We start from the raw sequence: 52,570 nt of genomic DNA on the forward strand, positions 1-52,570 counted from the left end.
GTACCGTCTTCCTTCTTGAGCCAAGTCGTATCCAAACCGAAAGCCGTATTGAAAATGAAGTTGATCTCGGCAATATCGCCTGCAGCCGTCAGCGCGTAACTCGGCTTGCCTTCACCCGGCTTCTTCTCCACCAGTTCCTTGAAGAAAGCATAATAATTGTCGACGGTCGGATTCTCCATCAAGGCCTTGGAGCTCTCCATGGCATTAAACCAGTCGGCCCGGATGACCGGAGTTTTAGGTGCGAGCGGCTTGATCCACAGCAGATACGGATAGCTTGCCATCCGCGTTTGGTTGTGCGGCTCAATGATATCTTTAATGTAAGTCGATTTTTCAATGTAAGGCGTCAGATCCTCCAGCAGACCTTGATCGGCAATTTGCTGGTCTCCGCCCTGGAAGTAGATGATATCCGGAATGGTTCCGCCCAGCAGCAGCAGATTCAGGTTCTCGGCATAACTGCCTTGTGCGAGATCCACTAGCTCGAATTTCACGTTCAATCCTTCGTCTTCAGCCAGGGATTTCTCCAAGGTCTCGAAGAATTTAACGGAAACAGGGTTCGCCGTTCCTTCATCCTTGTACACGATCTTCAGCGTAACCGGATCACCACTTCCATCAGGCTGCGCGGTCCCGGGTTCGGCCTGACCCGCTCCCGGAGTCTTCGAATTCGATGTACATGCCGACATGACCATAACCAGCATGGCAACGACTAATAACAGGCTTAATTTTTTCATGTTCATCTTTCTCCCCTTTTTTGAATTTGAACATTCATGCCTTAAGTGTGCTGCCTTCCCGGCTTAATCCTTGACTCCGCCTTCCAGTTCGCCTTTGGCGTAATATTTCAAAATGAACGGATATAGGAATAACAGCGGTACAATCGCAATCATGATCGTACCTGCCTGCAGGGAAGCGAAATCAAAATTGATGGAGCTGTCAAACATGTTCTGGTTGCCGATCAGGGACGTATTGTCCTTACGGACAACAAATTGTCTGAGTACAACCTGCAGCGGCCATTTGGTCGGGTCTGAAATGTAGAGCGTGGCTCTGAAATATTCATTCCAGTGATATACCCCGTAGAACAAACCCAATGTCGCCAGCCCCGGTTTGGACAGCGGCAATATGATCCGGCTGTACAAGCGGAAATGGCCTGCGCCGTCGATTCGGGATGCCTCCAGAATCTCCTCCGGAATGTCCTGAATGAACCGCATGAGGATAAAGAGATAGTACACGTTAATCGCTTTATACAGGATCAGTGAAGTTAGCGTATTCATCAGTCCGAGATCCTTTACCAGCAGGTATTCGGGAATCATGCCCGGCTCAAACACCATAATGACGATCAGAAAGAACAACACAACCTTTTTACCGATAAATTCGGTTCTGGCCAGCACGTACGCCGCCATGGAGGTTAGCAGCAGATTCAGGAATGTACCCGCTACGGTAATCCATACCGAGTTCAGAATACTGCCCGTAATCAAGGGATTGGACAATAACAGTTGGTAATTGATCGTTGAGAATCCCTTCGGAAAAATGTCCAGTCCGCCCATCAAGTGGGCTTTGCCGGGATCGGTTAAGGATAGCGCCAGCAGATTCAGGAGAGGAACCAATACCATGAGCGTAAACACAAACAACATGAGATAAATGACGATTTTCGAAACTTCCAGTCGTCTCATCGTAAATCCCTCCTTTACCAGACGCCCTTGCCCGAGAAGCGCTTCGATATGAAATGCGTGCCCAGGATGAGAATGATACCGATCACGCCCTTGAACAAACTCGCTGCGGTTGCATAAGCAAACTGTCCGTTCCCGATACCGATTCGGTATACATATGTGTCCAGAATATCCACCACACTGATGATGGAATCGTTCATAAAGTTAAACACCTGATCGAAACCAGCATTCATGAAGAAGCCCAGATTCAGAATGAAGACGGTTACAACTGTGCTGTATAAATGAGGAAGCGTAATGAACCTCATCTGCTGCAGGCGGGTCGCCCCGTCAATCTTGGCTGCTTCATACAATCCTGGGCTGATCTTCATGATGGCTGCCAGATAAATGATGGAGTCCCAGCCGGCGCTTCGCCAGATTTCGGAAAATACAAGCACCCAACGAATATGCTCTTTGCTGGTCATGTAATCAACGGACGGCAGTTGAAAGAAATTCGCAATCAGATTGACTCCGCCTTCGGCAGGATTCAAGAGGCTGATCCAGATCCCGGCAATAACGACCCAGGATAGAAAATGCGGTAAATAAACAACGGATTGCACGTATTTGCGGTATTTCGAGCTTCGAACTTCATTAATAAGCAGTGATAACATGATTGGAATCGGGAATACGAATACGATTTTCATCAAACTGATGATGATGGTATTCTGCAGTACGCTTGTGAAAGCGGGCGAGCTGAATAGCGTCTTAAAGTGCTTCCACCCCACCCATACATGATCCCCCAGAATCCGGTAATCCTGAAAGGCAAGCTTCATGCCGTATAGCGGAATGATGTGAAAGATAAAAAAGTAGAGCAGAGGCAGCGACAGCATTGCGTACAGTACCCAATCCTGCCTTAAGCGTCTCAACACCCTCATGGCTTACCCCTCCTCCAGATGTTCAATGGATAATTTCATGAGGGGAGCATGCTGCTGGGCTCCGTACACGTCGCGGTCGCCGACGCTGCCGGACGATATATCCCGCGACATCGTGATTTTGAAACCCAGCGCCTGGTCGAAAAATACCAGGTGATGAATCTGCTCCTCCCGCAGCTTATACAGCTCACATATCGTCCGTTTTGTAATGATGCCGGACTGTTTCACTTTGTCATATTGCTCTTTGGAATCAAACAACACGTCTAAAGTAATTTCGAAGGGGCCTGAGTTTTTACTTCGCAGCACCTTCGCCAAATCGCCGAGTTGAGTCATGGTTTGATCCTCCTTATCGATGCTCTATCCGAAAAGCATTATTGTTCATTTCCATCAGATGGTAGACGGAGAATTCATAGACAGGACCGAACTCGATATCGCTTGGCGCGAATGGAAAAGCCAGATTGCCTGCCGTTGATTTACGGCCTTCGTATCCATAATGCAGGAAGGTGGAACGCACCGTGGCGCAGATGCTGTTTGCTAACTCCTGCGTCTTGGCCACCACTTCGAACATAACGCCGACCTCGTGTCCGACGAACGACTCAGGCTCCTTGCTTCCGAGAACACCGTTCTTGCCGTAGTTGTAAAATTGAATCTGATAATCCGATTCCGGAATTTCCTGGTAATATTCCCGTGCCTGATTGCGAACATACTCCTCAACCTCTTCCAGCTTCCCGATCAGGATCGGATCCCGGATCCCCGCCACCACGAAGGTCCGATAAGCGACGCGTCTAGCACCTTCCAGCTTAATGAAATATTTCTCTGCCGGAAGGAACCGGCTGCCGGTTACGCGAACGACGCCTTTCTCCTCTTCCTCGAAGCGGCAATTCTCCAAGTCCAGCGTAAATCCGGGACCATGCAGAATATAAGGATGTTCCTTCTCATAAAAGGTATGTGCCGCAACGCTGGTCGGGCTGCACGTCCGGTCCGGGTTAAGCGACTGAACGGTAAACGAATCGTCGCTGATCGTGCCAAGAATGCTGTCTTTGGTTGTTCCCGGTTCCGCGCACAATGCGCCGCATTCCAATATTTTGCCCAGATGATAGGATAGCCCCGGGTCCTTGCCGTGGTAGATCCCGATCGCCGCGAAAGGCGAAGGATCATACGCCCGGCCGCAGACGATGATGTCCACGCCCTGTTGAAGCGCTTCCACAATGGGTTCATGTCCCATCTGGGCAACGATGCTGTTGGTGGAGTCAATCAACTCACTGGTGAGTGGCGGAATATTCGGACTTAATGCCTTAATCCGCCCTTCTTCCTTCGCCTGATGGATTTCCTCCCGGGTGAAGTCGGCCCATATGACGGACACCTTGGCCTGAAGTCCCCGCTCATCCAAAATTTCATCAATGATGTCGAGTGTCCAATTCACATGGGTCCGTGCGCCCGAGCCGCCGGCCGAGCCGATGATGATCGGAATTTTTCGGGGCAAACCGTTCGTGAGCATCATATCCAGGTCTTTCTTAACCGCCCGCTTGCTGACGATCGATACACCTGCGCCAAGCTTATGCGGTCCCCCATCCGTTGAGCCCGCATCAACAACGATGCCGTGCAGCTCGAACTCCAGTCCGTTCATGAAGGATTGTTCAGGAAATCCGTATCCCAGCATGCCGCAGGGGGATAGAATTCGAATGTCTGTATTCATCTGCAGTCCCTCTTTACCAAAATATTCACCCATGACCATTGGATAATTGGATTATCCAATTTGTGCTAAAAGGGGTGCGTTTCTCCCCTCTTAAACATGAATGTAGTTTTTCTGTATGTTTTCTTTAACCCTGCTGAGATGGTTCAGCAAAGCCAGCTTTGCTTTTACCGGATCGCGTTCTTTAATAGCTTGCAAAATAAGTAAATGTTCTTCGTAGACCTCACTTTTGCGACCCGGAATCTGGGCTGTTTTGCTCAGCGTCCGCTGAAGCAAATCCATATGCAATTCAATCATATTGACGAGAACAACGTTATGTGTGGCTTTGGCAATTGACAGGTGAAACGCCTGATCCGGCTTCGAGCGATCCTCCGCATTCTGATCGATCTCCCCCCACGTTGCGAAAGCTGCCTCAATCTCGGCGATATCCTCATCGGTTGCACGCTTGGCCGCCAGCTCCACGATTCCCGTCTCGAACAATTCACGTGCCTCTAACAACTCAATGATGGTCGCGCGTTCGATATTATCCAGGATACGGCTGCGATCCTCGGCAACATCCAGTGCCTTACTCAGGAAGCGCCCGCCGCCGGGTCTGGCTTCAATCAGTCCTTCGCGCTCCAGAATGCGGAATGCTTCCCGCAATGTCCCGCGGCTAATGCCAAACGATTGGGCCAAGTCCCGTTCAGTCGGAAGTACGTCACCCGGAGCCAGATTTCCTTCCAGAATCAGATTCTTGATCTGTTCGATAACATCCTCGTATACCCGATGATATTTAATCTTCTTAATGGTCATATGACTACCCTCTCTATCCCTACTTGCGCAAACGATAATTGGGTGATCCAATTAACCGCATGTTTAGCATAAACGCATCGTAAAAGGCTGTCAAGCATAAAAATAGCGCTTACATCATCGTTATGAAGATATTTATTGCCTGATTGAAGACATATACCGGGTAATTGGGTGACCCAATTACTTCGGATGTTCCTCATTTTTCGCATCATCTTATTAATCAAATTATCCCATTATCTACACCGTTGAGTATGGATTTATTCTAATATATGGTAATATTATTGATCCAACATCGACTATAAATTTCAAGGCAAATAACCCTGGCCTTGGACAAGAATCCATGACAGGGCTCGTGCTCTCTAGAAAATCCAATGTTAGGATTGCGGTCTTCGTTTTGCCAACATCCATCTGACACATCCATATAAGCTGCCCAACAGAATAAAACCTCCAATTGCAGCCACGGTAAGCCATTCGCTATTCCGCTCGATCATGCCAAAAGTTACCTGAGCCTGGAGGGATTCCGCCCGTTCATATTGCCTGGTCAAATCCAGATCCCGCACATGTCTCTGTGTTAGCACCATGCCTTGCAAGATCATAAATACAAAGTAGCCTATGTATATCGCTGAAGCAAACAGCACGGATTCCATAACTACACGTTTACGAGTCATTACAATTCTTCCTCTCTCCTTCTGACTTTCTAACCACAACCATAGTCCTTATATCCACTTCACAATCTCACTGATCACATAAGCGGCCGGAATGATCACGAGTTGTGCCAGCATGGTCCCAAAAAACCTTGAAACCATCAGCATCGTATACACTTTGCCAAGCTGGTCCCTCGCTTCCTCGTTCCGGGTCGCCTTGTCGGTAATCAAACCAAGCTGGGGATCGATAAATATCGTTAAAATAATCGTTGCAATTCCGTTAATCAGTCCGGATGCTTGGGATGCCGTGGTGCTGTACTGGGGAACGAGATGGGCTGCGTACAGGGATGACAGGACACCTACTGTGTAAAAAGCGGTGACCACAATATTCAGTATAATAAACCGTTTAGGTACTCCTAAGTAACGAAACTGACTCCATTTCAAGTTGGGCTTTCTTATGTAATGCCTTGTGTTCTTGAGCTGTCCAATAGTCACACTGGATACCAGCTTCGGGATCGATCCGGCGACCTCCAGCTTGCTGATGACTCTGCTGAACAGATTAACGAAGGTGGGAAATAACGCGATTGCAACAATCGTTCCGATCGAGGCGGCCAACAAAATCGCCCTGAAATAGGAAAGCACGTCAAACGAAGGATCCACCTTCGCATAATCAACAAACTTGGCCGTCAGCGGGGCTTGAACTAAGTTGGACGTTCGGGAAACCAGCACAATGATCCCCGTCAACGATAATGCAACAGCAATCTTGTTTAGCTTCACCCCGGCATATCTTGCGGAGTATGATAAGGTTTCCGCCGTATGAATAATCATCGTCAGTACAAACACAACGATCAAGCTCTGTATCATAGAGGGCTCCTCCCCACCTGATGTTCAGTTCAAACGCCGTACCCTGTATTGTCGCCAATGGAGTCTGCAAGCTCTAGCCCACTCTTTATATCTATCCGATTTACGATCGAATTAGTACGTGCCCTCCCTGCTCTTCCAGCGTCAACGCCGTCCGGCTATATATCTGATGCAGCTGCTGTTGAGTGATAAGACTGGCTTTGTGTTCAAACGTTACATGAAATCGTGAATTGCGATCTGCAAGATACCGCAAATAGGCGTGGGCATCTCCATAATTCACATCATGATCCTGCTCTGGCAGGACAGGCAGATGATGCGTGAATTGGTCCTCATCATAAAATACGTTACTGTAATGGACCAAGTATACCTGGGATGCCATCCGATCGAGAAAATGATACGGGTCAAACCCGTGAAAGGCCCTGCGGGTAATATCAAGCCTGGCTGTATCCAGCACAAACCCGATTTCAGGATAAGCGTGAAAGCTATCCACAAACACATCCTCGTAATCACCAAAAAAATCATGCTCCAGCACAATGCGCTGCCTGTAACGGAGCTGCAGCTCACAGAGGAACTCAAATAACCGCTTGGAAATTTCCCGGAATTTTGTTTTGCTCAATTGGTTGTAACTATAACGATGTGCGGGACCGGGAAGTCTCGGATACGGGGTAAAGGGCTCCTGAAAGACCGGATAGAATGGATAATGGAACAGCATATAATCTGCGCCCACACTGGATGCTATCTGAACTTCGGCCGAGATTTGTTCAAGTGCTTCCTGAAAGACCTCGGACTCCGGTGCATTAACTTGAGGCAATCGAAATCCAGCGTCGCCGAGAATCGGGGCATGCACACCGAAAGCGATCCGCTGGCTGCAGCAAAAATCGCTGACCTGCAATAATGCCTCCCGATTCAGAAAGCTGCATATTTCCATCCCGCTGATATGCTTGTCAGCAAGCTCATCCCATCGATCTTCCGTAAAGTGATCCCACATCCCTACCTGTAAACGCCTCGAAATCATGCCTTTGCCGCCTCCTATGACTTTCCAATTAGCCATGCCGAATCATGGATCCATAATCAACGCTGACTCGGCTGTGCGTAACGGACGAAAGACGAATCGCATCCAGAACAGCTTGTACCTTGTGGCCGTCCACGAAATTCGGCATATTCAACGTTGGTTTATTTGCAATTATGCTGTGGTACATGCCATCTATCATCTGATAGAAGCCGTTATAATAGTGCACTGCCGGGGCCTCCAGGTTAGCCGGAGGGTCAACCGGATCAATCGGGATAGATTCAAACGCCCCGCCAAAGCTGCATTCGAGGGTATGGTCATCTCGCATTACCAGCGTTCCCTTCGTCCCGTAGATCTCCAACGTCCAGCCCGCTCCGCGGATTCCCGGAAAAAATACATCCGCAAGGACAGAGGCTCCTCCCTTAAAACGCCCCGAAAAGGTAAAGGCATCCTCAGCGTCCCTGAACTCAAGCCCTGCATCTCCGTTATAGGCCGGGATCTGAGTTCTCAGGTCACCGTACACTTCCGTAATCTCTTCGTCCATCCACCATAGGAGTGAATCTACCATATGCGAACCGATCGCAAACAGGAATCCACCGCCATCCTCGCGGCGCGCTTCCCATCCCCGGTAAGAATTAGCCAGTACGGAGTATCCGGGGAAGCTCCCTGTATATTTGATATGCTGAATGTCTCCCAGCTCTTTACCTTGCAGCATGTGTTTTATTCGTTGCCGAATCGGCGTCCATCTCCATTGAAAATTAACGAAAGCATGTCGGTCCAGCCGTTCCGACTCTCTCAGCATTTGTAACGTTTGCTCCGTATTCATGCCCAGAGGCTTCTCCGTCAGGACATGGCGGCTGGACTGCAGGGCGAGCATCGTCATTTCATAATGATGGACGGGTGCCGATACGATCGATACCAGATCCAACGGCTCACTCTCCAGCATGTCACGCCAATTCCTGTAATACGGAATTCCATTCCACAAGTGGTCCTCCGTACGTTGTCGATGGACACTAGCAATGGATTTCACCTCAATCCCCGGGTGCAGCTGAAGAATGGGAGCATGAACGGTACCGCCAAATCCGGTCCCTATGATTCCTACTGACAATGTCTTCATCTTATGAAACCTCCTAACATCAAGCTACCCGCCTGATGTTATTTTAACATTATTTCCCTCCCCCGTACCCAGCGACTTTGGCCAAGCCAAACTTTTCAATGATCTAATGTACTCCTGTATCGTCGATGCTTTAAGTTTAAACGGTTGTTGCTTAGATCATAATGGAACTATAGAGGCTTATGTTTAAACGACGCTAATGTTGACTTAGCAGGGGGATCAACATGTGGAAAATGGTGCTTTCCTACCTTCCGGATTGGAAGGTTTTCATGCAGGGTTTCATCGCATTTCTGATTCCGTATATGATCTCAAGGTTTTTTAAATGGATTCATAACTCAAAGGAAGACTGAGGAAATGGCGGGTATCAACAATGAAACAACATGAGAATGAAAAAAGCAAAACATTGAGTTCTGCTCCAGCCTCATTAGAGCATTTTACGGGGAATTTCACCTTGGATCTTGAACTGGTAAGGAAAGAAATCGGCCATAACTCGGATGTGCACTTTAGGGAGTTTCATATAGGAGGCACAGGCATTTGTGCGGCCCTCATTTTCGTAGATGGACTGTCGGATAAAGAACTCATCGACAAACACATCATGAAATCTCTTATGGTGAACTTCTGCGAAAAAAATAATCAGGATCCATCTTTTGTGCAAGGGGCCGTTTCTAAAGAGTTTATTAAAAATCAAGTTCTTACCATTAGTGAAGTAACAGAAGCCCATCATGTTCATGATTTGGTGTCCAAGATATTGACAGGTTCGACTGCACTGTTAGTAGATGGCGTGCAGAATGTACTCATTCTCGGTACAACCAAAGGGAAATCGCGCAATAATGAAGAACCGTCATCGGAACCATTGGTTCGAGGCCCGCGGTTAGGATTCACAGAATCGTTAAGTGATAATACTGCCCTTTTACGACAGCATGGTGATAACAGCAACTTATCCATCATCAAGTTTCAAGTAGGAGAACGTTCAAAAAAAGAACTTGTCATCGCCTATATCAAAGATATGGCTGACCCTGCTTTGGTGGAAGAGGTCCAGGAAAGAATCAAAAAAATAAAGATAGATGATGTACCGGAATCAGGCTATGTAGAGCAGCTGATCGAGGATAATTACCTCAGTCCTTTTACACAAGTACAGAATACGGAGCGTCCGGACCGCGTTTACAGTGCCTTGATGGAAGGACGAGTTGCAATCTTGTTAGATGGGACGCCTTTCGCATTGATCGTTCCGGTTTCACTTAGTATGATGCTGCACACACCAGAGGACTATTATGATCGTTGGTTACCGAGTTTTCTCATCCGCCTATTGCGTTATTTCGCGGCCCTTATATCGCTTTTTGGACCCTCCTTGTATATTTCGTTTGTGTCGTTTCACCAGGGAATGATCCCAACCAAACTTGCCTTGTCTATCATGGGTACGAGAGAAGGTGTTCCGTTTCCCGCAATAATCGAAGCACTGATCATGGAAATAGCGATCGAGATTCTGCGGGAGGGTGGGCTGCGATTGCCTAAACCCATTGGTCCGGCCATGGGTATCGTCGGCGGATTGGTCATTGGGGAAGCCGCCGTACAAGCGGGGATAGTCAGTCCGATTTTGGTGATCGTGGTGGCGTTAACTGCCATTTCCTCCTTTACGGTCCCTCAATACAGCGCTGGAATTACGTTTCGCATGCTTCGTTTTGTAGCCATGTTTTTCGCTGCTGTGTTTGGATTATACGGCGTCGTTCTGTTTTTCCTTTTCCTTTGCAGCCATTTAGTGAGGTTGAAGAGTTTTGGTGTTCCCTTTATCACTCCGATCGTTCCTTATCGAGCCAGTGATTGGAAAGACTTTATGATTCGTATGCCACTTTTGAAGATGAAACGCCTTCGGAAGGCGATACATAAGAAAGATTCCATCCGCTAAAGATAGCTCTCTATGAAAGGAAATACACCAACATGATAGGTAGTTCAAAAGACCAAATTACGACTTCGCAAGCAGTTGTTATCCTCGTCAATTATATTCTTGCAGCCGGGATCCTCACCCTCCCCCGCACATCTGTGGAGAAGGTGAAAACACCCGATGTATGGATCACCGTTATTTTGGGCGGGATGATCGCCATGCTCGTAGGTGTGATCATCGTGAAATTAAACAAGCGATTCCCCGAAAAAACCTTTTATCAATATAACCAAGAAATTGTAGGAAAATGGGTGGGCGGGCTCCTCAGTTTACTTGTGATCGGCTACTTTTTTACCATTTCTGCATATGAAGTCAGAGCCATGGCAGAAGTAACCGGGCTTTTTTTGCTGGAAGGTACCCCCACCTGGGCTATCATCCTGCCTTTTATGTGGATAGGTCTCTATCTGATCATAGGCGGAATCAACACGATCGCCCGTTTGTTTGAAATCATATTTCCAATTACGATCGCCATTTTTTTACTGGTTGCTTTTTTGAGCTTAGGCATATTTGAGATTGATAATCTCCGTCCCGTATTAGGATTGGGGATTGCCCCCATGCTAAAAGGAATAAAGACAACCGCTCTTGCATTTTTAGGTTCTGAAATTATGCTGCTCCTTGTAGCGTTTATGAAACAGCCGGACAAAGCCGTAAAAGTTGTTCTAGTTGGCGTATTCATCCCCTTGCTCTTTTACGGCATAACCGTTGTCATGGTCATAGGAGCCCTATCGATCGATGGAGTGGTCACGAGCACATGGCCTACGCTTGAGCTTATGCGAAGTTTTGAAATCCCCGGTTTGATCTTTGAACGGTTTGAATCTTTGCTGCTTGTGATATGGATTATGCAAATATTCACGACCTTTACCATTACCTATTATGCGGCTGCTTTAGGGCTGGCTCAGTTGTTCAAAAAGAAGATCCATCCATTTATATATGGCTTGATTCCGATTATTTACATCATTGCCGTGACTCCCAAAAATATCAATGACCTCTTTAAACTTGGGGATATCATCGGTAATGTAGCGTTATTATTATTTGCTGTACTACCATTAATCTTACTTCTAGTATCGAAACTGAGAGGTGGAAAAGCTTGAAGCACATCACGATACGGATCCTCTTGAGTGCGCTGTTGGTTCTTATACTCCTACCTCTTACTGGATGCTGGAGCAATAAAGAAATTGAAGATCTAGGCCTTATTGTAGGCACTTCATTGGATTTGGAAAAACAGGAGGGGGCTCGGGAAGAGTCAGCGGGACAAACAGGCAGGTATTCTAACCGGGATCAAATTACGATAACCAATCAATTTCTCACCGCAGAGACAACAGGTAAAGGAACAAAAACAGGTTCATCACCACAAAAAGCTTACAACAACGTTTCTGAAACAGGAGATGCTATCCTGCCGACTTTACGCAATATGGTATTAAGAATCGACAAACGTGCCTTTGCCGAACATTCAAAAGTGATTGTCATTGGAGAGGATCTTGCGCGTACTTTGGATTTGCAAAAGATGTTGGATTTTTTTATTAGAGAACAAGAGATGAGACCAAGCGGCCTCCTTCTAATTGCTCAAAACCGTGCGAGCAAAACACTAGAATCGAAAAAGCCGATGGATATTCCAGCGTTTCAACTCGTTGAAATGACACACGGTCACGGAAGAACAACGAAGATTTTGCCTCCTACTACGCTAACAAAAATAGAGGGGAAGCTCCATTCAGGGGCCAGCTTTCTTTTGCAAAATGTCGTCTCGAAGAATGAAGAAACAAAATTTACAGGTGCTGCCGTCATTGAAGGAAAAACAAGAAAACTACGGGGTTTTTTGAATGAAAAAGAAATAGAGGGCTTAACGTGGATAACCGGAAAAGGAAAAGGCGGTTTGGTGAAAAGCGTTGATAAAAAGACAGGTGAGCCCATTATATACGAGATGTTGTCCATGAAAAGTAAAATTAAACCTCATGTTAATGGGAACAACATCTCGTTTGATATAAAAATCGAGTCTGAAGGAAGAATTGCCGAGCATTGGGTGGTTTCGGAGAAACCCATGGAAACTGACTTTTTGAAAAGAGTGGAAAAAACTGTTGAAGAAGAGGTTGAGCGTTTGGTAAAGAATGTACTCGATAAAATTCAACATGAATACCGAACCGATGTTGCCGGCTTCGGAAACAAATTGAGAATTAAGTATCCTCATGTATGGAAAAATGCCAAAAAAGATTGGGACCAAACATTTAGTGAGGTTCCGATCAAGTATGAGGTGAAAATAACGATCAAAGATTATGGGACGTCCGATGAATGAGTTCGCTTTATATTCTTCTTCATTCCAATGGTGAATCGCTGAAAGCCCAACTTCTCATAATACGGTTCCAGCCCTTCCTCACACATCAGTTGCGGGAAGACCCGGGACTTCTCGCAATGTTCAACCAATCGATGGAGGATCTCGCGGCCTATCCCTCTGGACTGATAATCCGGATGTACGCCTAATCCGCATATAACGCCGGTAATAACCCCATCTGAAATCAAACGTCCCATGCCTACCAGTTTATGCCCTTCATATGCATAGATGGCATACCAGCTCTGCAAGCACATGGTTTCCAATTCGGTAACGGATAGATGAATAGAGTTCCAACCAAGCGAAACGTACAAAACTTCCAGTTGACGAAAATCCTCAGGCGCCTCTGAGGTATATATTACGGTCTGTACCATACAATCACCTTCCTTAGGATCTGGTTACCGGATACGCCATGACACTCATTAAGGCATTCTCAGCCTGAGTCGAATCGAGACGGCTGTACTGAACAAATATAGGTGCACTACTTGTAACCTCCATGGCATAGGGAATACCTGGAGGAATGCCTTTCAAGCCGTCCGTTTGAAGCGAGCTGGTTCGTATGTGCTTGGTTCTTCTAGCTGGTACGATGGTTTCCATTCCTAGCAATGGATCACGATCCTCGAAGTAAGCATGTATCGTAACCACAACGTCCTGCTCGGATAAGTTCAAGACACAGACGGATTCATGACTGGTTAATTCTCCGCTGCTTTCAGGAGGGATATACCCGTCCGGAATAATCCAATGTTTTTCACCTTTTGACATGTGTTTCGCTCCTCGCTAGTTATGAATTAGGGTACATAACATATATAAAAATACATTCGCGATGGACTCCGAAAGTTCCTTTAATCCTCGATCCACCCCATCGTGCTAGCGTAGAAATAGAGAAAATGGCTGGAGTCCAAGCGCCTTCAAACCGCCAACCACCATATTGGCCAATCGGGCCGCACCGCACTCTTGAAAAAGAGTGTTGTCCATTCATTACGCCCTGCTGAAACAGCAGAAACTCCCCTGGCCTCCCCCACATTAACACGGATTTAGTCCCTTCGGGACCCAGCTGGTTAAAATTTTGTCTAAATCCATTATGGATTGGGAGCCTCCGAACATAAATTCAAATAACCGTTCTCCTTGTTCAAATAACCGACTACATAAGCAAAGTCTCTTTAATTATTCCAGGTGCTGGAATAACAGCGCTTGTATTGACAGCGTTTACAACCCGGTACATAATGTGTACACAACATTTTAGGACCAGCGCAAGGAGACGTTGCTGTGCAAAAATGGATAACGATTTATAAAAATATGAAAATCAAAAACAAGCTTTCCCTTCTTATCAGCTTAATCGTTGCAATGGCATTTACCTTCGCCGTCATCGTCCAGCAATATGCCTTCTCCATCTACGACGAGCAGCTGTACCTCAAATCATCCCAGGTCTTACACCTGTCCTCCTCTGCGATTGAGTCAGAGCTCGAGCGGATCGAACAGTTATCCTTCAACATCATTACCGATACCCAGATTCAAAATATGTTACGTTCCATCGCCGGGAGCGACTCCGATTATGATCGCCTCATCCTGCGACAGCATCTGGTGGACCGCCTCCTGAATTATGTAGGCTCCGAGCCGATGCTCTATTCGATCCACCTGATCGATTCCTACGATAAACAGCAGGACGTCGGCAGTGTCGTCCCGATTCATCCCGCCAAAAAGGAGTTTATTCTACAGCTTGCCGGAGATGCGGATGGAGAAGAACGCTGGGTATACCCGGACGAAACGGATTCGGCTCTTCTACTTTCCCGGGAAATAAGATCCTACTCTGGAACCTTATTCGATCTTAACTACTTGGGAACCATCATTATTCGTATCAATATGGACAAAATCGTCCGGAAATCCGCCGGTGGGGAAGGCGACCTGATCGTAACTTCGGGCACGGATGTCATCTATCCAGCAACGCCGCACTTCGATCCGGCTGTCATTCAATCCTCCCTTTCATCCGGTAACGGGTACCTTACTCGTGAAATGGATGGCCATACTTACTTTATCGCACATAACCGATCAGGCAATACCGGATGGACGTATATGAATGTCACGCCCTTTAATCAATCCTTCAAGCAAATCATATTCATCAAAGAGCTTGTCATTATCGTGTTTACCGTTATTTTCGCTGTTGCGATCCTGCTCGGCATCCGGTTCAGCCGAGGCCTGACACGTCCCATCGAGAGTCTCATCACCCGGATGAAGCTCGCGGAAAAAGGAAACTTTGTGGGAGCCAATGTGCTGCCTCAGGACGCTGCCCCTGTCGCCATGAACGAACTGGGACTGCTGCATCGGACATTCCGCCTCATGATCGAGAGAATCAACGCGCTCATTACCGAGAACTACTCGAACCGGCTGTTAATCAAAGAGACCGAGTTCAAAGCGCTGCAAGCGCAAATCAACCCCCACTTTCTGTATAACACGCTGGAATCCGTGAACTGGCTGGCGAAGATGAACAAGCAAACCCAAATTTCCGACATGGTACAAGCCCTAGCCTTCCTTCTTCGGAATTCCGTCAGCTTGAAGGAGCCGATTCTGACACTGAGAGAGGAACTGGAGATTGTCAGGAACTACGTCATTATTCAGAAATTCCGATTTGAAGACCGCCTAGATTTCACGATGGATGTAAAGGAGCAGGATTTGCAGCGCAAAATTCCAAAGCTGTCCCTTCAGCCCCTGCTCGAAAATGCGATTCATTATGCGCTGGAGCCTTCCGTTAACCCTTGCCGAATAACGTTGTCCTGCATGGAGACCCCTTCCGCGTTCTGCGTCATGGTCGAGGATGACGGCCCCGGCATGCCGCCGGACACCCTGACGCAATTGCGAAGCGGCGAAATGGCCACCAGCGGTAACGGGATCGGACTGTTAAACATCGATGAACGGATCAAGCTGGCTTTTGGCGAGCACCACGGGTTAGCCATCGACAGCGGATCGGGGCTTGGAACCCGGGTGATGCTGTCATTACCCAAATAACGGAGGGATTCGGATGTATAAAGTTCTGCTTGTGGACGATGAACGAATTATTCTAGACGGCATATCACAGATGGTGGATTGGTCGGCATACCGAACCGAGCTGGCCGGTACCGCCCAGAACGGAATTCAGGCATATGAAAAAATCGTCAAGGAAAGCCCGGATATCGTCGTATGCGACATTCACATGCCCGGGCTGGATGGTCTTGAGCTCGTAGCCAAGACCCACGCCTCCCATCCTCATATCAAATTCGTGCTGCTGTCCGGCTTCGGCGAATTCGAGTATGCCAACCGCGCCATGCAATACGGCGTGAAGCATTACCTGCTGAAGCCGACCGACGAGGTTAAGATCGGGGGAGCACTGAAAGAGGTCACTGACGAGCTGACCCTGAACCAAAACAAGGAGTCTTTTATCCAGGAGATGAAAGGCCGTCTCTGCAAGGTGCTCCCTCATGTCAAAGAACAGGTGCTCAAAGAGTTTGTCATCAATAAATCCTATGGACGCCATGACCTGGAGGAGTACCGCAGCCTGTTCGAAACTAATTTCGATCAACCCGTCCGTCTGCTGTTGTTCCAGCTGGAGGGCATTGTCGAATACGAGCATCAATTCGCCGTGAAGAACATCGCCGAGGATCTGTTGGACACCACGCTGCTGAGTACGACGATCGGGCAGCATGTTCTAGTGCTAATCGAGAACCACCATGATCAGCAGCGGCTCCATCAACAGCTGCAGGATATCCGCTGTACTTTTAAACAGTATTACAAGATGGACGTCACAATCGCGATCAGCGATCCCGGACCTGTAACCCTGACGCGGAAGCTGTATCGGGATACGCTGCAATGCCTGAACTACCGTTTCTATCTGGATGAGAGCGGAATGATCACCACGGAAGACACGCTTCATTCCGGCGGCTTGGAAGGAACGTTTGTCCTCGATGAGGAGCGCCTATGCATGCCTGTCCGATCCGGCCACCGCAACGAAGCGGAGCTTGCCCTGGCCGAATTCATTCAGGAGCTGAAGCGTGCGCAGCTTAGTATCGACATGACCAAATCCTATGTCATTCAGCAGTATGTATCCCTTATCCGTTTAACCGACCCGGATCAGATGCAAGAACGCTATGCACGGATTCCGGAAATCGCCGAGATGAGTACGCTTCAAGTCATTCAGGCCTTTTTGGAAGAAACGGTACGGGAAATCACGCTGCGAAGCTTCGAGCAGAACAAAGTCAAATATAATACCATCGTCCGCAAGGTAGTTGAGATTATCGAGGAGCAGCTGGGGAACTCGGAGCTTACGCTCAATCTGGTGGCAAACGACATGCTGTATATGAACGCCGACTATCTCGGCAAGCTGTTCAAGAAGGAGACCGGCGAGAAATTCTCCAATTACGTGATGAAACTACGGATGAAGCGCGCAACTGAAATGATGGTGAGCGATCCTGATATCAAGATTTTTGAAATGGCAGAGTGGCTCGGTTTCGGCGATAATCCTCAATATTTCAGCCAGGTGTTCAAAAAACAGATCGGGTGCACACCCTCCGAATATATGAAAAAGAGTGATTAACTTGTACGTACATCTCTGCTTTTTAAACAAATTGCACGGTTTTTTTCCTTACTCTTTCCCCGTGAAAACAAGATAATTGGGAATGTAAGCACTAACATTTGAAGCGATATAAAGTTGTTTATCAACAAAGGGGAGGAAATGGAATGAAAAAAGTGTTAAACGCGGTTCTGATGTTTTCCCTGATCGGGAGCTTGATTGGCTGTTCGGGCGGCGGCGCTGCCGACCCACCGGCCAACAGCGGAACCGGAACGGAGACACCACCGGCGGCTGCAAGCGATAGCAAGGATCCGGTCAAACTCCGCATTGCGTGGTGGGGTGGCCAGTCCCGGCATGATTATACCTTGAAGGTCATTGAATTATATGAGTCCCAGAATCCGCATGTCACCATTGAGCCTGAATACGCTCCATTTGATGATTACTGGAAAAAGCTTGCTCCCCAAGCGGTGGCTGGCGGACTCCCGGACATTATTCAAATGGACATCTCCTATCTGAACCAATATGCAGGCCGGAATCAGCTGGCGGATTTGAAGCCGTTCACGGAGAGCAGCGAGCTGGATGTAGCCGATGTCAGCGAGAATGCGCTGAGCGGTGGTGAGGTCAACGGCAAGCTCGTTGCCATGAACCTCGGCGTGAACGCACTCCAGACCACCTTCGATGTCGAAACGATGAAGAAGAACGGCATCGATATTCCGTCCAGAGAATGGACTTGGGATGACATGGACACAATGGGTGCCCAAGCCAAGGAAAAAGGCCTGCAAATCGGAGGCTTTGCTTACCGGCATGACGTTTTCTTTCCTTACTACCTAAGAACTATCGGCCAGAAAATGTACAGCGCTGACGGTAAAACGATCGGATACAGTGACGACCAGCCCTTTATCGATTATTTCACACGCTATCAGAAATGGTACGACAACGGATATATCCTCTCTCTGGACAAGGAAGCCCAGAAAAAAGGCGTAGCGGAAGAGGATGAAATTGTCCTTGGCAACTCCATCTCGGGCACCGGCTGGTCCAACCAGTTCCTTGCTGTGGCCAATCTGGTCACCGATCGTCCATTGGAGCTGAATCCGATGCCCGGGCCTGGAACGAAGGACGGTCTTTTCCTGAAACCTTCAATGTACTTCTCGGTCACCGAAACCTCCAAGCATAAAGAAGAAGCTGCAAAATTCATCAGCTTCTTCATTAACGACATTGAGGCAAACAAGCTGATCAAGGGAGAACGCGGCGTTCCCGTATCCGCCAAGGTGAAGGAAGAGCTCAAGCCACTACTCTCGGAGAATGAAGCCAAAATTTTCGACTATGTCACTTGGGCTGAGGCCAACAGCACGCCAGGCGATCCTCCAAACCCGATTGGCGCGGTGGAGATCGAGAAGCTGCTGCGAGATCTCAGTGAACGCATTCTGTTCAAGAAAATCTCGATCGAAGATGCCGCGGCTGAGTTCCGCAAGGAAGCGAACGCCGTCTTGGCCAGATCTCAGCAATAACCAGGACATGGTCAGACAAGGCATCTCCCGCACGTCTTTCCCGTGTGCGCAAGAGATGCCTTTTTGACATCCGTGACCCCTACACGGGGCGCAACCAAATCTGAATTGTAGGGGTTGAAGTCTATGAAGAGGCTCCGTGAGAACGAGCATATCACCGGTTATGTTTTTTCTGCACCGTTCGTTCTTGGTTTTCTCATCTTTACCTTATATCCAATCCTGTCGTCACTGTATTATTCGTTCACCAATTACAATCTGATGGAAGCGCCAAGATGGCTGGGCCTCGGGAATTATGAGCGATTGTTCCTGGAGGACGACAAGATCGGCAAGTCATTTCAGGTCACGTTCACCTATGTATTTGCCAGCGTTCCCCTCCGCCTCATCTTCGCTCTTTTTGTTGCCATGATTCTGAATACCGCGACCAAGGCAGTGGGACTGTACCGCTCGGCCTTCTACCTGCCTTCTCTTATTGGCGGAAGTGTGGCCGTGGCTATCATGTGGCAGCAGATCTTCGGTGACAAGGGTCTTGTGAACTCTGCCCTGTCCCTCTTCGGGATTCATTCCACGACCTCTTGGATCGGGAATCCGAGCACGGCACTTTGGACGCTGATCGCTTTGTCCATCTGGCAGTTCGGCTCCTCAATGATTATTTTTCTGGCCGGCTTGAAAAATATCCCGAAGGATTACTATGAAGCTGCCAGCGTGGACGGCGCCAACGCGGTCCATCGCTTTTTCAAAATTACGCTGCCTATGCTCAGCCCGATTATTTTGTTTAATTTGACGCTCCAGACGATTTCGGCATTCCTGACCTTCACCCCCGCCTACATTATTTCGCGTGGGGAAGGCGGACCGCTGGACCAAACGCTGCTCTATTCGCTTTACTTGTACCGCAAGGCGTTCTCGCATTTTGAGATGGGATACGCGTCGGCGCTTGCCTGGATCATGCTCATTATCGTCGGTGTCCTAACCCTGCTCATCTTCAGATCATCTACCCGCTGGGTTCATTACGAGTCGAAAGGAGATTGACGGTTATGACCAAATCCAGACGTTTCCTCTACCATACCCTGGTCGGATTGTTCGCCCTCGGCATGACCTATCCAATTCTATGGCTGGTGGCAAGCTCGCTCAAACCCAACCATGAAATATTCACGACGGCTTACAGCCTGATTCCGAGTCGGCTGGAATTCTCGAATTATGCTACAGGCTGGAAGGGGTTTGCCGGAACTACCTTCGGTACCTTCTTCAAAAATTCTTTTATCATTGTCATCATATCCACCATCGGTGCCGTCGCTTCCTCTGCGCTTGTCGCCTTCGGCCTGGCTCGGACCAAGTTCTTCGGCCAGCAGTTCTGGTTCGCCTGCATGATGATTACGATGATGCTGCCCCATGATGTCGTGATCGTTCCGCAATATGTCATGTTCGCCAAATTCGGCTGGCTGTCTTCCTTCAAGCCGTTAATTGTTCCCCAATTCTTCGGGATTCCGTTCTTCATCTTCCTGATCATGCAATTCATCCGCACCATTCCGAAGGAGCTGGACGAAGCCGCCAAGATTGACGGATGCAGCAAATACGGGATTTTCTTTCGGATCGTCGTACCATTGATCGTGCCCGCTCTCATTACGTGTTCGATTTTTTCCTTCTACTGGAGATGGGATGACTTCATCAATCCGCTCATTTATTTGAACAATCCGGAGAAATACCCGGTATCACTTGCCTTGAAGCTGTTTCTTGACGGAGAGTCGCTCAATAACTGGGGCGGCATGTTCGCGATGGCTACCTTATCGCTGCTGCCGGTCGTCATCGTCTTCTTTATCTTCCAGAAATATATCGTGGAAGGGATCAGCACGACGGGATTAAAAGGGTAATCCTTACACATCGACGCAATTGAATATGAAGGGAGTTTCTAACAATGCCTGCACTTGTATTTGATGATCAACAGATTGAGCATGTCATAGACCGGGTGGTAGATCGGACTTTTCGCATGGATTTCAGCTGGGACTGGCCGGGTGGGGTCGCCTTTTACGGAGTATGCGAAGCCTACAAGGCCACCGGCAAAAAGGAGTATCTGGAACAGCTGAAAGCCTGGGTCGACGAAAACATGGAGGAGGGGCTGCCGAAGCTGTCCGTCAACGGCGTCTCCATCGGCCACTCCTTGTTAACGTTGTACGAAGTTTATGAGGATGAGCGGTATATCGAAACGGCCAAGGAAATGGCCGAGTATCTCACGCATGATGCGCTGCGTTTCGGCAACGGCATCTTTCAGCATACGGTGAACTCCGAAACGTATAACTTTCCGGAGCAGGCGTGGGTTGATACGATGTTCATGGCAGGCTACTTCCTGCTTCGGATTGGCGTGATGCTGGACCGGGAGGATTATTTCGAGGATGGCCTGAAGCAGTATCATGGCCATGAGGATTGCCTGCAGGATCCCGTTACAAATCTGTATTACCACGGCTGGGACAATATCGCCGGCAACCATATGTCCGGCGTCTTCTGGTGCCGGGGCAACGCCTGGGCTGCCCTTACGATGGCCCGTGCTCTAGAGCTCGTCCCGGTGACGCATCCCTCCTTCATGATCATTGAGGGATCGCTGCGCGACCAGCTCAGCGCCCTAGTCCGGCTGCAGCATGAATCCGGCCTGTGGCATACAATCACGACCGATCCGCAGTCTCCGCTGGAAACATCCGGCTCGGCCGGAATCGCCGCCGCCCTTCTGACCAAGGGACGCATCTACAATAAATACACGCAGAAGTCGATCGACGGCATTTTGTCCAAGATCACTGAGGATGGCAACGTTACCGGCGTATCTGCGGGAACGGCCGTCATGAAGGACGCCGCGGGATACAGAGGCGTGCCGGATAAGCGGATACAAGGCTGGGGTCAAGGGCTGGCCTTGACCTTTCTCGCGGAAGTGCTGAAGATCAAGGACAATCCTTATTGATTAAATGCGATACAAAAAAGGCAGGATTGGAGAGGAGAAGTTCGCCTCTACAGCCTGCCTTTGGTTTATGCAATTTAACGCGACTCTTCGACTACGCTTCTTATCTATTGTCCCCTGTTTCGTCCTCGCCGCTATCCTTCTTCTGCTCTTCTGATTTCTTCGGATGCGGCGTTCCATCAAGTCCGTAGACTTCGTCATAAGCGTCGAATATTTTCCTCGCAATCGGCGCGGCGCTTTGCGAGCCGAAGCCGCCTTCCGGCACAACGACGGCCACCGCCAGCTTCGGATTATCGCGCGGCGCAAAGGCGATGAAAACGCCATTATCAATCTTCTGCCACGTTCCATTCACTTTAGCCTCCTGCTCGGAGGTTCCTGTTTTGCGGGCAAAATCATATTTAAAATCATCGAAGGCTGCCAGCCCCTGCGTATTCATTCCCCGCTTAATGGTCTGCCAATGCGCTTTGGGGAATTCGACCTTGTTCAGGACCTCGCGACCGAATTCCTTGACAACGTTGCCCTCCTGATCCGTGATTTTGCTGACCAGCTGCGGCTTGACCCGCTTGCCTTCATTCGCCAGCATGACGGTGTATTGAGCAAGCTGCAGCGGGGTGTATTTCCCCATCTGCCCGAAGGATGCATAGGCTAAAGCTGCCAGATTACTTCCCGCTGCCTTCGTATTGGTATACTCCCCACGGCCCTCTAGTTCCCCTGGCAAACCGCTTCCCGTATTGACACCAAGCCCAAACTGCTTCATATATTGACCCCAGACCTCAACGCCCTTCTCCCCACCATACTTATTGACTAGCTTTTTGCCAATCATATCGATCATAAAAGCATTCGAGGATTGCTGGATTGCTAACTGCGGCTTGATAGGTCCATTTCGATGGCCGCTCGAGTTGGAAATTTTCGTTTCGCTTCCTTCTCTGCCAATTGATGCATAACCCTGATCAGGATACGTTTCGTTCAAGCCAAATAACCCCTCATTCAGCCCGATCAACACGGTCAGCGGCTTAATAACGGAACCGAGATAGATCATGGATTCAAACCCGTTTCCCGAGCGACCTGATCCATAAATCGTAATCGTGCCGTTTCCTGACGCGTCCACGATATCCGGCGTAATCTTACCACCATTTACCCGCACATTCGAGTCGTAATCCGGCATGCTCGCCATCGCGACTACATTACCGGTATCCACCTCCATGGCGACCGCATATCCAGTTAAGGCATCCTTATGCAGCTTACCCGATACCGGATGGGTATGAAGGTATTGGAGCTGATCCATAATGGCCTGCTCCGTGGCAAGCTGAATGTCTTTATGAATCGTGGTATGAATATTATGGCCTTTTTCAGGAGCGACCATCGTCGGTACGCCGTCCACCATATTCTGCGGATTGATCGGAATACTGAGATACCCGCTCTTGCCGCGCAGTTCTTCCTGAAACATCCGCTCCAATCCGTCATAGCCAATCCACTCTTCTTCCGTGTAGATCAAGCCGGGATTCTTCTGATCCTTGTTGCTTTGATCAATAGCCTCATAATCCTTAAGGCCTTTAGAGCCTTTGAACTTCTTTAGATATCCGATCGTCTGAACGGCCACCGTATCCGGGTCATAGTGCCTTACGTTCTCCTCCACGATCTGGATGCCGGGAAACTTGGCTCGGTTCTCCATGAAATAAGCGATCTCTTCCTTCGTCAAATCGGATTTGATTCGTCTGGGTTCATAACCATGCTGCTTGTTATATTCCAAATCCAGTTCGTCCATCACTTTTTGGACGGTCATCGGTTCCAGGTCCGGATCCCCATACTTGTTAAACGCCTGGACCAGCCGCTTCGCCATCTCCTCCGCTTCCGGCCGGTTTTCTTTTCCCTTGTCCGTCTTTTTGCTGTAATCTTTCATGAGCGTGATATATAAAGAGTTTGAAGCCGTAGAATAAGCAAGCTTGGTGCCGGACGCATCGATAATGGATCCCCGGATCGGCTGCAGCGGGAAGTGTTTCTGCTCTCCTCCGGTTTCCTGACTCGCAAGCTCGGGTCCCTCAACGAACTGCAAAATGGCCATTCGAACGATAATGACGCAAAAGATAAGAAAAGCACTAAAAAAGAAAATATTGATCCGTCCATTGAATCTGCGTTTCATTTCCGCTTCATCTGGTACGTCCTTATAAGGTTTAAAGCCTATCACATTTTCTACGCTCCTTTGTTATATGGATTAATCCAGCCAAGTTGGCAAATGTGGCTGTTTCTCGAATTCGAAGATTCGCTGTAATTGTTCCTTCGTATTTCGTTCCTCAGACAGCGGAGGCAGTTCGTCCTGCGCGAAAAAACCGACCGCGGACGTCTCGGTCCCCACACCTGCAGTTCCGCCCGTAATGTCGCAATGAATGAACATTTTGTATACATGGAAGGCCGATGGCGGATGGTTATGAAATTTCTTATCTAATACGGCCAGAAGCCTCCCTGCACGCACGTCGTAACCGGCCTCTTCCTTCACTTCCTTCACCACGACCTCCGCTGGCGATAGACCGATGTCCGCCCATCCTCCCGGCAGCGCCCAAGCCCCGTCGGCCTTTTCCTTCACCAGCAGCAGCTTCCCCTCTTGAAAAATAACGCCACGGACATCCACCTTCGGCGTTTGGTATCCGGTTTCACTCGCAAACAGCGTACGAATCTTCTCATCGCCCGCTTCGGTATACTCCTGCATGATCTTGATGCTGAGCTCCCTTAGCTGCTCAAACCGTTCCTTGTCATAGACATCCCTCGTATATTCCAGTCCGGCCTGGCTGATCGCCTGTATCTCTTTTGCCCAATCCAACCATTTCAGTGTCATAGATTCATCCCTCTTCGATATCTTCTCATCATATATAACGCCTGCTACCCACGATTGGTTTATAATGGAAGTGTTTGATTTCAAAATTATAACATATTTTCCGACTGATTATGAGACGAGTTGATATATTAAGGAGGCTTTATTTTATGAAGAAAACCCGATCGGTTCTATATGTTATCCTGCTAATCGTTGTGTTCGGTACGGGGTATTATGTCGGATCGAGGTCAGAGAATTTAAAACCGATCTCAAAGGAAAATGCCCGCAAAGCCATCCAAACCCTGTGGGTGAAATCCGCCGAACCTCCGTTGCCCAAGGTGACAATCGACGGCACCGACATCGCGGTGCAGCGAAGCGGGTACCTTTACTCATGGTGTAACGGGGATAAGTGTTCGATGACGGATGCAGCTCAGCCAGAGCTGAAGGATATAACACCTGTTGTAGTCAAAGGCGGCGTGGACATCAAAACAACGCCACCCGAAGGAATTAATGGATTCACCATTCAAAACCTAACGGATCCTGATAACGACGGATATACCGTACCGACTGAACCGGGCTCGTACCTGTACGAAATTCACTGTACATGGCCTCTGGAGCAGGGACGCGCCAGCTTTTATTTTGCGGTAACGGTCCAATAGGGTAAGCAGCTCAACTAAAGCGATATCAGTAGACATAAAAAAAGATGACCTCGACGAATTCGAGGCCATCTGCTTGCTAGCTAAGTCCAAGGCTGTTTTCTATGAACCTTCTACAAATCGGGTCCCAGTTCAAACGCATGGCTGTTTCCTTTTTGCTATTAGGAATTCTTTCTGTCCTTCTCATCCCTTTGATTCGTTCGGATTAAGGCATACGCCAATTGTCCGGCCATCCCAAGGAATAAACCCGTACCGACGACAATATAGACCATCGTGAATGTTTTACCAAGCGGCGTCTGCGGCACAAATTCCGGGTGACCTACCGTGCTCAAAGTCACCACGCAGAAATATAGAGCGTCCAGCACGGATAACCCTTCCTGCCTGGTATAAAACATCGTACCCGATAACAGCATAATGACAATCAGTACAAACAGCGCTACAAAATACCGCTGCTTAAACGCTCGAAACAGACCGCTGAAGAGGCGTTTTAACGTCAGCAAAAAAGATATCATCCGAAAACCGTCCTATTCTATAACTGGAGTATACGTTACATAAATCACATACAGCTATTATATCAGCGTTTTATCCCCTGCGGCCATCCACACTTAGAGGCTTAACCCTGAAGCGTCAGCAGCTCCCGGATTTCCGCCTCGGTCCAGCTTGGAAGCGACTCTTCTCCCGGTTGAACCAGTTCCTCGATCAGATCCTTCTTCTTCTGCTGCAGGGCGACCATTTTATCCTCGATGGTATCCTGAGCCACCAGCCGTATCACCTGCACAACCTTCTTCTGTCCGATGCGATGTGCCCTGTCCGTCGCCTGCTGCTCTACAGCAGGGTTCCACCACAGGTCATACAAGATCACCGTATCGGCCCCGGTCAGGTTAAGCCCCGTTCCGCCTGCCTTCAGCGATATGAGGAACACTTCCCGTTCTCCTTCGTTGAAGCGTTCGCACAGCTTCACTCGCTCCGATGCCGGAGTCTGTCCATCCAAGTAGAAAAACGGGATCCCCCGATATCCGAGCTCCCCGGCAATCAGATTCAGCATCCCCGTAAACTGAGAGAATACCAGCATCCGTCTTCCCGCAAGACGACATTCTTCAATGGTTTCCAGAAGCTGCTCAAACTTGGCCGAACTTCCCTCATAGCCCTCCACGAAAAGGGCCGGGTGACAGCAGATCTGACGCAGACGGGTAATGCCCGCCAGGATGCGAATCCGGCTTTTCTGAAAGCCATCCTGCGCCAAATGCTTGAGCGTCTCCTGCCTTAACTTCGCAAGATAGGCGGTATACAGCTTCTTCTGTTCGATCAGCAGGCCCGATGCCTGAACCGTCTCGATCTTCTCCGGCAGCTCCTTGAGCACATCTGATTTCAGTCTGCGAAGCAGGAAAGGACGCACCCGCCTCATCACGGTTTCTTTCGGCAATTCCTGAAACGTTTTTCGATCTCCAAAGAGTGCCGGGAAAACGGCATCATATATGGACCATAGTTCCTCAAGTCGGTTCTCGACCGGGGTACCTGTCAGCGCAAACCGATAACGGGCATGCAGCGTTTTGACAACCTGAGCCGTTTGCGTTGCGTAATTTTTGAAGAATTGGGCTTCATCCAGAATTAACGTTAAGAACGGCAGCTTTGCATAGCGTTCAACGTCCCTGCGGAGCAGCGGATAAGAAGTAATGATAACATCTGCATTCCCCGCATTCTGTATAATCTTAGCCCGCTCGGTCTGCGTACCATCGGCAATGACGGCCTTGATCTCGGGCGCAAACTTCAGGAGCTCATTATGCCAGTTATAGAGCAAAGAGGCCGGCGCCACGATGAGTGCAGGTTCGTTACGTTCTCTGATCTCCGGAAGTACTGACAGAATGAAAGCAATGCTCTGAATCGTTTTACCGAGGCCCATATCATCGGCCAAGATACCGCCGAAGCGGTAGTGGGCCATCGTCTTCATCCATTGGAAACCAAACTTCTGATAATCCCGGAGGACCGTTTCAAGACTCGGCGGCACGGCAAAATCCAAATGATCCGGATTCTTCACATGCTGCAGCATTTGGCGCAAGGATCGGCCAAGCTGGACCGTTGATCCCGAATCTTCCCAATCCAGCAGCTGAAGTCCTTGGACTGCCGGCATTTTGAACTGTGTGCCCTCCCCTTCGTATAACCAAGGCCCTACCCGGTTCATTAAGGCAACCATGGCCTGGAACTCGGCGCTTTCCAGCGGAAGCAGCGCTCCGTTTCGCAACCGGTGATATTTGCGTTTTTCTTCAAGCGATTTGACGATCTCCCGAATTTCGGCTTCTCGAATCCCCTCCATATCAAACTTCAATTCAAGCCAATCCGTCCGTTCGTCGACCTCCACCCGCACCTTGGCTCCCATCGGTTCAGTAAGCACCCGTTCCTTCACAGCCGTCGTTGCATAAACAACCAGCAGCTTCTCCAGCTGCGGGATCGTATGATACAGGAAATCGTATTCGGCATCCTCATCGTTCATGAAAAAACCGCCATCGGTCTTGGCAAAGGAGGCGTTCTCCATGAGCTCAAGAATCCGCTGCTCCTGCTTTCCGTCGCGAACGAGGATCGAGCTGCTGCTGCGTATGGCGCGATGTCCCTCCAACGGATTAATGGTGATTTCTCCGTATTGAAATTCGAGTCCGGCCAAAAGCCGGCCACGCACCCGGTCCAGATAAAGCTTCGCTTTTAAAGGCGTTTTGACAATGCGGTCAGATACAGTTTGTGCCACATGGACACTTCCAAGCTTCATCAGTCCCGGAACCACACGCTCCATAATGGACTCCATCATCTCAGGTTGAATCCGGATATGCGGTTTATTCGCATTCTCAAGCAGCTGCTTCATCTCGGAGAGTCTTCTGCAAGCATCCAATTCAAGCTGAATGAGCTTACCGTCCACAATGACGAGTCCGTAACTTTCCAGAACGATCATTCGCTCCAGTCCCTCGATCTTCATCAGGTATTGATCATCCCCGGCTTCATCAAACTCGAATTGTAGGGGGATCGGATCTTGAACAAATTCCAGCTTATCCGTGAGGATCCCGTCCAAAGACAACAGGGAATGGTTCGAATGGGACAATCGTTCCCTTACTTGGGGCCAAAAAGTGGGAGGAATAATCAGCATTCGGTCACCGCTTCCGTGTTTGCCATGCGGAGCATACATGTCCAGTGACTGTTTAAACATGCTTTCATGCTCGTATACACGAATCAGCTCCTGGAGAATATCATCATCCTCCTTTTTAAAGCTGTGCAGCTCCGGATCGTACGTAAAATTCTTCGTGAACATGCAGGTTTTGCCGTGTTTTACACACGCCAGAAACTCTCGAATCCGCTGCACGATATACAATCGTTTCTTACCTATACGCAATTCAACGCCGAACAAGTATTTCCGATTTCCGTAAGGATATAACTTGAAAATGAACTCCATTTCCAGAACTTCTCGGGTGTCAAACCTGGACGTTGCCGTGGCCCTCCGGCCTTCGGAATAAGAGAACAATCCGAGCAGCTGGCTGCTGAGCAGCGCATCCTGTTCCCCTTCGTCCGAGCTTCTGTCATGCCCCGGGGAGTACCGAGGTGTTAATTGCCCGTCTTCTGTATTTCCGCTACCAGAAGGATGTAATAACGATGGATAAGGGCGCATTGGAGCTTCCACCGTTTGCTCAATATCACGGATGTTCAAGAGCAGAGCCGCAATATGTCTGCACCGCTTCCGGGAGAATCCATAATCGATGCAGCTGCATTCGGTGAATACATCCCCGTTCGAGTCAATCTCGGCATAGGCGATACCCGACTCCTGATCCGTCACTTCTGCCTCGTATTTTCGAGTGTCCGGATCTTGTTTCAGCATCTTTACATGTCCATCTCTATATAAAACCCCGCCACGATCGTAGGAGGTCTTTCCGCATAATAGTTTGATCACCCGTTCGGTCAGCTGGTAACCCATAACCACAATCCCTTCTCTATTTACTGCTAAAAAACAGTATACCATTTTGTGCGGAAAGGCTAGTAATGCAGAAGGGCGATATAAGAAAAACGTCTATCGACGTACATTCTCAGAAATGTTTTTCTTGCGATCTTGAGGAAGGCGCATGCTTCGAAGTTTATACGATCTGATTCCAAAAAAAAGAACTCGCCGCTACGGCAAGTTCTTGCGCTGCTTCTCATCATACCGGATCAATCGATCATAACGCTTGTTATTCCCACTCCATGCCCCGTTAGATATGATGAAACCGACAATCATATAGATTGGAAAATAATAATAGTATCTCACTACAAAATGTTCCGGCGTAAACTTGTCCTGATCAAGGAGCCCGGTCGCAGCAGCCCATACAACATATAAAAACATGCCGTGAGCTAGTCCTCGGGAAAGCACGAATTTGCCTTTTCCCTTCTCCCGAATCGCCGTCCATTTACGATAAAATCGCTCGTCTCGATCCATCCAACCCCTCCGCTTCGTGGCTTAGATACGTTTGTAATACAGCACCGTCCCGTCCAGTTCGCCGTTAGAGGAAAGGGCATAATCGGGTATGACTCCAGCTTGGATGTAACCCAGAGACTGATACAGCTTGTTGGAGGGGTCCCCCTCCCGGGTATCTAAGACCAGCAAGGTTCTACCCTCTTGCTTTGCTTTCGGCTCCAGATGCAGCATCAACGCTCTGCCGATGCCGCCGCGACGGGATGCAGGATCCACCATCAGTTTCGCTACCTCGGCCCGGTGTCTACCATTCGCCTTCATGGCGCACTGCAGCTGAACCGTGCCGATCATCTGCCCATCCTGCATGGCAACCCACAGGGTAACCCCTGGGCCAAGTACATCCTCCCAGTAAGCGAAAGCTTCATCGTAAGACAGCGGAGCTAAGAATCCTACCGATGCCCCATTTTCTACTACCCGAATCAATAATTCCGTTAATTGATGATGCATGTCGGTTTCTAATGGATCTACTTCTATAATCGTAAACGCAGGGTTCATTATAGGACACTCCCTCTCTCTCATATAATAAACTCATTCTATCCGTTCCGTTGGCATATGCAATCATTTTTTACGATGCGAAAACCACGACGCGCGTCAGAATCCTCTTATCGCTTCAAGATGTCAGCCAGTGCTTTATTCAACGTATCGTATGTAAAATGAAACCCTGCCTTGCAGAGTCTGTCCGGAATAACCCAGCGGCTCTTCAGCACGAGTTCCGTTTCGGTTTGAATAAGCCGGGCGCCCAGCTCAAGCAGCCATTTAGGTGACGGCAATCCCAATCTGCGATTCAATGAAAGCCGAAGCTGCTCCATCAGTTCCTTATTCGTAACCGGATAGGGAGACGCACAATTGAAAACCCCGCTCAGCTCTGCCCTCTCTTGTAAGAACAGAATCATGCGGTACAGATCCTCCACGTGGATCCAGCTGAACTTTTGCTTGCCCGTACCTTGAACGCCACCAAGTCCGTATTTTACCAAGTTAACATAAGGAGTCATGACGCCGCCGCCCGGCCCCAGTACGATGGCAATACGCAAAGCGATTTGTCTTGTTTGAGGCAGCGAGAATGAGAAGAAAGCGCGCTCCCATTCCTTGGCAACCTCGACGGAGAAGCCCGAGCCGATTTCGCCCTGCTCCTCCGTCATCGGCTTATCCTCGGCATGGCGATAAATCGTGGCCGTACTGGAATTAAACCATGTACGCGGAGGAGCATGGCATGCCTCGATGGCGCTGCCAAGTATATTCGTTGTATCTATTCTGGATTTCAGTATAAGCTCCTTGTTTTTCTCATCGTAACGGCAATTGACCGATTTACCTGCTAAATTAATCAGCATATCCGCCCCCTCCAGGGCAGCAACGATAGCTTCTTGATCGTTCCATGCGATATGACCATTCCGTCGGGATATCATAAGTACTTGTGTTTGCTGTTCATTCGTGAATTTTTTCGTAAGATAAGTTCCGATAAAACCAGTTCCACCGGCCAAAACGATCTTTTTCATAGAATAGAATCAGCTCATTTCTCTTTGTTTTATCCACATAATAAACTTCTATGTTATCCATTGTTTCTTACAATATACCATTTCCTCAATAGAGAATAAAAAGAAAACACCTTCCTCATAGAAGATGTTCCATTCATATAGAACTCGCGGAATCGTAGGATGATTTCAGAAAATAATCGCACCTACTTGCCTAGCATCGAAAACAAATATGTGGAAAAATCACGGTTAATGTAATCCTTAAAATGCCTCTTGTCAGCTATGGGAAACAGATCTAGCTCCTTCGTTGTCCATATGCTTAAATGGGTCTCGAATTCGTTCCCGTATTCGGCACCCTGGGGCCAATCCGTTCCAATCGGAATATTAAGCAAAACAAAACGGGATTTTTGGATACAGGTTTGCAGCAGGATAAGTGCCCGTTCTTTTGTAAAGTGCTCGAGAACGTCACCCAGGATAATCAGATCGAATTGTCCAGGCTGGACGCCCGTTTGTATATGGTCGAATGCATCCACAACATGAATATCGTTATAGAAACTGGAATGATAGGAATCGATATTAGCCGGATAGATTTCAATCCCCTCGATGCGCGTGTTCCAATTTGCGCGAAATACGCGCCCTCCCCATACGTCCAAATATTCACGGCAGATCATACCCCAGCGGCCAAAACCAACGCCAACATCAAGGACGGACTTAGGAGATACATATCGGATCAGATCCACACAGTAAGATAAATTCTGCCAGTTTGATGTTCCCATTCCCATACCTCCATTCGATCTCTCTACGCCATGATTCAAAACGATCCCGCACTTCAACTCAACCTAGACCAGTATATTCTTGGCTAAACATTCTGGACTCGTCAGTTAACTATTCCGTTTCACACATTTCTCTCATAAAAAAAGATCCCCGAAGGGATCTATCGATTTAATAGAGACATGATTTGGTCTTTCATGAACTGATAGCTGTGGGGATCATCCTTCTTCGCATAAAAACGGAGTCCGTCCAGCGCTTTGAACAGTTGATGGCCTAACAGTCTCTCTTCAAAATAAGGAATACTTACGCCTTGCTGCTCCATCGCTTGCTGCAGCCTTTGGGGAAAACCCAGCATCGGATACCACATATGAAGAACAGAGACATCCAGCATGAAGTCGCCAAACATGGCCATCTCCCAATCCACGATCCCCGTTACGTTCTCGTTCTCTCCCAGCATATTGCCCAAATGAAAATCTCCATGTACAAGATAACGCTCCGGAGGCGAATAGCGAACCAGTTCGATCATCGTTTGGTAGATTTCTTCAAAGAACTCTTTTTCCAGAAAACTATTCTCATACAGGCTCTGCCATCCATGGTAGAAACCTTCTTGCTCCTCATCGAAAACAGACGTCAGATAGTCCAGCCATGAACGATGTGCAGCTTTGCCTTGCGGAGTAATCCACCCGAAGCCTTCATAGGACTCCCCGATATGTATCTGACGGATCCGCATGAATTGTTGGACAATGTCGGGGATGAGTCCTCGAATTTGGGTCGGCTCAAGAGCACTTATCGGCGTGCCGGATACTTTATCCGAAATGGAGAAGTGAATATTCTCCACCTTCCCTATCTTGTGGATACGGGGAATGGGCAAGGATTGCGCGCCGTACATATCGTAGATTTTGAGGGCTTTATGAAGGCTGTCCCCATTATCCTTAAAATGAATGACATAATCGGCATCGCCCTTGCGGTAACTGAACACCTTGCTGAGCTCCCCCATCTCGATGGGGATGACATTCATTACCGATTCCCCTTCAATAAACTTCAGATGACTTACCGCCATATCCAAGGTCATCTCCGGCTTAAATGTTTTCATAACATGATCTCCTCCTTCATCATCTGATCCGGGTTCGACTTTGACGAATTCCATCTTCGATATAACAAGGGGAATAAATCATATAAATTAGCGGAGATACTCGATGCAGAAATATGAATAGTAGAACCCGTCATGCCTTTATTCATGCTCATAAGCTTCCGCTTCCAGGCAGGGTGCCTGGACATCAGATGATCAGGATCATAAACCTCAATTCCTATGAACTTCTCATTTTTTATCTGATAGATATGAATATTTTTAATTTCGTTCCACGCGACGGCTCCAGCGCTCACATAGGAGGATTTATCGACGATCCCCTCTTTATTGATCAATAGTGCCGGGTCCGATTGGAAAAGCTTTGTGATGGCAAACACCAGTCCCGCGCCAAAAAACAACGCACAGATGATTCCGACAATGGCAATAACCATGTTGTCCGACGTCACCCCGCCGTATACCAATCCACTACCTAGCAGCACAAACGCCAGAGAGCCTATTAGCATTTTGGTCACCTTGGGATAAATCTTTATCTCTTCTTGTTCCTGCATGAGTCGTACTCCTTGTTTGTATTAACTTATGTAGACGATTCTATCATCCGTTGGACATCCATCAATAGCTGACCTGGAACTCCTTGACGAACACCGCCGTACCGGATATATAGACATCCATGGTCTCTTTCCAGCGATTCACTTGAACATGCACTCTCCCGTCTTTCCCCATTTCCTGGCCTTGTTCAATATTAAATTGAGTTGAGGATACCTCAGGGTTCAGGTAAGTCAAATAATAAGCTCCCATTACCCCCGATGCAGTTCCAGTTACCGGGTCCTCAACGGTGCCAGAGTACGGCGAAGAGAAATGTCTCGCGTGCATGAACGAAGACGCATCCATCGTTTCCAGGCAAAAAGGATGCAGCGAGGCTTTGGGATTTTCTGTTAAAATGTCCGGAAACACTGCATTATCAGGCACCATCCGCTCAAAATGCTCCAACCCTTTTATCGGCACCAACAATGTCCAGATCCCCGTGCTTCCATACACGATGGGCATACTTAAGTCCAAATCGTCACGTTTAAGACCTATAGATGATGCCAGGCGGTCAACATCTCCCTCATAAGATATGAATCGAGGATGATCCTGCTTCATCTTCATGGATAACTGGCCCTCGCCATTTTGAAATTCTATGGGCAGAATGCCCACTTTGGTCTCAATCCACACGGTTTCTTTTTCCGGCAACAGTCCCTTGGTTTTCAAGGCATACATGGATGCCATGGTGGCATGGCCGCACAGGTTCATTTCATGGCCGGGAGTAAAATACCTCAGTCTGATATCTGCTTGCTCCGACTTTAAGATAAAGGTGGTTTCATTGAATCCAACGCTGCGGGCGATGGATTGCATCTCTTCCTCCGTCAGTTCATCCGCATGCAAGACCACACCAGCAGGATTTCCCTTGTTAGGCTGCACCGAGAATGCATCATAATGAAGTACGTTTATGGATTTCATGTTCCTCTGATCCTTCCTCCTGCATCGTCTAGGATTTGCGATCGAAATTTGAGACGATTTTACCATTGGATTATTGTTAAATCCAGACCATTTTACGAACGGTTCTCTTCATACGATAAACTTGATTTCATCCCATCAACCGTTATCGATATGTAAGCAATCTAAAAACCGGCCGAGACGACCGGTTTTTATCAAGCTTTAGGAGGGCAAGACCATCATCTCCTATCCTCAGCTAAGAAGATGTCATTGCCATTCACGCCCACATTAACCTTTCGATTTCCGAAATACCCCGAGCTCTCTCGTTTTACCTGTACCTGTCGTTATACCAAGCTTCTCATAATGATCAAAATGCGTGCTGCCCAGCAAAATTGCCTTTTCGAGCTCCGGTTGATCTCCGGATTCCCAAAACAACATTTCCTCAACAGTCTGGTTAATTTTACGTAAGAATGCATCTCGAACTTTCACGTTTTTCATCATATGATAAAATACGGTTAACAACAGGCCAATATCGTATCGTTCGATCCGATTGGATGTCTCAAATCGCTCTTTCCGCAAATCAAAATAAACTCTTTCCAGATGATTCAGTCGTTGAGCCAGTTCATAATGCTCGGTCAAAGCCTCTACTCCCGTTACAATTGCCCCTTCTCTTGTAAAGTGACGGGCATAATACCCGATATTGCAGCCGATATCGATTACCTTTTTCCCTGCAACTGAAGTTGCATTGAGATATTCAAGAATCAAGTCAAGTCTCGTCGGATAGAGGTCATCCCGTTCGCTTTCTAGATCCATGAACGAGGGGTGCAGAATGGGAGTATATATGAGAGTTCGTTGTTGCTGCTGAAAAACTTCCAATACAGACCCCAGCACCTCTGCGTTTTTCCATTGATCATAATCCTGCTGAGTCATGCTAACCCATACCTGTTTGACGCCATGACAATGAAGAAATGCAGTGCGATGATGACCGTCCTTAAGATTAAAGTAACCACCATTAACGTTGTATTTAACCAATGGTGGATCCTGCTGAAAAAAGGAGGTTTGTTTCTGCGAAAGGGCTCCCTTCATTACGTTATATTGAACAAAACGCTGATCTATGATCTGAGTATCAGATAGAGGAGGAACAAGGTTTCTGGAAGAAAAGATGGTATGATACCAATCCAAATACATGCTTGGAAAATCGGCCCGCTTCATAAAATAATGATACAGTTGTTTATGCGGGGAAAAGCGAATAACGGGCTTATTGGCAAAGCGTTTGTGGTGCTCATACCAACGCTCCGTAAAATAGGGAATATCCCTAGTGCCTTCTTCTGGTATGAAATCCGTAAACAACAATTCAATTGGTACTTTCGTATTCACAAGTTGATTCTCATGGTTTACAGACATTGTCTCATCCTCCATTAAGGCAACTTTACTTCGCTCGGGCGAGGAATATAAATATGTGGAACAATCCTTGTTGACGTAATCGGTTTCTAAAATCCCCCGTGTACGAATATGCCTAGTGGCAGTATATTCCTCTGATTATGATGCGGACTCGTCAGTCATCTATATCCATTCACCTATTTACAAACCGAGTCCTTCATCCGGGATTCACGGTTTCAATAGAAGCTATCCCGGAACAGACACAGCCCGGCTCTTCTAAAGAGCCGGGCTGCTGCTATTCTATTGGATCTATTTGACAGAGACGGTGATCGATACGGTCTTGGAATTGTACTGCCCTTTAATGCGGGCGGTTCCCTTCGCGATCGCTTCAATACGTCCGTTCGTTACTTTGGCAACGCTGGAGTTGCTGGTTGTCCAAACGGCGGTGTCTCCAACATTTGTTTTCGCGCCGGTATCGAATTCAGCAGTAACCGTTACAGTCTTAACGTCACCGGGCTTCAGATTCAGTTTCTTCTCGCTTACCGTCAATTTCTTCAATTTCGGAACTACGTTTACCTTAACTGTAGCCTCTTTGCCTTGGTAAGAACCCGTAATCGTAGCCGTACCTTCGGCAACCGCTTTAACAGACGTTTTGGATACCGTCACAATCGCGCTGTCCGACGAGCTCCAATTCATCTTGGAGGAGAGAGAAACCGTCTTGCCATTACTGTAGTAGCCTGTAACTTTAATCGATTTGGATTTCTTGATGTTGAGATCGATTTTCTCGGGCTCTACAACGATTTTTACAACTTCCTGTTCAACCACTACCGGAATCTTGATGTCTTTATTCAAGTAAGTTCCTTTCAGTGTCGTCGAACCTTTGGTTAATCCCTTAAGCGTACCGTCCTTGATGACAGCTGCCGAACCCGTCAGTGACCATTCAACGGAGGAGGTCACATCGCTCTCCTTGCCATCTTCAAATACAGCATTTACTTTCGGCAGCGCAATGCTTCTGCCCATAACCAGCTGATACTCTTCTACATCCGGCAGCAGCACCAGCACTTTTTCATTGACGGTAACCGGCACCGTCGCTACCTCTCTGGATCCAATCTTACCGGTGATTGTTGCTGTACCTGCATCAATGGCTTTGATTTTGCCGTCTTCGGTCGTTACCACTTTCTCATCGCTGGAAGTCCAGGTAACCGCGCTGCTGAAATCCTCTTTCTCGTCGTCCAGAAGCGTTCCCGTTACTTTAGGGAAGGATTTGGATTCGCCTTTGAGCACATCCACTTCCGTATCGGCTGCCTCAAACTTGGTCACGGTCGGATAAACCTTTACCGTGAATTCTTTGCTGATTCCCAAGTAACTCACCTTGATGTTGGAGGTTCCCGAAGCTCTAGCTGTAATCACGCCTCCATTAACGGATACGGCCAGCGGGTTGGATGAGGTCCATTCCCCGGCCACGTCAATGGATTGCGAAGCCGCGTTGCGAACCTTGGCTTGTACCGTAATCGAATCATTCATAAACAGCACCGGATTCTTGACGAAATCCGTCTGATCCAGAATTAAAGCTTCATATGGATTGCGCACATACACATCCAGTTTGGCCGTTGAACCCAGATAGCTCACGCTGATCGTAGATTTACCCAACGCAACCGGTTTTAGCTTGCCATCCTCTATCGCGGCTACGGAAGAATTGGACGATTTCAGTTCTATCTTATCCGTTACGTCCATACCTGCATCGGTCTCCGACTGCTTGGCGAATACTTTCAGCTCAACAGGCGCATCGCCAACTAAGAGCTCCAGATCTTCGCCTGGAACGATCGCAAGCTTTTGGTAAGGTGCAGTGACTTTGACCGTAAAGGAAGCCTTACGACCTTTGTATTCCGCAGTCACGGTTGCGCTTCCCAAACCTACAAGGGTCAGTTCGCCTTTGCTTACTTTTACTACGCTGTCATCGGAAGTGGTCCACTTCGCTTCTGTTGTTACGTCGTTCGTTCCGTCAGCCAACGCTTTGACGGTTAGACCTTCCGTTCCAAGCTTATGTTCCACTTTATCCGGCTGATCCAGTTTAAACTCGTCAATGGCAAATTTGACATCGACATCAATCGTTTTGATCGCGCCTTTGAATTTTGCCGTAATTCGAGCCGTACCTTTCTCCAGTGGAATAATGAGTCCACCGTCAACCTTTACGATTCTTGTGTTGGACGAAGTCCACGTCGATTCATTGGTTACATCCTTCTTCGTAGAAGAGCCTTCAATGTTAGCCAATACTCGAAGTTGTTCCGTTGTTTCATTAACGGTTAAGTAAATTTTGCTCTCGTTCGTATCAAATTCAATCGACGTTACGTCCCCGGAGGCGGCGAATACGCTGGTTGGAAAAACCATCGCCAACATCATCACAACGACAAGAAACATCTTCGTTGTCTTTCTGTTTAAGCTCATTTATTTCTCTCCTTTGTACCTTCTGTCTCTCAGGCTTTTTTTCAGTCTATCTCTATATCGACAGTCCCGGATTAAATCGTTACCTTCTGACGCCAAAATAGGCACAAAGTAGGATAATCTCCCAGCTCCAGATCCCGAAAAAAATCCCGGCGTGTGAAATGGACAGCTGCCCCTATTAGCTCAAGCCGGAGTGACGGTCAACTTACTCCATCAGTTCAATTTAATGAGTTTATAATTGTTCAACAGATAATGGATGCCCGAGTAGATCGTCAAGGCTGCTGCGGCAAGCATGAGAAATTGGTCCACTTGAATCATAGTGATGAGCTGAAAGGGATAATTATCCAGCAATACCGCTGCAATGGCTATCACCTGAAGCACCATTTTCAATTTGCCGAGACTGTCAGCGGACAATGCGATTCCCTGCTCGGATGCGACCATCCTAAGCCCTGTGATAACAAATTCCCGCGCAATGATGACAACGGCTATCCATGTCGCAACCATCCCCGATTGAACCATCATGATTAAGGCGACCGATATGAGCAGTTTATCCGCGAGCGGGTCCAGTAATTTTCCGAGATTCGTAATTTGATTGTATTTCCTCGCGATGTAACCGTCCAGCTTGTCCGTAGCCGAAGCAAGAAGGAATACACCCAGCGCGATGTAGGTTCCATAAACATGAATGAATCCGAAGAAGCTGCTATTCTCGGTCAACCATAATGGATACTCTGCAAAAAAAAGAATAAATAATGGAATCAACAGCATTCTGGCTATCGTTATACGGTTGGCAAGGTTCATCGGCTCATCTCCTCGATCTGCAATTGGAATCGTTCGTTCCCCTAACTATTCGGCATCGTAAAAGATCATATGCTCTTTATCCGCGCGGTAATAATCCAGCCTGTCTTTCAAGCTGCCCGTATGAAACTCAAACATATGCCCATCCGGGTCCAGGAAGTAGATCGACTTCTTGTCCTTCTCATCCCTTGACCTACCCGGCAGAATCTCCACCTGGAGCGCTTGCAGACGAAGCAGCGATGTTTCATAATCCTCCTCTTCCAAGGTAAAGGCAATATGCGTATACGTTCTATTCGCGGTGCTTCTGTCGACATCTTCTTCATTTAAAGCAATCCACAGTCCGTTCAGATCGAAATAAGCCAGCTTTCTCCCCTTGACCAGAATTTTGGCTTCAAACACGTCCCTGTAAAAAGCGATGGACCGTTCCAATTCCGAAACAGAGAAGCAAAGATGGTTAATGGCCTGCAGTTTCATTGTTGGTCGACTCCATTTCTATAGAAGATTCGATAAGATCCAGCACATGCAGCGGTTGATGGATCTTCTCATACTCGCTCTCAATAAACGTATTGTACCAATAGGCTTGATATGGCCTTAAACCGGCGCTGCCAGCACCGCTCAGCTCATCTGATCCGCCATCCCCGATAAACAGGGAATCCTGTGGTGTTACAGATAAGCGATCACATGCCAATCGATAGATTTCTGCATTCGGCTTGGCTACCCCAACCTGATAAGAGAAGATAACGTCATCGAAGTAGGGGGCCAATCCGCTCTGTCCAAAAGAAACCACCTCTTCTTCCGAGCAATTGCTGATCAAGCCCAGCCTCAGTCCCTGTTCACGCAGAAGTTCCAGCATCCTGCAGATCTCCTTCGAGATCGTATGGAAAGGAATTTTCTTATCGCTGACTCTCGACTGATAAAGGAATTCCACGTGTTCCTGAGGATAAGGCAAACTGCGAGAATCCAGAATGTCACGGATCACCGAATGATAGTCGGGAAAATGCCCATTCATTCTTCGCTCAAAACGGGTACTCCACTCCTGTTTAAACTCCGCTTCCGATAACCCGAGTCTATACATGTAGTCATAGGATCTCTTGGAGAACCGCTTGCCGTTTGCGAACTCCGTGATTAATGTCTCATATAAATCGAAGAACACCGCTCTGACCGCCATGCCGTACCGCTCCCTTCGTTAATCAACGACACCTGCCGCCTGAGGCAATCCAGCCGGATACCGCTTGACCGTTTCATCCAGAACCATCCCTGCCTTCTCGTCCCAAATCTCGCTTAATTCAAACGTGCCCTCTTCAAAAAACAAGGGAAACCGGCGTTTAAACCAATCCTGCATGGGCAGTTTCAATGCCTCTTTCCTGTCCACCCATAACAGCTCCCCTTCAGGTGGATGCTCCAGCAACTCCCCTTCAAAGGAAGTAGCCAAATAATTAAATACCATATACCGCATACCTGTATTCGGCTCACACGATTCCTCAAGGCCTTTATAGATGATGTCCTTTACAATCAAGCCGGTTTCTTCCCGCACCTCCCGAATGGCTCCGTTTACAATGCTTTCCGGAAAATCCACTTTGCCACCGGGCGCAATATAACCGGGAAATCCTTTGGCATCCGGTCTATTCATCAGCAGGATTCTGCTTCCGTCTTGGATCATGCACATGGTGTATAACTTCACTTCGGTCTGCAACCTAATCCCTCATTCCTAACGATTCTACTTGGTTATAGTATACAACCGGAAGCGCTGGATGACGATATGATGAACGGAGATTCATACCCGTCTTTTTCATGCTCAAGATTGTTAATCTGCATCAAAAAAAGGCCTGAGCAACTTCTGCTCAGGCCTTCCAAGATAAAGTGTATCATCAGCCTGCTTGAATCTTCGCTTTACGCGGCCATTCTCAAATCGGACGAATATCCGCCATACATCATATAACTTGCGTTCGGGGTTTGAACCTGCATCGGAACCATGCAACCGATGGCTGATGCTTCACTGCTATTCCATTGAATAAGTCTAACGACCGCTTCAACATCCCCGGATTGGTATGCCTCTGCCAATGCCCGAAGATTCAGGGTCATCCCCTCCTCTTCCGGCATAGCCAATACAAGTTCCTCTTCCTCTGGATCCAGCGATTGCAGCACTTTGTGGGCACGATGAAGGGCCGCTTTCACCGCGCCCTCCGTCGTTTTCAGTTTCATTGCGGTTTCCGAAACAGAATATTCATACACTTCACGAAGCAGCAGCACTGTTCGCTGCAGGGGCGACAAGTGTCCCAGCAGCCATTGAAAAGCAAGCTCGATGTTCAGTTTGCTGTCCTCGTTCGACGCTTCCTCCCTAGGCAAAACATGTTCCAGCTTCTCATCTAGAATTCGTCTATAGGTCTGATCCCGGCGGACCCGGTCAATCCATGTATTCTTGGCAATCCGAAGCAGCAGCGCTTCAGGATTGACATGGCTCCGCTGCTTCATATGCTCCAGTGCTTTAATCCAGGTGTCCTGCACCAGATCATCGGAATCCCATGAGGAGTTTGTCAGGGACAGACAATATCTGTGCAGGGTCGCATTCAATTCCTCCAGGCTCAGATCAGCCGGAGGGGTGACGCTCGGTCGATATATCGTCATCGGAAGCCAACTCCTTTCCTCATCTCGGTAAGATATCTTATATGTAAACGAACGAACTCATCATTTCGTTACTTTCGTTTTCGATTTTTATTTCGTGGTTTCTCCGTATCTTTTGCGGCTTCCTCTTCGTTTACTTGCTGAAACCAGAAAACCTAACGAATATGGAGGATGAAACCATGAATATTGTTCCTTATGTTGTTGAACAAACCAACCGGGGCGAACGATCTTACGATATTTATTCTCGATTGCTGAAGGATCGGATCGTGTTTGTGGGTGCAGCCATCGATGACGCCATCGCTAACAGTATCATCGCACAGCTACTCTTTCTGGCGGCTGAGGATCCTGAGAAGGATATCCACATGTACATCAACAGTCCGGGTGGCTCTGTTTCTGCGGGCTTTGGCATTTACGATACCATGCAGATTATTAAACCTCAAGTGAACACCATCTGCACGGGCTTCGCCGCTTCTTACGGCGCGATCCTACTGCTGGCGGGGGCCAAGGGAAAACGCCTCGCACTGCCGAACAGCGAGATCATGATCCATCAGCCGCATGGTGGTGCGCAAGGGCAGGCCACCGATATTGCCATTTCGGCTAAACGTATCATAAAAACCCGCGAGAAGCTGGCGCACATTATATCCGAGCGGACAGGTCAATCCGTAGAACGCGTCGAAAAGGATATGGAGCGGGATTATTTTATGTCGGCAGAAGAAGCGAAGGAATACGGGATCATTGACGATATCGTCACCAAACTGTGACGCTATTCGAAATCATGTCCAACACCGCTAGCCCCGATACTTTATTTTATTCACAAGGAGTGGACTGTATATGCTGAAAAGTTTGCTGAATCAGGAAGTGAGCATTTATTTTACGGATGGAAGTTATGTGCGAAGTGGCACGCTTGAGGAAGTAGGCGAACAATTCATCCGGTATAAGGATGAATACGAGATGCTGTATGTACCTTTAACCGCCATTCGTTACGTTTCAGTGAATACCAAGGAACGAGACAAACCGAAGGTCGGATTCACGCCGACTACCTGATCGGATAACAAGAACCGCATGGGCTAACTTAGCTCATGCGGTTTTCGTTTGTATCGCTGTTTATTTTGTCTAATATGAATGAGACCATTCGCTGTTTGCAGACATCGTTCTGCTCCCTCTGATGAAAGCCGATAAATTGCAGGGCATGAACAACGGAGTAGAAATCAATCAGCGCCCGCTGCTCTTGGTCCGCCCCCCACTGTCTGCATAACGCCTCCACGTAGGCCATTCCCTGATCTCCAATATCGGAGACCACCGCCGTCTGGGTGAGGGCGATCATGTACAGCGGGTCCCCGTAGCAGACCCAATCGAAATCAACGATGCCCTGAAGCTTGCCTTCGGTCACAATTACATTCTTGATCGTAAGATCATCAAGGAAACAGATTGGCTCCACTTGGTCGAAATACGGCGTGTAACGCTGCTTCATTGTTTGCAATTGGACGATGGTTTCGGGAGTAACATCATCGATAATGTTATCTATGTGATTGCGGATATCACGATCGATGATCTGTGTCCAGGATGAGAAGGAACCCTGCTCCCCGATCGGAACCCATCCGAATCCGGTGCCCCTGGGAAGCTCTGACACGCTGCGTTGGAATGCAATGATCTGTCCGGCAAGTTTGGCCAATTGTTCATGTGTCATTCCCTCAAGCTCATATCGGAGGTCCCGTCCGGGAAAGTGCTCCAGTATCATATAAGCAAAGGGGACCTGTTCCAAGGATACATCCGTTCGGATCACTCTCGGTACCGGCAAGCCTAATGAAGAGAGAATCGCAATATTGTCCGCTGTATGCTCCAGGACGCCGGGCTTGTAATTGGTTCTGAGAATGATTTGTTCGTCTGATAATGTCACTCTATACACCTGATTGGTATGGCCAAATGACATGGGTTCGATCTTCAGCGGCGGACTGCCGTAAACCTCCGTTATAAGATCTTCCAGACTCATCTCCTTCACCTGCCTTAACGGTTACTTTATTTATACATCTTCAAAATGTTCAACGACGGGGAATGGATCGTAAAAGTGATGCAGCAGGTTTTTCCATTCCTGATATTCGGCGGATCCCCTAAAACCTATCGTGTGATCCTCCAAGGTCTCCCATTTCACCATTAGAACGTATTTGTGTGGATCCTCCAGGCATCGCTTCAACTCATGATGGATATATCCCTCCATCTTGGAGATGATCCCTGAGGCAACTTGGAAATTACGTTCAAAATCTGCCGTTAGTCCTGGTCTCACCTGCAGCATTGCCACTTCAAGTATCATCGTATTTCCTCCTTGGTATCAAGCTAATATTCATATCACTCTATCCACTATATTCAAGCTCGGTAGAAGCCTGAAACGCAAATACCCCCTCTTCATCCGGCTCAAGACGATACACCTTCTGGACGGCATTCAGGTTCAGCCCTCCATAAATATGCGGGTACAATTGGTTCATCTCATATAAGTCCTCATATACAATCTCCGCATCCACCTGATCTTCTTGAATACCCAGCACCAATAGATCCGTCCTACCAGTATAGAACATATTGGCTACTCCGCTGACTTGCTCCTCTGTGGAGCAGTGGATAAATCGGTCCGTCTGTAAGCTCGGCGGTTCGTACAATCTATTCTCTCGTGCTACCCTCCAGGCTTCCTTAGAAATCATATGATAGATCATGCCCTACGTCCCCCCAAACGCTTATTTTTCGTATATCTTGACACACTTGAAATAGAAAAACCATCCCCTTCTTGTTAATTTCATGATGGCCTCCTTCCTATTGGCATAAAAAAAGAAGACATCATTTTAGGATGTCATCTTCACAATCGTATATTGATCCGGGTCAAAATCTTCGAAGATTACTTCATGGACGGATTCGCCCAAAGCATACGCCAGCTGCCCATTGATAAAAACGGCACATGCCTGCTCATCGATGCCGATCCCGCGCTTCATCTTCTTAGTTCTCATACCCTCCAGCAGGTTGGACTGGTCGCTCCACTCCGTAAAATGAACGCTAATCAATACATTCGAAAGTAACCCTACCCCTTGCTTAAACAGCATTACGCTTTGTTCATTATCCAGTGGCGATATGAGGCATATCTCCGGAAGAATCAAGGCACCTGCCGAATTCCCCGCAATGGGAACGCCGTTCTCGTAACAGTTGATTAGCAGCTCCTTAAAATGACCGGTCGCGTAATAGTGATGGTATTTCTCCGTGTTGCCCCCGCCAATAAATATTCCCGTGGCCTGTGACAACACCTGTTCGGCGTGTTCCATGTCCAGGTTTCCATCTTCATCAGGAACGATCACCTGCATATCCTGGGCACCTGATTCCCTCCACATCTGCTGAAAAAGGGGAACATATTCCTCCCACCCCGGTCTGTTCATGATGCATAATGCGATTCTAGCGCTGGAACCGCCCGCTTGCTCTATAAATTGTCTGTTCGTCTCTGCTTGAAAGGAATGTCCTCCGAGCAAATATAGATATCGATCCCTCAAGATTACGCCCCCTTATTTCTTCTTTTTCGGACCTCGTTTGTAAACATAGTACAGCAGCACGGATATAAAATAAATCGGAAGCAGGATGATGCCAATTACAGCGCAAAGCAGGACAATTGGGATCTGGCCGCGGTCTGCCATAACTTCGTAGTTCACATAGCCGTACACAATCCAAACCAGCCACACCAATGTAACAGCATATCCTATTTTATAAGGTAATTTCACAGCATGATTCACATCCTAGAATTTGTTTGGGTGAGCATTATTCATAAACATCTCGAATACAACAATTCAACAAACTCATGTTGGTTCCGTTCCATCCATTCTTTTCTGATCCGAAGTTGCTTCAACATCAGGTGAAAATAGGAGGCGATGTTCCTTCCGGCCAAATGCTGTCCGATATAGATGCTTAATAATGAAACATAATATAACTGCATAATATAGGGGATCCACTGGATCTCTGCACGGGTTAACCTCATATATTTACGATATTCATCTAAAAACAGCTCGACCTTCGTCAAGGTCTGATCCTCATGCTGAAGAAGATGGTTCAGACAGATGGATAGTTCCCATATCCGGATGTCCTTTGCCGCAAAATCAAAATCCAATACACCGCTCATTTCCCTAGACTGGGGATCGATCAAGAGATTAAAAACTAAAATATCATGATGAACGATTTGCTTAGGCAGTACATTCAGTTCAGCTGCATGGTTAAATCCAGATTCATAGTATCCTTGTAATACAGCTATCTGTTCGGCATCAATCTGAAAAGGAGGGCATGTCAAAAACTCATTAATTTTCGTCTGATTGGATAGAGAATGGAGGTTGTAAAAATCATGGAACGCAATCGCCGGACAAACCGCATCAACAGAATCCGGTTCAAATTGCTGAAGGGCATATGAAATTTCCCCAACTGTCCGCCCATAACTAATCACATCGGAAGTTCTGGATAGATCAGGGATCTCTCCTTCGATAAACCGTGTCAGGGAACCCAGGGAATCTTCGGACAGAACCACGTACTTCGCATCATCCTTACTGGCGACGAAACCTGGAACATCAAACGATAAAGAACAACGCTCCAGATAAGCTGTTAATTCAACCTCAAACCGCAATCTCTCTTCATTCTTCGTATGACGATTGTATATTCTTGCAACGTATTTCCCTTGGCTCATTACGACAATTCGGGAGTCATTCGTCATGCCGAAAGGCACAGTCTCGATCGAATGCACAGGTCCATGAAAATAATGCTGCAACAGCTCCAGAAATAAGTGTTCCAATGTCTACACCTCATTTTTTTCCAGCGCGTTCCCCTTATGATCAATCTTATAAACCCCATCCTGACTCATGGTCTCACTCAGCAACAGCCCTTGATATTCGTGTAACTCGTTCGACACATACTCACGAAGGAATGCTGTCACGTATAGACTAATGGTCCTTTGAACCTGCGATACTTCACCCTCTTTAAACAGTAGGGGAACATCACTGAAGGTCATGTGATTGGCGCCCTCTACCTTTAAACAGGACATATACCCAGACAAATAATAATACAACCCTTCATACCCATCGACAAATCCATTCAAGATCGCTTCTGAAAATTGGGGTTGGAGTTCCTTATGCGTACATTTTTCTTGCCGCATCACCAATAACGGAGTTACGATATCAACTCTATCCTGCAGATGGAGAAGATGAAAGCTGGGATCCAGCAAAACCGCTGCCTTGAAATCCATTTTTCTCTTCACTGCTTCAAATACAGCTGCCCCGCCCAAGGAATGTCCCACCAGACCGATCCGTTCCATATCCATCAATGGGGATAAAAAACAAGACTCCAGCTCTTGCAAATGAGCGGCCGTATACAAAATATCCTCCACTCTTGCCTGTAACAGCTCGTCCCACAGAACAGTATCAGTACTTTCGATGAATGACATCTTTTCCGCTTGTCTGATAAAGCGACCATCAGGATAAATAGAAAACATGGATTCGTCAGTCGCTCCAATCGTTACCACGATAAATCCCTGTTTGACTAAATTTTCGATTTGGAACATGTACATATCTCTTACAATCCCAAAGGCAGGAACATGGAGAATAACCGGGCGTTTCTCAGCTGTATACATGGGCTCGGCTTGATTCACCACCGGAATTCCTATCGATTTAATATGCTCCTCATCCGCACCCATCTCTTTGAGGCTAGCGAGTGCCATTTCATCACAGGGATCAAACAATCGAGCGTACGATGAGACCGTGGGACTCTCTGCATTAGTCTCTGCCGGATAAAATAGACTGATTATGATACTCCTACCCATATCGCTAGAGTCAAAATCCCCCCTTGAGCGATCGTAAAACACATGTACAAACCTTCCTATGTTCATTCACTTCACTCCAGAATAAGGCAGTTATTAACGTTGCGAATATTATCAAGGCCAGAAGGAGCAATGATTCATCTATGCTACTTACATAAGTGGATCTAAGGCCGACCAGAATTAACCACCGGCAGCTGGCAATCCGATGCAATAAATTGATAAAGAGTCATGACACAGCTCCTTCATCTAATGTTAGCATGCCATCGAACGATCCTTACACGCCCTGCTCTTCCCTATAATGACTGACGTCTCCATGCAGGATGATGGAAGGCACCTCATCGGTCAATTCAATCTTGCTCAGGCATGTCGGGTGGATATAGGGCAGATCCCACAGCCGGTCCATGCTTCTCCCTTCAAAATAAGCCATTAACAGCTTGACCACCACAGTATGCGTGACCAGCAAAATGCTGGCGCCTGGATTCGAAGCGACAATATCGACAAGCTTGTTCACCGCACGTTCTCTGACCTCATGAAAAGTCTCGCTGCCCGGGACGCCGAACAGCTCCGGATGATTCCAGAAATGATCCAGCTGCTGAGGATATAATTCGCCGATCCGTTCCTGTGTTTGTCCTTCCCATACGCCCAGATTAATTTCTTTGAATTCATCGCAAGCCGTAACCGGCACATCTCGGTTCCCTCTAATAATCTCTGCTGTATGAAATGCTCTGTTACTGGTACTCGAGTAGATGAGATCGATAGGGTCATGCTGCAAGGCTTCGTCGAGCCATTCCGCTTGCTGAATGCCCAGCTTCGTTAGCGGCGAATCCAAATGTCCTTGAAATCGGTGTTGCACATTCCATTCGGTCTGTCCGTGTCTCACGAGATAGATTGTAGTTGTTTCTTTCATCAATCGTTCCCTCCCTAACTAATATGCAACTCATGGTTCATCGTTAGTTAAATCGAACGGTCTTCTTGACGTATGGCATAAGCCAGCTTGTACAGATCCGCAATATCTTGCCTGCCCGTCTCTTCAAATCGCTTAACGGCTTCCTCCAAATCAACCGCCTCTACCGCGATGACCTGCTCGCCATCTTCAGGATTTAGCGGCTCTCCGACGATGCGTACATCCCCGTAACCTACCAATCGGACAAAATGAGGATGGGGAATATGCGGCCGATAGGGAGTCTTGCTGCTGGATTCACAACGAAACTGGCCGATTACCCTATATGACTCAAGCTCTGCACCCAGCTCCTCTCGAACTTCCCGTCTAAGTCCATCCATATAGGACTCTCCGGGTTCTAGGGTTCCTCCGGGGAGCTCCCAGCTTCCGTCCGCTACCTGAAAAACAATGCAGCGATCCCCGTCAAATGGAAGAATGGTGACATTGCTGACTTTCGATTCTTCGAAATCTTCGCCAAGAGCAAACCTGGCTCGCACTACGCCCCAATGGATATCATTCGAGAGAGCCGGGAACAGGCTCAAATCCGTGTTTTTTCTCATGCACGCAATTCCTTTCGAACTTTCCAAATTCATTCGACCTATGTAGCGCTGTACTCATGAACCATAAGCACCTGCTCCATCGAGCTCGTAAATCCAAGCTCCTGCAGCACGTTTACCAGTTCCTGATGCGAAGCCCGGATGTTGAATGCGGATCGCTTGCAGGCATAGCCGGGTTGTACCATCTCCAGTACCGCCGTCTTCATCACAGCTTCTGCATCGGGGTGTCCTGGAGCGGCCTCACAGCGAAATAGCGTAATTGCTGCCAAACGACCTTTGGCATCGAACACCCGCTTAAACAAACCAAAGCCTACCTGTTCTTCCCCTTCATATACAATAACGCATTCGCCGTCCTTGATACTGGAAGCGTCTGTCTGCCAGACTTCACCGGATCGATAGAAGTCTACGGAGGCAGTCTCCGCCGCTAGGCCTCTGACCAGCGTATACCTTGAAGACGCATCCTGCACACACTGCTCCTCAATGGTCTGTTCATTCGTCATGATGAGAAGCCGGTCGATGATTTCATAACCAACGCTTTCGTAGAGACGGATCGCTGGCGCATTCGTGCTGATCGCCTCTAAATAGGCACGGCGAACGCCTTGTTCTACGTAGAGCTCGGCGTTTTTCTCCATCATGTTTTTGCCGATTCCTTTCCCCCGGAAATCAGGAGCTATCGCTGTCCCGCCGTTACGTGCAATCTTAACGCCATCTTCCTCCCGAAAGCTGTTCATGACGATGCCGGCTGGTACGCCATTCATGTAACAAGCGAGTGATCTCTCCATGCACAGACCATCATTTCCGATACGGGCAATGAAGCGGTCCAGCGGCATCGAAGCGTTAACCATGTATCCTTCAAATGAGTGATTCCACAACTCCGATACTTCCCGAATCGGAAGCTCGCTTAACGGTTTGTATGTAATCATACTTTAATCCTCCTAATTCATGAGCCATGAGTGAGTAAGGCATATTTAGAGTTGCTCTCTATTAAAAACATGCAGGAAGAACACTGAATAAAATACTCAGTCGAGTTCTCCTGCATGCCTTAGCCATGCTTATTTACGATTTAAAGAGCTGCATCGTCTACGCTGTCGAGCCAAGCTTCGATGCTGCCAATGACGGAAGTGACACAGCCATCCTCGAATGGGGAGATCAAGCCTGCCACCTTCACCAATTCGGTGAAGGACTTGCTTCCACCTTGACGGCACAGGTTCAGATAATCTGCCCATGCAGCGGATTGATCCTCATGCATCTTCTTCCAGAACTGGAATGCACAGATTTGAGCCAGCGTATAATCGATATAATAGAACGGCGAACTAAAAATATGACCCTGCTTATGCCAGAAGCCGCCTTGCTCCAGATAGGAATTGTCATCATAGTTCCGGTGCGGCAGATATTTCCGCTCAATCTCACGCCATGCCTGTTTCCGTTCAGCCGGCGTAGCATCCGGATTCTCATAAACAAAGTGCTGGAATTCATCAACGGTGACCCCGTAAGGAATGAAGATAAGTCCGCTTGCGAGATGGTCGAAGCGGTACTTATCCGCCTCATCCTCGAAGAAGCGGTCCATCCACGGCCATGTGAAGAATTCCATGCTCATGGAATGGATTTCGCACGCCTCATAGGTTGGGAATCCATACTCCGGCACCTCAAAACTTCTGCTCTCATACACTTGGAACGCATGACCGGCTTCGTGCGTCAGCACATCAATATCGCCGGAAGTCCCGTTAAAGTTGGAGAAAATAAACGGTGCGCCGTACTCGCTAATATAGGTACAGTATCCGCCGCTCTGCTTGCCTTTTTTGGCAACCAGATCCATCAGGCCGTTCTCCTGCATGAAGGTAAAGAACTCGTGGGTTTCCGGAGATAATTCTTCATACATCTTCGCGCCATGGTTGACGATCCAATCCGGGTCACCCTTCGGTGTTGCGTTCCCCGATTTGAATGAGAAGTTCTCATCGTAGTACAGCAGTTGGTCGACATCGATTCGTTTCTGCTGACGTTCTTTCAGCTTGGTTGCAACGGGAACGATATGCTCCAGCACCTGATTACGGAAATTAGCAACCATCTCCGCGTTATAATCCGTGCGGGCCATGCGGGCATAACCAAGCTCTACATAGTTGTTAAAGCCTAGCTTCTTGGCAATCTTGGTTCTCACCTTAACCAGATCATCATAGATACGGTCGAAGTTTGCTTCGTTCTCAGCCATGAAACCGCTGGACGCCTCCATTGCACGTTTACGCATATTGCGGTCCGTCGATTGCTGGAAAGGAATCAACTGCGACAGGGTACGCTCTTCGCCTTCGAACTGAATTTTAGTGGAAGCGATCAGCTTCGAATATTCAGTCGTCAGTTTGTTCTCCTGCTGCAAGTCCTCAATAATCTCAGGACTGAAGGTTTTGAGGGAAAGCTCTGCCAGCTGGAACAGCTGCCGTCCCCATTTGTCCTCAAGCTGAGCTCTAAATTTCGAATCCACGAGGGCCCGATAATAATCGGTTATGTATTCCTGGATGACGGGTCCATTCTCGTCAAAGAAATCCTGCTCTGCCTTATAGAATTCATCGTTCGTATCAATCGAGTGCCGGATGTACACCAGTTGACTCAGGGTATCCATCTCACTGCGGAGTTTGTTAATGCGGGTCATCGCCTCATCCTGCTCCTCATACGTGCTGGCGGAGGTGAAGGCGTTGAGCTGCTCTTTAAACTTTTGCTCAAAAGCTTTTACGTCGGGGCGTTCATAGCGATATTCGCTGAATTTCATAAGATACACCTGTCCTTTCCCATATAAAAAATACATCCTGGCGTCTGATCGTATGGATTCAAAACACCAAACTATATCTAAATTCTATATGCTCATCACAATATCCTTCACAGGTCTGTCAACAACTCATAACTAAAGTAAAGAGCTTGTAACTGCCCGGAAGTGAGAGCGGCGGTTATGGCCTCCTTCCTTAACATGGCGTTACGATAGGCAGGTTGACTGCTGCCCTGCTGTACAGGTATACCTACACAGCCACTTCAGCGATGTACTTCATTCCAATGCGCTGAAGATTCATGGCTCCAATTCGATCATCATTAGAGCTGTAGCCGCACTCTCTGCAACAGAAGCGGTGTTTTTTCCTGTCGCGGTTCGCTTTGTTCGTATGCCAGCACTTCGGGCATTTCTGAGACGTGTATTTCGGGTTCGCTGCGATCACCTTGGCGCTTGAACGAATCGCTTTGTACTCGATCATCTGACGAAGTTGATAAAACGACCACGACACGGTCTCGTATCGATCTCGGATGCGAACACGCTCTGTCACATGGCGAATGCCCGTTAAATCTTCCACAACGAATAAGGTATTCGCTCCGTACCGGTCAAC

Annotated in this window: 54 protein-coding genes (1 of these 54 cut by a window edge); 12 read left to right on the forward strand and 42 right to left on the reverse strand. The window is 47.9% G+C overall.

Annotated features, from left to right (window positions below; genetic code table 11):
* From CRG97_RS21745 to CRG97_RS21790, 10 genes are all read right to left on the reverse strand, one after another.
* Positions 1-728, reverse strand: partial view of an extracellular solute-binding protein gene (locus CRG97_RS21745; protein WP_098747234.1) — the 5' end (the start) only. The gene continues 766 nt to the left of window position 1, outside the view; 728 of the gene's 1,494 nt are visible here — the first part of the coding sequence; it begins with the start codon at positions 726-728; its stop codon lies beyond the left edge, outside the window.
* Positions 729-791: 63 nt separating this feature from the next.
* Positions 792-1,664, reverse strand: a complete 873-nt coding sequence (locus tag CRG97_RS21750) for a carbohydrate ABC transporter permease (protein WP_098747235.1) — start codon at positions 1,662-1,664, stop codon at positions 792-794.
* 14 nt (positions 1,665-1,678) lie between these two features.
* The gene (locus CRG97_RS21755; protein ID WP_098747244.1) at positions 1,679-2,572 is read right to left on the reverse strand and encodes an ABC transporter permease; all 894 of its coding nucleotides are present in this window, start codon (positions 2,570-2,572) and stop codon (positions 1,679-1,681) included.
* Between the two features lie 3 nt (positions 2,573-2,575).
* Complete coding sequence (locus CRG97_RS21760; protein ID WP_098747246.1) at positions 2,576-2,902, reverse strand: DUF4387 domain-containing protein; 327 nt, start codon at positions 2,900-2,902, stop codon at positions 2,576-2,578.
* A 13-nt stretch (positions 2,903-2,915) separates the two neighbouring features.
* Positions 2,916-4,265, reverse strand: a complete 1,350-nt coding sequence (locus CRG97_RS21765; RefSeq protein ID WP_237566525.1) for an acyclic terpene utilization AtuA family protein — start codon at positions 4,263-4,265, stop codon at positions 2,916-2,918.
* Between the two features lie 90 nt (positions 4,266-4,355).
* Positions 4,356-5,054, reverse strand: coding sequence for a FadR/GntR family transcriptional regulator (locus CRG97_RS21770; RefSeq protein WP_098747251.1), 699 nt, complete (start codon positions 5,052-5,054; stop codon positions 4,356-4,358).
* A 371-nt stretch (positions 5,055-5,425) separates the two neighbouring features.
* Positions 5,426-5,719 carry a hypothetical protein gene (locus tag CRG97_RS21775; protein ID WP_098747253.1) on the reverse strand — a complete coding sequence of 98 codons (294 nt, stop codon included), beginning with the start codon at positions 5,717-5,719 and terminating at the stop codon, positions 5,426-5,428.
* A 48-nt stretch (positions 5,720-5,767) separates the two neighbouring features.
* Positions 5,768-6,559: a lipid II flippase Amj family protein gene (locus tag CRG97_RS21780; protein WP_098747255.1), complete on the reverse strand. Its 792-nt coding sequence runs from the start codon at positions 6,557-6,559 to the stop codon at positions 5,768-5,770.
* A gap of 100 nt (positions 6,560-6,659) precedes the next feature.
* Positions 6,660-7,571, reverse strand: coding sequence for a xylose isomerase (locus CRG97_RS21785; RefSeq protein ID WP_098747257.1), 912 nt, complete (start codon positions 7,569-7,571; stop codon positions 6,660-6,662).
* 28 nt (positions 7,572-7,599) lie between these two features.
* Positions 7,600-8,682 (reverse strand): Gfo/Idh/MocA family protein, encoded by a 1,083-nt coding sequence (locus CRG97_RS21790; RefSeq protein WP_098747259.1) that lies wholly within the window; start codon positions 8,680-8,682, stop codon positions 7,600-7,602.
* Positions 8,683-9,049: 367 nt separating this feature from the next.
* Between CRG97_RS21790 and CRG97_RS21800 the strand changes: the two genes are divergently transcribed.
* Genes CRG97_RS21800 through CRG97_RS21810 form a run of 3 tightly spaced genes read left to right on the forward strand, consistent with a single transcriptional unit; the run spans position 9,050 to position 12,902 of the window.
* On the forward strand, positions 9,050-10,582 hold the full coding sequence (locus CRG97_RS21800; protein ID WP_098747274.1) for a spore germination protein: 1,533 nt from the start codon (positions 9,050-9,052) through the stop codon (positions 10,580-10,582).
* A gap of 32 nt (positions 10,583-10,614) precedes the next feature.
* Positions 10,615-11,706, forward strand: a complete 1,092-nt coding sequence (locus tag CRG97_RS21805) for a spore germination protein (protein WP_098747276.1) — start codon at positions 10,615-10,617, stop codon at positions 11,704-11,706.
* Complete coding sequence (locus CRG97_RS21810) at positions 11,703-12,902, forward strand: Ger(x)C family spore germination protein (RefSeq protein WP_098747279.1); 1,200 nt, start codon at positions 11,703-11,705, stop codon at positions 12,900-12,902. The genes CRG97_RS21805 and CRG97_RS21810 overlap by 4 nt, the downstream gene beginning before the upstream one ends.
* Here the strand turns inward: CRG97_RS21810 and CRG97_RS21815 are convergent.
* Together CRG97_RS21815 and CRG97_RS21820 are read right to left on the reverse strand one after the other, a co-directional pair.
* Positions 12,881-13,309 (reverse strand): GNAT family N-acetyltransferase, encoded by a 429-nt coding sequence (locus CRG97_RS21815; RefSeq protein ID WP_098747281.1) that lies wholly within the window; start codon positions 13,307-13,309, stop codon positions 12,881-12,883. The two genes, CRG97_RS21810 and CRG97_RS21815, sit on opposite strands and share 22 nt — an antisense overlap.
* 13 nt (positions 13,310-13,322) lie before the next feature.
* Complete coding sequence (locus CRG97_RS21820) at positions 13,323-13,697, reverse strand: sensory rhodopsin transducer (RefSeq protein WP_098747283.1); 375 nt, start codon at positions 13,695-13,697, stop codon at positions 13,323-13,325.
* A gap of 504 nt (positions 13,698-14,201) precedes the next feature.
* On the opposite strand from CRG97_RS21820, the gene CRG97_RS21830 reads away from it, so the two are divergent.
* From CRG97_RS21830 to CRG97_RS21855, 6 genes are all read left to right on the forward strand, one after another.
* Entirely contained in the window at positions 14,202-15,935 is a 1,734-nt protein-coding gene (locus tag CRG97_RS21830; RefSeq protein ID WP_098747286.1) for a cache domain-containing sensor histidine kinase, read from the forward strand.
* A gap of 13 nt (positions 15,936-15,948) precedes the next feature.
* Positions 15,949-17,496 (forward strand): response regulator, encoded by a 1,548-nt coding sequence (locus CRG97_RS21835; RefSeq protein WP_098747288.1) that lies wholly within the window; start codon positions 15,949-15,951, stop codon positions 17,494-17,496.
* Between the two features lie 143 nt (positions 17,497-17,639).
* On the forward strand, positions 17,640-18,980 hold the full coding sequence (locus CRG97_RS21840) for an ABC transporter substrate-binding protein (protein WP_098747291.1): 1,341 nt from the start codon (positions 17,640-17,642) through the stop codon (positions 18,978-18,980).
* A gap of 123 nt (positions 18,981-19,103) precedes the next feature.
* Positions 19,104-20,003 carry a carbohydrate ABC transporter permease gene (locus CRG97_RS21845; protein ID WP_009589786.1) on the forward strand — a complete coding sequence of 300 codons (900 nt, stop codon included), beginning with the start codon at positions 19,104-19,106 and terminating at the stop codon, positions 20,001-20,003.
* Between the two features lie 62 nt (positions 20,004-20,065).
* On the forward strand, positions 20,066-20,842 hold the full coding sequence (locus CRG97_RS21850) for a carbohydrate ABC transporter permease (RefSeq protein ID WP_373456890.1): 777 nt from the start codon (positions 20,066-20,068) through the stop codon (positions 20,840-20,842).
* Between the two features lie 44 nt (positions 20,843-20,886).
* Positions 20,887-21,918 (forward strand): glycoside hydrolase family 88/105 protein, encoded by a 1,032-nt coding sequence (locus CRG97_RS21855; protein ID WP_098747295.1) that lies wholly within the window; start codon positions 20,887-20,889, stop codon positions 21,916-21,918.
* Positions 21,919-22,018: 100 nt separating this feature from the next.
* Here CRG97_RS21855 and CRG97_RS21860 read toward each other — a convergent pair whose 3' ends face one another.
* Together CRG97_RS21860 and CRG97_RS21865 are read right to left on the reverse strand one after the other, a co-directional pair.
* On the reverse strand, positions 22,019-24,100 hold the full coding sequence (locus CRG97_RS21860; protein ID WP_098747297.1) for a peptidoglycan D,D-transpeptidase FtsI family protein: 2,082 nt from the start codon (positions 24,098-24,100) through the stop codon (positions 22,019-22,021).
* A gap of 27 nt (positions 24,101-24,127) precedes the next feature.
* Complete coding sequence (locus CRG97_RS21865; RefSeq protein WP_098747299.1) at positions 24,128-24,745, reverse strand: NUDIX hydrolase; 618 nt, start codon at positions 24,743-24,745, stop codon at positions 24,128-24,130.
* A gap of 146 nt (positions 24,746-24,891) precedes the next feature.
* Here CRG97_RS21865 and CRG97_RS21870 point away from each other — a divergent pair, with 146 nt between their 5' ends.
* Positions 24,892-25,380 carry a hypothetical protein gene (locus CRG97_RS21870; RefSeq protein ID WP_098747301.1) on the forward strand — a complete coding sequence of 163 codons (489 nt, stop codon included), beginning with the start codon at positions 24,892-24,894 and terminating at the stop codon, positions 25,378-25,380.
* Positions 25,381-25,538: 158 nt separating this feature from the next.
* Here CRG97_RS21870 and CRG97_RS21875 read toward each other — a convergent pair whose 3' ends face one another.
* The 16 genes from CRG97_RS21875 to CRG97_RS21950 all read right to left on the reverse strand — a co-directional run bounded on the left by CRG97_RS21875 (position 25,539) and on the right by CRG97_RS21950 (position 41,899).
* Positions 25,539-25,889 (reverse strand): potassium channel family protein, encoded by a 351-nt coding sequence (locus CRG97_RS21875; protein WP_098747303.1) that lies wholly within the window; start codon positions 25,887-25,889, stop codon positions 25,539-25,541.
* Positions 25,890-25,990: 101 nt separating this feature from the next.
* A complete protein-coding gene (locus CRG97_RS21880) occupies positions 25,991-29,326 on the reverse strand; it encodes a DEAD/DEAH box helicase (RefSeq protein ID WP_098747306.1) in 3,336 nt (1,111 codons plus the stop codon).
* 192 nt (positions 29,327-29,518) lie between these two features.
* A complete protein-coding gene (locus CRG97_RS21885) occupies positions 29,519-29,821 on the reverse strand; it encodes a hypothetical protein (RefSeq protein ID WP_098747308.1) in 303 nt (100 codons plus the stop codon).
* A 21-nt stretch (positions 29,822-29,842) separates the two neighbouring features.
* Positions 29,843-30,352 carry a GNAT family N-acetyltransferase gene (locus CRG97_RS21890; protein WP_098747311.1) on the reverse strand — a complete coding sequence of 170 codons (510 nt, stop codon included), beginning with the start codon at positions 30,350-30,352 and terminating at the stop codon, positions 29,843-29,845.
* A 107-nt stretch (positions 30,353-30,459) separates the two neighbouring features.
* A complete protein-coding gene (locus CRG97_RS21895) occupies positions 30,460-31,350 on the reverse strand; it encodes a TIGR01777 family oxidoreductase (RefSeq protein ID WP_098747314.1) in 891 nt (296 codons plus the stop codon).
* Between the two features lie 182 nt (positions 31,351-31,532).
* A complete protein-coding gene (locus CRG97_RS21900; protein WP_098747316.1) occupies positions 31,533-32,102 on the reverse strand; it encodes a methyltransferase domain-containing protein in 570 nt (189 codons plus the stop codon).
* A gap of 158 nt (positions 32,103-32,260) precedes the next feature.
* Positions 32,261-33,190, reverse strand: coding sequence for a phosphotransferase family protein (locus CRG97_RS21905; protein WP_098747318.1), 930 nt, complete (start codon positions 33,188-33,190; stop codon positions 32,261-32,263).
* On the reverse strand, positions 33,187-33,732 hold the full coding sequence (locus tag CRG97_RS21910) for an STM3941 family protein (protein ID WP_098747321.1): 546 nt from the start codon (positions 33,730-33,732) through the stop codon (positions 33,187-33,189). The genes CRG97_RS21905 and CRG97_RS21910 overlap by 4 nt, the downstream gene beginning before the upstream one ends.
* A gap of 61 nt (positions 33,733-33,793) precedes the next feature.
* On the reverse strand, positions 33,794-34,681 hold the full coding sequence (locus tag CRG97_RS21915; RefSeq protein ID WP_098747323.1) for a PhzF family phenazine biosynthesis protein: 888 nt from the start codon (positions 34,679-34,681) through the stop codon (positions 33,794-33,796).
* Between the two features lie 264 nt (positions 34,682-34,945).
* Positions 34,946-36,061: a class I SAM-dependent methyltransferase gene (locus tag CRG97_RS21920; RefSeq protein WP_098747325.1), complete on the reverse strand. Its 1,116-nt coding sequence runs from the start codon at positions 36,059-36,061 to the stop codon at positions 34,946-34,948.
* Positions 36,062-36,346: 285 nt separating this feature from the next.
* Positions 36,347-38,482 (reverse strand): Ig-like domain-containing protein, encoded by a 2,136-nt coding sequence (locus tag CRG97_RS21925; RefSeq protein ID WP_098747327.1) that lies wholly within the window; start codon positions 38,480-38,482, stop codon positions 36,347-36,349.
* A gap of 210 nt (positions 38,483-38,692) precedes the next feature.
* Complete coding sequence (pgsA, locus tag CRG97_RS21930) at positions 38,693-39,277, reverse strand: CDP-diacylglycerol--glycerol-3-phosphate 3-phosphatidyltransferase (protein WP_098747329.1); 585 nt, start codon at positions 39,275-39,277, stop codon at positions 38,693-38,695.
* A gap of 45 nt (positions 39,278-39,322) precedes the next feature.
* On the reverse strand, positions 39,323-39,748 hold the full coding sequence (gene fosB, locus CRG97_RS21935) for a metallothiol transferase FosB (RefSeq protein ID WP_098747331.1): 426 nt from the start codon (positions 39,746-39,748) through the stop codon (positions 39,323-39,325).
* Positions 39,729-40,442 carry an HAD family hydrolase gene (locus CRG97_RS21940; protein WP_098747333.1) on the reverse strand — a complete coding sequence of 238 codons (714 nt, stop codon included), beginning with the start codon at positions 40,440-40,442 and terminating at the stop codon, positions 39,729-39,731. The genes fosB and CRG97_RS21940 overlap by 20 nt, the downstream gene beginning before the upstream one ends.
* Before the next feature lie 18 nt (positions 40,443-40,460).
* A complete protein-coding gene (locus CRG97_RS21945; RefSeq protein ID WP_202618984.1) occupies positions 40,461-40,940 on the reverse strand; it encodes an 8-oxo-dGTP diphosphatase in 480 nt (159 codons plus the stop codon).
* A gap of 224 nt (positions 40,941-41,164) precedes the next feature.
* Positions 41,165-41,899 (reverse strand): RNA polymerase sigma factor, encoded by a 735-nt coding sequence (locus tag CRG97_RS21950; protein ID WP_098747338.1) that lies wholly within the window; start codon positions 41,897-41,899, stop codon positions 41,165-41,167.
* A 161-nt stretch (positions 41,900-42,060) separates the two neighbouring features.
* Between CRG97_RS21950 and clpP the strand changes: the two genes are divergently transcribed.
* The gene (gene clpP, locus CRG97_RS21955; protein ID WP_098747340.1) at positions 42,061-42,657 is read left to right on the forward strand and encodes an ATP-dependent Clp endopeptidase proteolytic subunit ClpP; all 597 of its coding nucleotides are present in this window, start codon (positions 42,061-42,063) and stop codon (positions 42,655-42,657) included.
* A 70-nt stretch (positions 42,658-42,727) separates the two neighbouring features.
* Positions 42,728-42,940, forward strand: a complete 213-nt coding sequence (locus CRG97_RS21960; RefSeq protein ID WP_098747343.1) for a hypothetical protein — start codon at positions 42,728-42,730, stop codon at positions 42,938-42,940.
* 28 nt (positions 42,941-42,968) lie between these two features.
* On the opposite strand, the gene CRG97_RS21965 is transcribed toward CRG97_RS21960, so the two are convergent.
* The 12 genes from CRG97_RS21965 to CRG97_RS33830 all read right to left on the reverse strand — a co-directional run.
* On the reverse strand, positions 42,969-43,886 hold the full coding sequence (locus tag CRG97_RS21965; RefSeq protein WP_098747345.1) for a phosphotransferase family protein: 918 nt from the start codon (positions 43,884-43,886) through the stop codon (positions 42,969-42,971).
* A gap of 30 nt (positions 43,887-43,916) precedes the next feature.
* A complete protein-coding gene (locus CRG97_RS21970; RefSeq protein WP_098747347.1) occupies positions 43,917-44,204 on the reverse strand; it encodes an antibiotic biosynthesis monooxygenase family protein in 288 nt (95 codons plus the stop codon).
* Between the two features lie 40 nt (positions 44,205-44,244).
* Positions 44,245-44,598: a DUF952 domain-containing protein gene (locus CRG97_RS21975; RefSeq protein WP_098747349.1), complete on the reverse strand. Its 354-nt coding sequence runs from the start codon at positions 44,596-44,598 to the stop codon at positions 44,245-44,247.
* 126 nt (positions 44,599-44,724) lie between these two features.
* A complete protein-coding gene (locus tag CRG97_RS21980; protein ID WP_098747352.1) occupies positions 44,725-45,417 on the reverse strand; it encodes a Type 1 glutamine amidotransferase-like domain-containing protein in 693 nt (230 codons plus the stop codon).
* Between the two features lie 12 nt (positions 45,418-45,429).
* Complete coding sequence (locus CRG97_RS21985; RefSeq protein ID WP_098747354.1) at positions 45,430-45,642, reverse strand: hypothetical protein; 213 nt, start codon at positions 45,640-45,642, stop codon at positions 45,430-45,432.
* Positions 45,643-45,683: 41 nt separating this feature from the next.
* Entirely contained in the window at positions 45,684-46,694 is a 1,011-nt protein-coding gene (locus CRG97_RS21990; protein ID WP_098747357.1) for a phosphotransferase, read from the reverse strand.
* Positions 46,695-46,697: 3 nt separating this feature from the next.
* Entirely contained in the window at positions 46,698-47,783 is a 1,086-nt protein-coding gene (locus tag CRG97_RS21995; RefSeq protein ID WP_098747359.1) for an alpha/beta hydrolase, read from the reverse strand.
* Between the two features lie 205 nt (positions 47,784-47,988).
* A complete protein-coding gene (locus CRG97_RS22000) occupies positions 47,989-48,621 on the reverse strand; it encodes a histidine phosphatase family protein (RefSeq protein ID WP_098747361.1) in 633 nt (210 codons plus the stop codon).
* Between the two features lie 47 nt (positions 48,622-48,668).
* Positions 48,669-49,214 (reverse strand): NUDIX hydrolase, encoded by a 546-nt coding sequence (locus CRG97_RS22005; protein ID WP_098747363.1) that lies wholly within the window; start codon positions 49,212-49,214, stop codon positions 48,669-48,671.
* Positions 49,215-49,252: 38 nt separating this feature from the next.
* Positions 49,253-50,134, reverse strand: coding sequence for a GNAT family N-acetyltransferase (locus tag CRG97_RS22010; protein WP_098747366.1), 882 nt, complete (start codon positions 50,132-50,134; stop codon positions 49,253-49,255).
* A 140-nt stretch (positions 50,135-50,274) separates the two neighbouring features.
* Positions 50,275-51,969: a M3 family oligoendopeptidase gene (locus tag CRG97_RS22015; protein WP_098747368.1), complete on the reverse strand. Its 1,695-nt coding sequence runs from the start codon at positions 51,967-51,969 to the stop codon at positions 50,275-50,277.
* Positions 51,970-52,213: 244 nt separating this feature from the next.
* Positions 52,214-52,570: zinc ribbon domain-containing protein (locus CRG97_RS33830; RefSeq protein ID WP_237566527.1), on the reverse strand; the 357-nt coding region annotated here is incomplete at its 5' end.

Source organism: Paenibacillus sp. EZ-K15 (assembly GCF_002573715.1).
Taxonomy (GTDB): domain Bacteria; phylum Bacillota; class Bacilli; order Paenibacillales; family Paenibacillaceae; genus Paenibacillus_AQ.

Bases quoted from the DNA above. Each gene is read 5' to 3' on its own strand.
- CRG97_RS21750 (WP_098747235.1), bottom strand. From the start codon at position 1,664: ATGAGACGACTGGAAGTTTCGAAAATCGTCATTTATCTCATGTTGTTT.
- CRG97_RS21755 (WP_098747244.1), bottom strand. From the start codon at position 2,572: ATGAGGGTGTTGAGACGCTTAAGGCAGGATTGGGTACTGTACGCAATG.
- CRG97_RS21760 (WP_098747246.1), bottom strand. From the start codon at position 2,902: ATGACTCAACTCGGCGATTTGGCGAAGGTGCTGCGAAGTAAAAACTCA.
- CRG97_RS21765 (WP_237566525.1), bottom strand. From the start codon at position 4,265: ATGAATACAGACATTCGAATTCTATCCCCCTGCGGCATGCTGGGATAC.
- CRG97_RS21770 (WP_098747251.1), bottom strand. From the start codon at position 5,054: ATGACCATTAAGAAGATTAAATATCATCGGGTATACGAGGATGTTATC.
- CRG97_RS21775 (WP_098747253.1), bottom strand. From the start codon at position 5,719: ATGACTCGTAAACGTGTAGTTATGGAATCCGTGCTGTTTGCTTCAGCG.
- CRG97_RS21780 (WP_098747255.1), bottom strand. From the start codon at position 6,559: ATGATACAGAGCTTGATCGTTGTGTTTGTACTGACGATGATTATTCAT.
- CRG97_RS21785 (WP_098747257.1), bottom strand. From the start codon at position 7,571: ATGATTTCGAGGCGTTTACAGGTAGGGATGTGGGATCACTTTACGGAA.
- CRG97_RS21790 (WP_098747259.1), bottom strand. From the start codon at position 8,682: ATGAAGACATTGTCAGTAGGAATCATAGGGACCGGATTTGGCGGTACC.
- CRG97_RS21800 (WP_098747274.1), top strand. From the start codon at position 9,050: ATGAAACAACATGAGAATGAAAAAAGCAAAACATTGAGTTCTGCTCCA.
- CRG97_RS21805 (WP_098747276.1), top strand. From the start codon at position 10,615: ATGATAGGTAGTTCAAAAGACCAAATTACGACTTCGCAAGCAGTTGTT.
- CRG97_RS21815 (WP_098747281.1), bottom strand. From the start codon at position 13,309: ATGGTACAGACCGTAATATATACCTCAGAGGCGCCTGAGGATTTTCGT.
- CRG97_RS21820 (WP_098747283.1), bottom strand. From the start codon at position 13,697: ATGTCAAAAGGTGAAAAACATTGGATTATTCCGGACGGGTATATCCCT.
- CRG97_RS21835 (WP_098747288.1), top strand. From the start codon at position 15,949: ATGTATAAAGTTCTGCTTGTGGACGATGAACGAATTATTCTAGACGGC.
- CRG97_RS21840 (WP_098747291.1), top strand. From the start codon at position 17,640: ATGAAAAAAGTGTTAAACGCGGTTCTGATGTTTTCCCTGATCGGGAGC.
- CRG97_RS21845 (WP_009589786.1), top strand. From the start codon at position 19,104: ATGAAGAGGCTCCGTGAGAACGAGCATATCACCGGTTATGTTTTTTCT.
- CRG97_RS21850 (WP_373456890.1), top strand. From the start codon at position 20,066: ATGACCTATCCAATTCTATGGCTGGTGGCAAGCTCGCTCAAACCCAAC.
- CRG97_RS21855 (WP_098747295.1), top strand. From the start codon at position 20,887: ATGCCTGCACTTGTATTTGATGATCAACAGATTGAGCATGTCATAGAC.
- CRG97_RS21865 (WP_098747299.1), bottom strand. From the start codon at position 24,745: ATGACACTGAAATGGTTGGATTGGGCAAAAGAGATACAGGCGATCAGC.
- CRG97_RS21870 (WP_098747301.1), top strand. From the start codon at position 24,892: ATGAAGAAAACCCGATCGGTTCTATATGTTATCCTGCTAATCGTTGTG.
- CRG97_RS21875 (WP_098747303.1), bottom strand. From the start codon at position 25,889: ATGATATCTTTTTTGCTGACGTTAAAACGCCTCTTCAGCGGTCTGTTT.
- CRG97_RS21880 (WP_098747306.1), bottom strand. From the start codon at position 29,326: ATGGGTTACCAGCTGACCGAACGGGTGATCAAACTATTATGCGGAAAG.
- CRG97_RS21885 (WP_098747308.1), bottom strand. From the start codon at position 29,821: ATGGATCGAGACGAGCGATTTTATCGTAAATGGACGGCGATTCGGGAG.
- CRG97_RS21890 (WP_098747311.1), bottom strand. From the start codon at position 30,352: ATGAACCCTGCGTTTACGATTATAGAAGTAGATCCATTAGAAACCGAC.
- CRG97_RS21895 (WP_098747314.1), bottom strand. From the start codon at position 31,350: ATGAAAAAGATCGTTTTGGCCGGTGGAACTGGTTTTATCGGAACTTAT.
- CRG97_RS21900 (WP_098747316.1), bottom strand. From the start codon at position 32,102: ATGGGAACATCAAACTGGCAGAATTTATCTTACTGTGTGGATCTGATC.
- CRG97_RS21905 (WP_098747318.1), bottom strand. From the start codon at position 33,190: ATGAAAACATTTAAGCCGGAGATGACCTTGGATATGGCGGTAAGTCAT.
- CRG97_RS21910 (WP_098747321.1), bottom strand. From the start codon at position 33,732: ATGCAGGAACAAGAAGAGATAAAGATTTATCCCAAGGTGACCAAAATG.
- CRG97_RS21915 (WP_098747323.1), bottom strand. From the start codon at position 34,681: ATGAAATCCATAAACGTACTTCATTATGATGCATTCTCGGTGCAGCCT.
- CRG97_RS21920 (WP_098747325.1), bottom strand. From the start codon at position 36,061: ATGTCTGTAAACCATGAGAATCAACTTGTGAATACGAAAGTACCAATT.
- CRG97_RS21925 (WP_098747327.1), bottom strand. From the start codon at position 38,482: ATGAGCTTAAACAGAAAGACAACGAAGATGTTTCTTGTCGTTGTGATG.
- pgsA (WP_098747329.1), bottom strand. From the start codon at position 39,277: ATGAACCTTGCCAACCGTATAACGATAGCCAGAATGCTGTTGATTCCA.
- fosB (WP_098747331.1), bottom strand. From the start codon at position 39,748: ATGAAACTGCAGGCCATTAACCATCTTTGCTTCTCTGTTTCGGAATTG.
- CRG97_RS21940 (WP_098747333.1), bottom strand. From the start codon at position 40,442: ATGGCGGTCAGAGCGGTGTTCTTCGATTTATATGAGACATTAATCACG.
- CRG97_RS21945 (WP_202618984.1), bottom strand. From the start codon at position 40,940: ATGTGCATGATCCAAGACGGAAGCAGAATCCTGCTGATGAATAGACCG.
- CRG97_RS21950 (WP_098747338.1), bottom strand. From the start codon at position 41,899: ATGACGATATATCGACCGAGCGTCACCCCTCCGGCTGATCTGAGCCTG.
- clpP (WP_098747340.1), top strand. From the start codon at position 42,061: ATGGAGGATGAAACCATGAATATTGTTCCTTATGTTGTTGAACAAACC.
- CRG97_RS21960 (WP_098747343.1), top strand. From the start codon at position 42,728: ATGCTGAAAAGTTTGCTGAATCAGGAAGTGAGCATTTATTTTACGGAT.
- CRG97_RS21965 (WP_098747345.1), bottom strand. From the start codon at position 43,886: ATGAGTCTGGAAGATCTTATAACGGAGGTTTACGGCAGTCCGCCGCTG.
- CRG97_RS21970 (WP_098747347.1), bottom strand. From the start codon at position 44,204: ATGATACTTGAAGTGGCAATGCTGCAGGTGAGACCAGGACTAACGGCA.
- CRG97_RS21975 (WP_098747349.1), bottom strand. From the start codon at position 44,598: ATGATCTATCATATGATTTCTAAGGAAGCCTGGAGGGTAGCACGAGAG.
- CRG97_RS21995 (WP_098747359.1), bottom strand. From the start codon at position 47,783: ATGAACATAGGAAGGTTTGTACATGTGTTTTACGATCGCTCAAGGGGG.
- CRG97_RS22000 (WP_098747361.1), bottom strand. From the start codon at position 48,621: ATGAAAGAAACAACTACAATCTATCTCGTGAGACACGGACAGACCGAA.
- CRG97_RS22005 (WP_098747363.1), bottom strand. From the start codon at position 49,214: ATGAGAAAAAACACGGATTTGAGCCTGTTCCCGGCTCTCTCGAATGAT.
- CRG97_RS22010 (WP_098747366.1), bottom strand. From the start codon at position 50,134: ATGATTACATACAAACCGTTAAGCGAGCTTCCGATTCGGGAAGTATCG.
- CRG97_RS22015 (WP_098747368.1), bottom strand. From the start codon at position 51,969: ATGAAATTCAGCGAATATCGCTATGAACGCCCCGACGTAAAAGCTTTT.